Consider the following 55500-nt stretch of genomic DNA (forward strand, 5'->3'; position numbering starts at 1 on the left):
GGAGCTGCTGCCGCAGCCGTGGCTGCACCTCGGCGCGGACACCATGGTCGACGCGCTGCCGCCCTCGCTGCGCGACGGCGGCGCGGGTATCGGCGGCCTGACCGACGGGGACGGCACGGTCGAGGTCGGACCGGTCTTCGCCGAGCTGGACGCCGCCTGGACGGTCGGCGTCGCGGCGATGGCCCGGGCCGGCGCCCGGATCGTGGTGGACGAGGTGTTCCTCGGCACCACCGCCTCGCAGGCCCGCTGGAGGGCCGCGCTGGCGGGCCTGGACGTGCTCTGGGTCGGCGTGCGCTGCGATCCGGCGGTGGCCGCGGCCCGGGAGGCCGCGCGCGGCGACCGGGTGGCCGGGATGGCCGCCGCGCAGGCGGAGGCGGTGCACGAGGGGGTCGTCTACGACCTGGTCGTGGACAGCGCCCGGGCCACGGCGGCCGAGTGCGCCCGGACCATCGCCGCACGGGCGGCGGCGCCCGGCGGATAGCGGACCGACGGAGGCGGTCGCCGGAGGCGCCCGGTCCCGCGCATGCCCCGCACCCCCCGCTCCCCGCGCACCTGTCAGTGGCCGCTGGGAGGATCCGCACCATGAGCGGACTGTGGGGCGGCCCGTCAGACTCCACTCCCGAAGGTCCCGCCACCGTCGACGGCACCTCCGCCGGTACCTCCGCCCTCGGAGGTGCCGCCGACGCTGCCGCGCGGGGGGTCGGCACGGTGGCAGGAAACGCAGCGGAGCCGGGTGTAGATCGTCACCGGGCCCATGCAGACGTCCTCCCGTCCGTCGGCCGGGGAGCCGGAGGCGGCGGGGGCGCCGCAGTCCAGGCAGGGGCGGTGCGGGCGGGCGGCGGTGGAGCAGGCCCGGCAGATCAGGTGGGTCGGGTCCTCGGCGTGGACCACGACGGGCTGGGGGCCGCCGTACAGCAGGTGGTCGCACCAGGTGCAGGACTCGTCCTCCTGCGCCGCCAGCATCCGGGCCCGGGTCTCCTGCTGCCAGCGGGCGGCCTGCCGCAGCGGGACGGTCACCGGCGGGCCCCAGCCGGCGGCGGCGAGCCACCGGGCGCCCTCCGCACCGGCCGCCCGCAGCTGGTCGTGGACGGCGATGTCCCGGGGCGTCCTGTCCTTCATCGGGCCTCTCCTCCGGTGCGGTTCGACGGGGTCCGCTGATGCGGCTCCGCCGGGGTCAACGCGGGCGGGCGGCCGCTGGACACGCCCGCCGCGGCACCGACCCCCGCCGCCGACCCCCGCCCGCCCGTCGGCCGCCGCCCGCCCGCCGCCGGAGGCGCGCGCTCAGCCGAGGAGCGCTTCGGTGTCGCCGTGCGCGATGAGCAGCTTGCGCAGCAGGCCGTCGAGCCGGGCGCGCTCGTCCTCGTCGAGCGCCGCGAGGATGCGCTCCTCGTTGCGGACGTGGCCCTCCAGGGCGCCGTCGATCAGTTCCTTGCCCGCCGGGGTGAGGCGGACCAGGACGGCGCGGCGGTCGTTCGGGCAGGGGTTGCGCTCGACCAGGCCCTTGGCCGAGAGCCGGTCGACCCGGTTGGTGATGGCGCCGGAGGTGACCATGGCGGACTTGAGCAGGGCGCGGGCGTTGAGCTCGTAGGGTTCGCCGGAGCGGCGCAGGGTGGCCAGCACGTCGAACTCGGAGGAGTCGAGGCCGCAGGCGGTGAAGTACTCGCGCAGGGCGTTGTCGACCCGGACGTTGAGCCGCCGCAGCCGGCCGATCAGGGCCATGGGCTCCGGGTTCAGGTCGGGGCGGGCCCTGGTCCACTGCTCGACGATGTCGTCGACGGTGTCGCGCTGCTGCATGGTCTGCCGCCTTCCTGAGTTCCGCCTGCCGGGACCCTCGCCAGATATCTTAACCTTCAGATACTTGACGTTCACCTACCTCGGCGCGTAGAACTTATCTCAACGTTCAGATAGTCAACGTTGAGGGGATGACCGTCATGGACCGCAAGCGCGCCGCAACAGCCGTCACCGCCGCACTCGCCCCGGCCGCCTGGGGCACGACCTACCTGGTCACCACCCAGCTGCTGCCCGAGGGCCGCCCGCTGCTGCTCGGCGCACTGCGGGCGCTGCCGGCCGGCCTGCTCCTGCTGCTGATCGGCCGCAAGCTGCCCAGAGGCCGCTGGTGGGGGCGCGCGGCGGTGCTCGGGATGCTCAACATCGGGCTGTTCTTCCCCCTGATGTTCGTCGGCGCGTACCGCCTGCCCGGCGGCGTCGCGGCCACCATCGGGGCGATCCAGCCGCTGCTCGTCGCCGGGCTCTCCATCGGCGTGCTCGGCGTCCGGCCCGGACGGCGCGCGCTGCTCGCCGGACTGGTCGGGGTCGGCGGCGTGGCACTCCTGGTGCTCAAGAGCGGCGCCCGGCTGGACGGCGTCGGGATCGCCGCGATGGTCGCCGGGATCTCCCTGATGGCCACGGGCACCGTCCTCACCCGCCGCTGGGGCCGCCCCGAGGGCGCCACCCTGCTCGACCTCACCGCCTGGCAACTGCTCGCCGGCTCGGTCTTCCTGGTCCCGCTCGCGGCGGTGGTCGAGGGCGCCCCGCCGGCCCTCACCGCCACCAACCTGGCCGGCTTCGCCTACCTCGGCCTGTTCGGCACCGCCCTCGGCTACGTCCTCTGGTTCCGGGGCATCGCCCACCTCGGCGCCGGCCCGGCCTCCTTCCTGGGCCTGATCAACCCGGTCGTCGCCACCATCGGCGGCCTCGTCGTCCTCGGCCAGACCCTCACCCCCTGGCAGGTCCTCGGCCTCCTCCTCGCCCTCGGCGCCCTGGTCACCGGCCAATCCCCCACCCGCCCCACCCCGGCCCCCTCGACCCCGGCCCCCACCCCGGCACCAACCCCGGTCCCGGCCCCGGCCACCACCCGGTGACTATCCCCAGTCGAGCGCCTGCGGATCTCGAACCCGCAGGCGCTCGGCTGCCTCCTGTCGAATTCCGGGTACGGATCCCCCGAGGGGCAGACGACCGTCAGCCCGACTCAACCGGCACGGGAAGAATGGGATGGCCCCGATGGTCGACTCCGACGCACTGCACTCCGCCGTCACCGCACAGATCGAAGGATTCGCCTCGGCGGCGGACGGGGGCGTGCGCAGCGTGCTGGTCAAAACGCTGGACGCCCCCCGGCTGACCGCCGCCCACCAGGCGGACCTCGTGCTGCCCGCCGCGAGCCTGGCGAAGATGATCCTCGGAGTCGCCCTCTTCGAATCGGCCGAGCGCGGCGAGATCGATCCCGGGGCCCGCGTCCGGATCGACTCCCTTCCGGGCACGATGTATCCGAGCGTGCTCCAGGCCTTCGACCCCGATTCGACCGTCACCGTCCGCGAGTTGTGCGGCTTCGCCCTGGTGACCAGCGACAACCCCGCAGCCGAGCACCTCCGCGCGATCCTGGGCCAGGGGCGGATCGACACCACCATCAAGGCCCTCGGGCTGCACTCCACGGCCTTCCCCGCCGGGTTCTCCGAGCGCGAGCTCGGGCCCCTCGGGCGCGCCAACACCACCACCGCCGAGGACATGCTGCGGCTGATCGAGTACGTCGACCGGGCTCCGCACCTGGAGCCGGTCCGCCGCTACCTGGTCAACTACCTTCGCAACGACCGGATTCCGTCCCGCCTGGACGATGACGTTCCGGTCCGGCACAAGACCGGCAGCCTGCGCGGCATCGTGAACGACGCCGGCATCGTCCTTCACCCCGCCGCCCGCATCGCCATGGTCTTCCTGACGGAGGGTCAGTCCGATAACGTCCGTACGGCACAGGAGATCGGGGAGGTCTCCGAGCGGATCGTTCGGATCATCGCGGAAGGGGCGGCGCTCTGACGCTGCCGGCAGGGGGCTGACACGTGGCCGTGTCCCAGGAGCGACAACTGCGCAAGGTGCTGGCGCTGGTCAACTCCCTCGCGCTGACTGTGGGCCTGGTGTGCGTCGTGACGGCGGCGCTCCTGACGCACCAGCAGGTCCTCGCCACCGTCCTCAGCCTCGTCGGTGGCGCCTTCGTGTCGGCTGCGGCAGTCACCCTGGCCATCGGCTCCCTCACCGTGCGGGAGACCACGCAGCAGGTGGACAGCGCCGTGCTCCGCGGCATGCAGGACGTCCTCAGCCCGGTGCGCGATCCGCTGTTCGCGGGAGCGCTGTCCGCCTACCGCTACGACTGCCTGATCTCACCCGCACGGCCGGGTGACGCCCACCCCGACTACCTGTACCAGAGCTTCCGGATCTCGTACCGGATCGACGCTCTGCCCGGGACGGTGGCGATCGTCTGCCTCGCCTCCAATGACGACGCCAGTCTGGACGGCTTCACCGGACCCGAGTGCCTGCTCCGCTGGATGATCGACGACAACCTGGACCCGGACGACCCCACGGTCTTCGCCGTCGGCGCGGTCCGGGTGGACAATCGCGACCTGGAGCGGCGACCCGCCACACACGAAACCGTCGTCGGCGGACGAGCCAGGATCGAACACTTCTCGGTCCCGCACGACGCCCAGGTGACCATGGGCCACCTGGTCGAGCTGAGCGTCACAGCGCGCAAGTTCGTGGGCAACGACCGGCGGATCAGGGTTCAGGCCCAGGTGTTCCGCCACGTCACCGACGCCGAGTACCGACTCACCGTCGACCCGGCCCTCAAACCGACCCGCCTGAGCGTCAACGCCTCGGAGATCAGCGCGCTCGGGGCCGCCCACGGTGCCAGCGTCCGGACCACCTTCCCCGCGCCGTTCAACACCACGGCCGGACTCATCCAGCTCCCGTTCCCCCTCCAGCCCGGGAGCGTCATGGCGTTCACCATCGACCGGGACGTGACCTGACGTACCGCCGGGTGTCAGCCGGTGGCGCGGATGTAGATGTCGGCGGCGCCGGAGAGGCCGCCGGGGATGGCGGCGACGTAGATGCGGCGGGCGGTGGGGGCGTGGGTGACCGTCGGGGTGGGGGTCGGGGTGGGGGTGGTGGCGGAGGGCTCGGGGGTGGCGGTCGGGTCGGGGGTGGGGACGGCGTCCGGTTCGGCCTCGGTGTCCGGGTCTGGCTCGGCGTCGGGGTCGGCCTCGGGCGCGGGGGAGACCGCGAGGGCCGGGGTGCAGGCGGGGGACGGGGACTGGGACGCGGAGGGGGAAGCGGAGGCCGAGGGGGAGGTGGTCGGCGTGGGGGAGGCGGTCGGGCCGTCGGAGAGTTCCGGGGCCTCGGCCGGTTCGTCGCCGCCGAGGGCCGCGACGAGGTCGGGCGGGAGGGGGGCGGCCCGGCCTGGGGTGGGGAGGTCGTAGGCGCTGAGGAAGTCACCGACGCCCGGGGCCTTGCCGCCGCCGAGGCGGTAGTGCAGGTAGGCGACGGGGGCGCCGTCGGAGGTGTGGGTGTAGACGGCGCCGACCGGGACGTAGTACCGGCCGACGCCGGGGTGCTGGTCGGGGTGGAGGCCGGCCAGGCGTTCGGCCCGGTCGCGGTCGGTCTCGTGGCCGGTGCGGCCGACGGTGAGCGCGTTGACGCCGCGCACCACGAGGGCGGCCGCGACGGACACGCACAGCACCAGCCCCACGGCGACGGTGCGCCGCAGGACCGGGCGGCCGTGCAGGGCGGGCCAGGAGTCGGTCACCATGCGCTCGGGCGGGCTGCCGTCCACGGTTGCTCGCTCCCCCTCGATCAGGACGTTCGATCCGGACCTTCGATCAGGACGTCACACTGTGCTCGACGTCGGACCGTATCCGAGAGTTCCTCAGCCCGGGTAGGCGGGGGCCACGGCGGCCTTGGCGACCGCCCGGGGACTGCCCGAGCCGTCCGCCGGAACGGTCCACAGGTCGGCGCCGTAGTCGCCGGGCAGGGCGTAGACCAGGGCGTCGTCGCCGGACCAGAGCGCCTGGTCGTCGATGTTGCGCTGCTCGGCGGTGGCCGTCTCGGTCATGGTGGCGAGGTCGAGCACGTACAGCCGCCACGGCGCGTCGGCGGGCAGGCCGGGGACGCGCTTCTTGTAGGCGATCCGGGTGCCGTCCGGGGAGAGCGAGGGGCACTCGACGTCGTCGTGCAGGGCGGTGAGGGTGCGGGCGGTGAGGTCGCCGCGGACGAGGTGGGTCTGTCCGGCACTGGCGACGGTGGCGTAGAAGGTGTTGTCGTCGGCGAAGGTGACGCCCCAGATGTTGAGGTCGTGGGCCTGGTACGGGCGGCCGTCCAGGATGACCGCGAAGTCCTCCAGGTTCTCCCGGAGGTTCCAGTCCCGGACGTCCACGATCGAGGTGCGGGTGGAGAAGTCGCTGCCCGCGTACGAGTCGCCGCTGACGAACACCGTCCAGGCGGCGAGGTGCCCGGACGGCGAGACCCGGGAGCGGGTGGGGATGCCGGCGGCGGGGAAGGAGCGCCGTTCGCGCAGGTGGTCGTCGAGGATGACGGCGCGGTAGGTGTCCTCCAGCGCGCCGTGCTGGGCCTGCAGGCAGATGCCGGTGCCGGCGGCGGCGTGGAAGCGCAGGCACTGGACGCCGGAGGCGGTGCGGGGGCCGTCCGGGCGGTCGGCGGGGACGGCGGTGATCTCGTCCCGGTGCGGGCCCCAGGCCATGTTGCGGAACAGCAGCTGTCGGCCGCCGCCCGCCGCCCGGAGGGAGACGGTGCCGGATTCGACGGACGGCCCGCCGGGCTGGGCCTGGTCCCGGCGGGCGGTGCGGTCGGCGGCGTACAGGACGGCTCCGGTGCCGACCGTGCCGAGCAGCACGACGGCGACCAGCAGGATGATCACCCTGGTCCGGTTCTGCAGGTTCACGACTTCTCCTCGACGGCCACGGGTGCGGCGCCGCGTTCGGGGTCCGGCACGACAAGGGGATCGGCAGGGGATTCGGCAGGGGAATCGGCGAGGGGCACCGACGGGCGCAGCACCGCCGCGGCGCCGAGCACGCACAGCGCCAACGCCCCCGCCGACCAGCCCAGCGCCGACGAGCCGCCGACCGCACCCCACAGCGCGCCGAACAGCAGCGAGCAGGCGAACCGGGCCAGCGCCTGCCCGGTGCCGACCAGGGCGAGCCCGGCGCCGCGCTGCCCGGCCGGTACGGCGTCGGCGGCCGCGGCGGCGAGCACGCCGTCGGTGGCCGCGTAGAACGCGCCGTGCAGCACCAGTACGCAGATCACCACCGGCAGCCCGCGCAGCGGCGAGAGCAGCACCCCGTACGCGAGCAGCAGCAGGCCGTGCCCGGCGAGGAAGAGCCGGTGGCGGCCGATCCGGTCGGCGAGCGCGCCGAGCGGGACGGCGAGCAGCAGGAAGGCGGCGGCCGTGCCGAGCGGCAGCAGCGGGAAGAGGCCGACGGACAGGCCCAGTCGGCGCTGGACGAGCAGGTAGAGGAAGGAGTCGCTGACCGTGGTCAGCCCGAGCAGGACGGCGCACAGGGTGAGCCGCCGGAGCCCCGGCAGGCGCAGCAGGGTGAGGCTGTCCCGCAGTGAGGGAGCGGGCGTTGACGGATCGTCGGCCCGCTGCCGGTTCGGCACGAACAGCAGCAGGATCAGCACGCCCAGGGCGGCGACGCACGCGCTGACCGTGAACACCGCGTCGTAGGCGTGGCGTTCGCCGCCGTCGGCGAGCAGCGGGCCGCCGGCCAGCCGCAGCACCAGGAACGCGGTCAGCGGGCCGAGCAGGGCGCCGGCCGTGTCCATCGCCCGGTGCACGCCGAACGCCCTTCCGCGGTGGGCGGGTTCGGTGGCGAGCGAGATCATCGCGTCCCGGGGGGCGGTGCGCAGGCCCTTGCCGGTGCGGTCGACGGCGATCACCGCGCCGATCAGCGGCACGGTGTGGACGAGCAGCAGCAGCGGCCGGCAGAGCGCGGAGAGCCCGTACCCGACGGCCGCGACCGCCTTGTGCCGGGCGGCGCCGTCGCGGCCGCGGCGGTCGGCGAGGTGGCCGCCGGCCAGGCGCACGAGCGCGCTGAAGCCGTTCTGGATGCCGTCGAGCAGGCCGAAGCCGAGCGGGGAGAGGCCGAGCCCGGTGAGCAGGTAGAGGGGGAGGACGGCGGTGACCATCTCGGAGGAGATGTCGGTGACCAGGCTGACGGTGCCGAGGGCGAGCACCGTCCCGGGGACGGCGCCCCGCCGCACCGGGCCGGTGGCCGGTGCGGCGGGCGCGTTCGAGCTGCGGGAGTCCGCGACGTACACGGGCGTCAGTTCCAGATGCCGGTGATGTCGGTGGCGCCGGCCGAGTTGCCCGCGTGGGCGGTGAGGCCGACCAGGTCCTCCAGGGTGTGCAGCACGTCGTAGTGGTTGTAGCGGGTGGCGGTGCTGCTGCCCGGGGCGACGTGGGCGCCGTAGACCACGGTCGGGATCCGGTTGCCGGACAGCTTGTTGTCCTCGTCGAAGGTGACGACGAGGAGGCTGTTGTTGCTCTTCGCCCACTGCGCGTAGCCGTCGAGGTTGCTCTGCAGCCAGGAGTCGCCGGTGCCGACGGAGCAGTCGTGCATGTCGTTGCAGAGGTCCGGGGTGACGAAGGAGACCTTGGGCAGGGTGCTGTAGTCGGTCGGGAACGCGTCCATGCCGTAGGCGCTGTCGGTGGGCACGTTGCCGAAGCCGAACCACGGGTTGTGCTTCTGCGCGTAGCTGTCGACGCGGCAGTCGGTGGCGCCCTGGGCGGGCAGGCCCTCGTTGTAGCTGGCCCAGGTCTGGCCCGCGGCGAGCAGTTCGGAGGCCAGGTTGGGCTCCTGCAGCGCGCCGACGCTCACGCAGCTGTCGTCGACGATGCCCTGCGAGCTGCCGGAGAACAGCATGTAGTAGTTGGGCTGGCTGGGGTGGGTGAGGGCGTACGACTGGGTCAGCTGCGCGCCGCCGGCCACCAGGGTGCCGTTGATGTACGGGGCGCTGGAGTTGCCGATGACCTGCGAGTAGGCGTGGTTCTCCAGCACGACGACGACCACGTGGTCCGGGGCGGGCAGGCCGCCGGCGGTGTCGGCGGCCGCGCTGCCGCCCGCGGCCCAGAGGCCGAGCGAGCCGGCGACCAGGCCGAGCCCGGTGGCGAGGGCGGTCAGCGGGCGGATCCTGCGGCGGCGGGCGGGACGCGGAGCGGCCGCCGGGGCGGGAGCGGCGGCGGGTGCGGGGAGGGGGGCGGCGGTGCCGGGGGTGCGCGGTCGCATGAAGGCCATGGGGTCCTCCGGAGGTCGGGGCTGCCGGGGCGGGAGCGCCGAGAACAGTAGGAGTGCGGCGGTGTCGTGTACGGCACAAGACAAGTGAAGAACAGACGAACAGCTGCCGCGAGCGGGCCATCCGGTTCGTGGACGTGCGGCGTTCCGGTCCCCGGACGCTCCGGCTCCCGCGCACCCCGCGTCGGACGTCACACACACCCCGATTGACCCCCTCCGGCCGCCCGTGGTGGGATCGCGGAGGCCCGCTGCCGGAGGGCCGGGAACGGCAAGGAGTGCGGTACGTGATCGGACTGGTCGCCATCGACGGGCCCGGCCGTCCGCTCGCCGACGAGTTGCACGCGCGCTGGCCGGAGAGCAGCCGGGTCCACCGGGCCTCGCGCGGCAACTGCTCGCAACCGCCCGACGTCCTGCACTTCGCCCTCCACCGGTACCGGTCCGTGATCGCCGTCGCCCCGCTCCCGACCGTCGTCTCGCTGCTGACCGGTGGACTCGTCGAACTGCCGCGCGGCACGGCCCTGCTCTGCCTGGACCCGCAGCGGCGCTGGGTGATCCCGATGGCCGGCGGGGACGCCGCGGAGGAGCTGTCCGTCGAGGTGGCGGCCGCCCTCGGCGTCACCCCGGTGCCCACCGGTCACGCGCCGGGCACCGAACGCGCGCCGCTCCCCGGACCACCGCCGAACGCGGAGCGCGGCGCGCCCGACGACGTCCCGGCGGACACCCCGGCGGACACCCCGGCGGACGCCCCGGAGGACGCCCCGGTGCTGCGGATCACCGACCGGGAGGATCCGGGCGACGGCGATCTGCTGGTGCTCCCGCGCACCCTCGTCGTCGGGATCGGCGCCTCCGCCGGCGCCGGGCAGGCCGAGGCGGTGCGGCTGCTGACCGCCGCCCTCCGGGAGTCCGGACTGGACCGCTCCGCGGTGGCCCGACTGGCCACGGTGTCCGGCAAGGCGGACCACCCGGCGGTGCGCTGGGCCGCGTTCTGCCTCGGCGGGGTACCGGTGGACGAGCACCCCGCCGAGGCCCTGGCGGGCGTGCCGGTGCCGAACCCCTCCGCGCTGGTCGGGGCCGCGGTCGGCACCGCGAGCGTCGCCGAGGCGGCGGCGCTGGCGAGCGCGCCGGGCGGCCGGCTGGTGGTCACCAAGCGGAAGTCGGCGGCGGCGACGGTGGCGGTCGCGCGGGCGGCACCGCGCGGCCGGATCACGCTGGTCGGCCTCTCCGAACTCGCCGAACTGCTCGGACCAGCCGAACTGCCCGCACTGCCCGCACTGCGGGACGCCTCCGCCGTGGTGGGAACGCCCGAGGCGGTCGCGGCGGTGGCCGGACTGCTCCGGCCGACCACCCGGCGGATCGCGGTCGACGTCGCCGCCGGAACGGCCGCGGACGGCTCCGGGACGCCGGTCGACCCCACCGGAGCCGCCGCACACCTGGCCGCCCACGGGCACGCCGTCGTGCTGGTCGCCCTCGGTGACGGCGCCGGGCTCGCCGTACCGCCCGGCCCGTACGAAGTCCACCGCACGCCCGCACCGCCCGTACCGCCTGCATCGCTTGTACCGCCCGTACCGCCCGTACTGCCTGCATCGCCTGTACCGCCCGTCACCCCCGCTCACCCCCAGGGAGACCCCGCGTGACCGCCCCCGAACCCGACCTGCGCCACCACGGCGACGCCGAGGTCCGCGCCGACGGGCTCGGCCTGGTCGACCTCGCCGTCAACGTCCGCACCGGCACGCCACCGACCTGGCTGCGCGAGCGCCTCGCGGCCACCCTGAGCGACCTCGCCGCCTACCCCGACCAGACCGCCGCCCGCGCCGCGGTGGCCGCCCGGCACGCCCGCCCGGTCGAGGAGGTGCTGCTCACCTCGGGTGCGGCGGAGGCCTTCGTCCTGCTGGCCCGCACCCTGACGTCCCGTCACATCGTCGTCGTGCACCCGCAGTTCACCGAACCGGAGGCGGCCCTGCGGGACGCCGGACACCGGGTGCACCGGGTGCTGCTCTCCCCCGAGGACGGGTTCCGGCTGGGCGCCGTCCCCGAGGAGGCGGACCTGGTCGTCCTCGGCAACCCGACCAACCCCACCTCCGTGCTGCACCCCGCCGAGGCCGTGGCCGCGCTCGCCCGGCCGGGGCGCACCCTGGTGGTGGACGAGGCGTTCATGGACACCGTGCCGGGCGAGCGGGAGTCCCTCGCCTCCGTCCGGGACCTGCCCGGCCGGGTCGTCGTCCTGCGCAGCCTCACCAAGACCTGGGGACTGGCCGGGCTGCGCATCGGCTACGTGCTCGGACCCGCGCCGCTGATCGCCGAACTCTCCGCCGCCCAGCCGCTCTGGCCGGTCTCCACCCCGGCGCTGGCCGCCGCCGAGGCCTGCAGCGGGCCGGCGGCACTCGCCGAGGCCGACCGGGCGGCCGTCGAACTCGCCGGCCGGCGCGCGCACCTGGTGCGGGGCCTGGCCGCCTTCCGGTCGGTGCGGCTGTACGGCGAACCGGCCGCCTCCTTCGTCCTGGTCCGGCTGCCCGACGCGGCGGCCGTCCGGGAACGGCTGCGCGAGCACGGCTTCGCCGTCCGGCGCGGGGACACCTTCCCGGGGCTGGGCGTGGAATGGCTGCGGATCGCCGTCCGGGACGAGGAGACCACCGACCGCTTCCTCAAGGCCCTGGAGGCCGTGCTCACGTCACCCTGAGCCCGTCACCCGAGGCCCGTCACTCGGGGCCCGTCACTGTGAGTCCGTCACCCTGAGCTCGTCTCCCGTCCGGACTCTCCCGGCCACCAGCACCTGCGCGTACACCCCCGCGCAGGGCAGCGCCGGCATGCCCTCCAGCGGGACCACCCGGTTCCGCTCGGCCGGGACGCGCAGGGCCTCCGGACGGCGGGGCAGCGGCCCGTGCCGCAGGGTGGGGACGGCGCAGCGCGGGGTGGGCGCCAGGACCCGCAGGCGCAGCGTCGGGCCGATGGCCAACTCGCGGCCCACCCAGGCGTTCTCGACGAAGCCCTCGCCCTCGGTACGGATCACCAGGTTCGGCCGGTAGCGTTCGGCCTCGGCCTCGGCCTCGGCGCCGGTGGCGCGCAGCGTCGCGGTGGTGATCAGGTGCAGCGGGGCGAAGTCGAAGAAGCCGCCGTCGGGCGCGGCCCGGCCCAACTCGTTGACGGTGAAGCCGACTTCGGCCGCGATGCCGTGCGCCAGCACCTCCTCCGGCACGGCCCGCTCGACCGCCGCACCGGGCGGGCGCACGGCGACCAGCGCGACCGCGCGGCCGAGCGCCTCGGACAGCTCCGCCTCGCCCGCGCCGCGCCCGTCCGGGCCGGTGATCCGCACACCGCCGTCCGCCGTGGCCGCCGCCGCATACCCGAGCAGGCCCGCCCAGAGCCGGGGGTGCTTGGCGCTGGCGATCCGCCCGGTCGCCAGGTCGAGCAGTGCCCGCTCCCGGTCCCCGGCCAGGCCCCGGCCGGTGACGACGGCGTCGGCCGGCTCCTCCCCCAGCAGGGACTTCACCGGGTAGCGCCGCAGCCGCTCGACCGTACCGACCCCGCCGCCACCACCGATCCCGGATCCAGCCCCGGTGCGGCTCACCGCTCCTCCTCGGCCCATTCCCGGAGCGCCTCGAAGTGCAGCTCCCGCAGGCCGAACCGGGGATCGACCCAGAGCGCCACGGCCGGGCCCGGGTGGTTCGCCTCGATCCACTCGACGTCCTGCGGGCCGAGCTCGTCGTCCACCCAGACGAACGGGCGCCCGGCCGCCCAGGCGACCAGGTCCCGGGTCTTCCAGTGCAGCCCTTCAGGGTCCTCGCCGAACACCTCCGTCCAGCGGATGTAGGGGAGTTCGGGCAACCCGAGGTTCGGGCCGATCATGGTGTTCGCCTCGTCCATCCAGGTCGTCGCCCACACCAGTTCGTACGGCAGCGCCAGCAGCTCCGGCCCGTGCGCCGGGTTCAGCCACACCCGCAGCGGCTCCACCGACGCGCGCGGCTGCGGCGCCTGGCGGGCCACCCACGACTCGGGGAGCAGCCGGTGCGTCCGGAAGCCCTCCGGGCACAGGGCTCCGGGCGCGGCGTAGGGGTTGAGCGGTCCGTCGACGTCCAGGAGGAGCAGGGGCTTCTGGGTCATGCCATGAATTCTCTTTCCGGCAAGGGCCGTTGACCACCGAATTGCGGGTCACGATCCGACTCGCGGCGACCTGCCCCCGCCCTGCCCCGTCACGCCCCCCGCACCAGGTCCACGTGCGGCCGACACGCGAGGAGGAGGCCCGGAGCGGCCGTGGGCCGACTCTCCGGGCCTCCCCACAGCGATCAACCGGCGTACCAGCCGCCCCAGTTCCCGTTCTGGTCACAGGTCCGGGACCACAGCCTGCCGTCGCTGCCGCGCGCCGTGATGGTGAAGGCGCCGCCCTGGGTCTGGCGGGTGATCTCGACCTTGCTCGACATGGAGCCGCCCATGCGGGTCCAGGAGCTCAGCTTGCCGGAGTCGCCGATCGTCCAGCGCGTCCACACGGCGTGGTCGGTGCCGATCACGAAGATCTCGCTGGTGCCGTTCCGGAAGAAGTAGGTCCCGCCGTCACCGTAGTCACCACCGCACAGGAAGATGCCGCCGAACTGCTTGTTGCTGCAGTGCGGCGTCGTGTCGATGTCACCCGCCGACGCGGGGGCCGCGGCCAGCCCGACGCCGACGATGGCGGCGGCGGCCGCGACGGCGGCCTTGATCTTGTTCATACCTGCTCCTGATGGCACGGATCGGGTGCGTCGACCGCGCGGGGCACCGGGGCGGCGCCCCACCCGGCAGACCCTCACCCGTAGCAACGGCCCCCTCGGCCACCCGAGTTCACCGATCCGTCGATCCTCCGGTCCACCGGTCCACCGGTCCAGCGCCCGAACGCCGCCCGGACACCCGAAAGCCCGCAGGCCCCTTCCCGGTGCGGGAAGGGGCCTGCGGGCGTTGCACACACCTCGGAGGGAGCGGCGGATCAGACCTGGCCGGCCTTCTCCAGGGCCTCGCAGCAGGTGTTGATCAGCAGGCGGGTGACGACGTAGGGGTCGACGTTGGCGTTCGGGCGACGGTCCTCGATGTAGCCCTTCTGCTCCACCTCGACCTGCCACGGGATGCGCACGGAGGCACCGCGGTTGGAGACGCCGTAGCTGTAGACGTTCCACGGGGCGGTCTCGTGCTTGCCGGTCAGGCGGGACTGGATGTCGTCACCGTACTGGCTGACGTGCTCCAGCACCTTCTCCTGCGAGGCACCGAGCGACTCGCAGGCGGTGATGATGGCCTCGTAGCCCTCGCGCATCGCCTTGGTGGAGAAGTTGGTGTGGGCACCCGCGCCGTTCCAGTCGCCCCGGGCCGGCTTGGCGTCCAGGGTGGCGTCGATGCCGAACTCCTCGGCGGTGCGGTAGAGCAGGTAGCGGGCGATCCACAGGTCGTCCGAGACGGTCAGCGCGTCGACCGGGCCGATCTGGAACTCCCACTGGCCGGGCATGACCTCGGCGTTGATGCCACAGATCGCCAGGCCGGCGTCGATGCAGCGGTCCAGGTGCAGCTCGACGATCTCGCGGCCGAAGACCTCCTCGGCGCCGACACCGCAGTAGTAGCCGCCCTGCGGGGCCGGGAAGCCACCCTCCGGGAAGCCGAGCGGGCGGGAGCCCTTGAAGAAGGTGTACTCCTGCTCGATGCCGAAGATCGACTCCTGAGCGGCGTACTGCTCGGCGACCTCGCGCAGCAGGGCGCGGGTGTTCGACTCGTGCGGGGTGCCGTTCGTCTCCAGGACCTCGCAGAGGACCAGGATGTTGTCGCCACCACGGATCGGGTCCGGCACGACCTTCACCGGCTCCAGCACGCGGTCCGAGGCGTGGCCCTCGGCCTGGTTGGTCGAGGAACCGTCGAAGCCCCAGGTGGGGATCTTGTCGGCGTTCGGCAGGACGCGAGTCTTGGAACGGAGCTTCGCGGTCGGCTTGGTGCCGTCGATCCAGATGTACTCGGCCTTGATTGCCACGGCTTGTCCCTCGCATTGCTGGGTGGTGAGTGCCCGCGTAGCGTCGCAAGCCGCCGTTTCCCGGTTGTTCCTCTCATGTAACGCGCATGTGAACCAACCGTCCGCACTGGCACGGTCACGGTGCGGGAGTGCCGGGGGTGGCACTCCCGCGACCCGTGGTGCCTGCGGGGCGCCGGCCCCTCGGCGCCGACAGGGGGCACGGCCCCTCGGGACCGGCAGGGGGCGCACCCCCCTCAGCGCCGACGGGCGGGCGCGGCGCCTCAGTGCCGGCGGGCGTGCGCGGCCCGGCGGCGCCGGGTGGCCCAGAGCGCGGCCGCCCCGCTCGCGACGAGCGCGGCGGCGCCGGCGGCCAGCGGTCCGGTGGCGCTGCTGCCGCCGGTGGTGGCCAGCTTCTCCGGCTGCGCGGTCCGCTCCGTCCCGGCCTGCGGGGCCGCGGCGCGCGAGGTGGTGGTGTCGGCCACCGGCTGGGCGGCGGGCGCGCTGCCCGGAGCGTCCGTCGCCGTCGGGGCCGCCGGGGTGGTCGGAGCGCTCGGGGCGGAGGACGGCCCGCTGGGCTTCTCGCAGCCCACCGAGGCGACGGTGACCTTCCCGGTGACCTTGGCGACGTTCAGGTTCAGCGGGTTCACCTCCACCTGCACCTCCAGCGCGGAGGCGGCGGCGGTGGTCGTGGTGACGGTCTTCTTGGAGAACTCCACCGACACGCTGCCGACCAGCGGCACGTCCACCTTCGTCGGCCCGTACAGACCGACGGTGACGGGCTTGCCGAGCACGGTCAGCTTCGCGGGCGCGACCACGTCCGCGGTGGGCTGCCCGTCCACCGGACAGGTCGCCTCGGCGCTCATCGCCTCCAGGCCGAGCAACGCGGTGGCGGGCAGGCCGGGGGCGTGCACGTCGGCGTTGACCAGCTTGACGGAGGCACTGGCGCCCTTGGCGTCGACGCGGGTGACGGACGTGCCGACGTCCGCCTTGACCAGGGTGACCGGCCCCTGCTGGTCGACGCCGTCGACCTTGGCGGTGAGCACGGAACCTCCCCTGGCCTCCGGCTGGGCGGACCCCCACCGCTGCCCGGACGACTCCACCCGGTTCAGCGCGATGTTCACCGGGATGTCCACCGCGTTGTTCAACAGCTTGACGTCCAGGGCGAGTTCGGCGGCGACGGCGCGCGCCTTGCCCGGGTTGGGCGAGCCCGTCGGAGCGCCCGGAGCACCCGGAGCGGCCTGAACGGGCCCGGCGGTGAGCGCGGTGCTCACCAGTGCGACGGCGGTCGCGGAAACGATTCGGCGAGAGGAACGACGAGTGAATCGACGAGAGGACAAGGCGATACCCCCACTCAGATGAAACGATGAGCCGCCAGTCTTCTCGAACAATCCGTCACATGAGCAACACGGAACGTCATTTCACCCGTTGGAGTGAGATTGACGTTCCGCGCTGACCTGAACCTGCTAAGGCCGTCGGAGCCCTACGGGAGCCGCCAGTCCACCGGCTGCGCCCCCTGCCGCACCAGCAGCTCGTTCGCCCGGCTGAACGGCCGGGAGCCGAAGAAGCCCCCGCTCGCCGAGTACGGGCTCGGGTGCGCCGACTCGATCGCCGGGACGTCCCCGAGCAACGGCCGCAGGTTACGGGCGTCGCGGCCCCAGAGGACCGCCACCAGCGGCCCGCCGCGCGCCACCAGCGCCCGGATCGCCTGCTCGGTGACCTCCTCCCAGCCCTTGCCCCGGTGCGCGGCGGGCTTGCGCGGCGCGGTGGTGAGCGCGCGGTTGAGCAGCAGCACGCCCTGCCGCGTCCACGGGGTGAGGTCCCCGTTGGACGGCTGCGGCAGGCCGAGGTCGGTGCCGTACTCCTGGAAGATGTTGATCAGGCTCGCCGGGATCGGCCGCACCTCCGGCGCCACCGAGAAGCTGAGCCCGACGGCGTGGCCGGGGGTCGGGTACGGGTCCTGCCCGACGATCAGCACCCGCACGTCCGCGAAGGGCTGTTGGAAGGCCCGCAGCACGTTCGGCCCGGAGGGCAGGTAGGTACGGCCTGCGGCCAGTTCGGTGCGCAGGAAGTCGCCCATCGCGGCGACCCGTCCGGCGACGGGTTCCAGGGCGGTGGCCCAGCCGGGCTCGACGATCTCATTCAGTGGACGCGGTGCCATGGTCGCCACCCTATCGGCCTACACCGACAGGGCGTTCAGCGGATGATCATGCGCCCGAGGACCTGCCGCCGACCCTCCCGGCCACCCACCGGAGCGACCGCCGCCGGCTCTCCCGACAGCCCTCCCGACCCCCACCGGAGCGACCGCCCGGCCGCCCGATCAGCCGACCGGCCGCCCCCGCAGCACCACCAGCCGCGGGTCCGCGAGCACCCGCACGTCCGCCCGCGGGTCCTCCGCGTAGACCACGAAGTCCGCCGACGCGCCCTCCTCCAGGCCCGGCCGCCCCAGCCACCGCCGCGCGCCCCAGCTCGCCGCCGACAGCGCCTCGGCCGGGCTCAGCCCGGCCCGCACCAGCTCCGCCACCTCCTCCGCGACCAGCCCGTGCGCGAGCGAGCCGCCCGCGTCCGTGCCGACGAACACCGGGATGCCCGCGTCGTGCGCGGCGCCCACGGTGTCGTACCGGCGCTCGTGCAGCCGCCGCATGTGCGCCGCCCAGGCCGGGAACTTGGCCTCGCCGCCGGCCGCGAGGCCCGGGAAGGTCGCGATGTTGACCAGGGTCGGCACGATGGCCACCCCGCGCTCGGCGAAGACCGGGATCAGCTCCTCGGTCAGCCCGGTGGCGTGCTCGACGCAGTCGATCCCGGCCGCCAGCAGGTCCGGCAGCGACTCGGCCGCGAAGCAGTGCGCGGTGACCCGCGCGCCCTCCTCGTGCGCCGCCGCGATCGCCTCGGCCAGCGCGTCGCCCGGCCAGCAGGCGGCGAGGTCGCCGCTGTCGCGGTCGATCCAGTCGCCGACCAGCTTCACCCAGCCGTCCCCGCGCCGGGCCTCGGCCCGCACGTACGCGGCCAGGTCGCCCGGCTCGATCTCGTGCGCGTAGTTGCGGATGTAGCGGCGGGTGCGGGCGATGTGCCGGCCGGCCCGGATGATCCGGGGCAGGTCCTCGCGCTCGTCGATCCACCGGGTGTCGGCGGCCGAACCGGCGTCGCGGATCAGCAGCGTGCCGGCGTCGCGGTCGGTGAGCGCCTGCTTCTCGCTGGTCTCCGCGTCCACCGCGCCGTGCGCGTCCAGGCCGACGTGGCAGTGCGCGTCCACCAGGCCGGGCAGCACCCAGCCGGTCACGGTGCGGACGTCCCCGGCCGACGGCGGGCGGGTGAAGCTCACCCGGCCGTCCACCACCCAGAGTTCGTCCCGGACGTCCTCCGGGCCGACCAGTACCCGACCCCGCACGTGCAGCACCGCGCCATCGCTCATGGCCGCACTCTACCGACGGGCGGGTTCCGGGTGGGCGGCGCCGATGCGGCAGACTCGTTCCGGCACCGACCACCCCAGCGTCCCCGCAGCGAGAGGCCATCCCGACGTGAGTCCCTTCCTCGACCTCCCCCCGCTCAGCGCCGCCGAGTTCGCGGCGATCGAGGACCGGGTGGCCGCACTGCTGCACACCGGGGCCGACGTGATCGTCACCCAGGGCGAGGCCCTGCTCCCGTTGGAGGCCGCGATCCGCGGCGCCGCCCACCCCGGCTCGACCGCGCTCAACATCGTCACCGGCCCGTACGGGCAGACCTTCGGCAACTGGCTGCGCTCCTGCGGCGCGACCGTCGTCGACCTCGCCGTTCCCTTCGACGGCGCGGTGAGCGCGCGGCAGGTAGCCGACGCCCTCGACGCCGACCCCGCGATCGACTTCGTCTCGCTCGTCCACGCCGAAGCCGCCACCGGCAACACCAACCCGGTCGCCGAGATCGCCGCCGTGGTCCGCGAGCACGGCGCCCTGCTGATGCTCGACGCGGTCGCCTCCGTCGCCGCCGAACCGCTGCTGACCGACGAGTGGGGCATCGACCTGTGCGTCATCGGCGGCCAGAAGGCGATGGGCGGCCCGGCCGGGGTCTCCGCCGTCTCGGTCTCCGAGCGCGCCTGGGAGCGGATCGCCGCCAACCCGGCCGCCCCGCGCCGCTCCTACCTGTCGCTGCTCGACTGGAAGGAGCGCTGGACCGACGCCGGCCGCAGCGTACTTCCGCACGCCCCGGCCCAGTTGGAGATGCTCGCGCTCGGTGCCTGCCTGGACCGGATCGCCGCCGACGGCCTGCCCGCCGTCATCGCCCGCCACCGCGCCGCCGCGGCCGCCACCAGGGCCGGCGTCCGTGCGCTCGGCACCCTGACCCCCTTCGTCGCCGAGGACGCCCACGCGGCCCCGGTCGCCACCACCCTGCGCACCCCGGACGGCGTCGACGCCGCCGCCCTCGCCGCCCGCCTCGACCCGGCCCTGCCCGTCCAGCCGGGCGGCGGCGCGCTGGCCGCCACCATGCTCCGGGTCAACCACTACGGCCCGGCGGCCGCGCTGGGCACCGTCCGCGCCTGCCTCGCCGGCCTCGCGACGGCCACCGGCGTCGACGCCGGGCCGGCCCTGGCCGCCGCCGAGGCCGCCTGGCACGCGAGCGTGTAGAGCGTGTAGAGCGTGCGGGACGCACGGAGCGGCCCCCGGGAACCCTTCCCGGGGGCCGCTGCCGTCCGTGCCCGTCCGTGTTCGTCCGTGCCCGTCCGTGTTCGTCCGTGCCCTCAGTGCCCGCCCGTGTCCACCACCTCGACGCCGCGGATGTTCCGCTCGATCTCCTCCGCCGGCAGCGCGACCGCCAGCGCCCAGTAGTAGATGACCACCGAGAACACCGACACGACGGCGATGTCCCACCACAGCGGCAGGTTGCCCTTCGCGCCCGCGCCGAAGGTGCCCTGCCAGGAGGTGAGCCCCATCCCGACCAGGTAGACCGGCAGCCACTGCCCCGCCTTGAAGTCCATCCGCGGGGCGTTCGGGACGCCCTTCGAGACGGCGTACGCGGAGTAGCCGCCGAGCAGCACGTACCCGATCACGATCGCCAGGCCCAGGCGCCAGAGGGTGTCCCAGCCGGACCAGTAGATGACCAGGCTCGCCACCACGAAGGCCAGCGGGGAGATGATCGTGCCGGCGGGCAGGTGGTAGGAGCGCTCCATTCCCGGCAGCCGCTTGCGCAGCACACCGAAGGCCAACGGGGCGCCGGCGTACATCAGCACCACGGCCGACGTGATGAAGCCGACCAGCCGCTGCCAGCTCGGGAAGGGCAGGAAGCAGATCACCCCGGCGACCCACGCGATGATCAGGCCGAGCCAGGGCACCGAGCGCTTGTCGGTGAACTGCAGGGCCTGCGGCGCGTAGCCGTTGCGGCTCAGGCCGTACGTCACCCGCGAGCTGGAGGTCATGTAGACCAGGCCGGTGCCGGCCGGCGAGATGATCGCGTCGATGAAGAGGATGGTGGCCAGCCAGCCCAGGCCGATCAGGGTGGCGAGGCCCGCGAACGGCCCGCTGATGCCGGGGTAGGTGAGCGTGCCCCAGCCACCGGCGAAGGTCTCCGGCGGGAGGGCGCCGATGAACACCACCTGGAGCAGGACGTAGATGACCGTGCCGATCACCACCGACCCCAGGACGGCCCGGGGGATGTCCCGGCGGGGGTTGCGGCTCTCGCCGGCCCACTGGATGGCCTGCTCGAAGCCGAGCAGCGCGAAGATCACCCCGCTGGTGCTGATCGCGGCGAGCACGCCCTTGGCGCCGTCCGGCGCGAAGCCGTGGACGCTGAAGTTGGAGCTGTGGAACTCGGTGAGCCCGAGCGCGAAGATGGTCAGGATCGGCACGGCGACCTTCCACACGGTCGCCACGCTGTTGGTGTGCGCGAGGAGCCTGACGCCGAGGAAGTTGATCGCGACGAAGACACCCATCAGCGCGGCCGCGACCACGAACCCGGCGCCGGTGAGCGTCAGGTTCTTGTTCAGCAGGCCGTCGGCCCAGGACCAGTGCTGGGCGTAGTTGATCATCGCCTGCACCTCGATCGGCGCGATGGTCGCCGCCTGCAGCCAGGTGAACCAGCCGAAGGACATCCCCGCGAACCCGCCGAAGGCGTAGTGCGGATACCGCGCCGTCCCGCCCGCCACCGGGAACAGCCCGCCCAGCTCGGCGTGCACCAGCGCCAGCAGGATGATCGCCACCGCGCCGACCCCCCACGACACCAACGCCGCGGGCCCCGCCGCCACCGCCGCCTTCTGCGCGCCGAACAGCCAGCCGGAGCCGATGATGGCGCCGACGGAGGCCCACAGCAGCCCGGCGACCCCGACCTCCCGCTTGAGCCCGGTATGCCCCGAGGCAACCGGACCCGTGTTCGTATCGGAATGAGCCATGCCCGGCCGCCTCTCACATCAGGGAAAATCCACCCCGACAGTGCCGCAGCCCCAGCGCCTCCCCCACCCCGAAACGCGCTGCACCCCGCCCCCGTCAGCCAGACGGACGAAGCCCCCCGCCGCTGCCGCCCCCTCCCCTCCCGCACCGACGCCGGACCGCGGTCCGGCCCCGAGCGGCTCGACGCGGGACCGTCGGCCGTTCGGAGGAAACGGCCGCCGATGCCGGCCGCTCCCCTTGCGCAGCAACGCCACCGGAGTGTCGTCCTGCGGCTCGATCAGCCCGCCGTCCCGCCGCATGATCAGCGGGTACGCCTCCGAGTAGTCGGCCGCGATTCCGACCGGCTGCCAGACCATCCCGTCCCACTCCACCACCAGCCGGGGAAGGCCGTGGACGGATGCCGCCCATGCCGCTCCTCGGGCACGAGCACGAGCACGATCGCGTCCCGCGTCCCCTCCGGCCGGTCCCGACCAGCCCGAGCCGCGTACCACTCCGCGAGCGACTCGTCGTCGGGAAAGCCCATGCTTCGCCCCCCTGCTCGGCTTCGCCCCGAACGGTGGCCCGCTGCCCCATCGCGGTTGTTCCCGCAGCGTTCACCTGCCGGGCACCCGGAACTCACCGCCGACAGGCAGGCTCCAACAACGGGCAAAGTTGGCTATACAACTTCGCCCCGAAACGCCGCCGAGGAGGAGACCACCCATGACCGAGCTGCCGCCGTACTGGCTGCGCGACAACTGCCCGTGCGCCGAGTGCCGGGATCCGCGGAACGGGCAGAAGCTGTTCCAGGTCGACGACCTGCCGGAGGACCTGACGATCGCGGCGAGCGCCGAGGTCGGCGGGCTGCTGGAGGTGCTCTGGTCGGACGGGCACCGGTCGCGGTACGAGCCGGAGTGGCTGGACGCGGCGGACGAGGGCGACGGGCGCACCGAGGCCGGCAAGCGGCTCTGGGTGGCGGCGGACTTCGCCCGCGGGATCCCCGAGGCCGCGTGGGAGGCGTACCTCGCCGACCCCGCCGAGCAGGCCGCGGTGCTCGCCGCCGTCCGCCGCAGCGGGTTCGCGGTGCTGCGCGGGGTGCCGGCGGTGGAGGGGCAGGTGCTGCGGGTGGCGGAGAGCTTCGGCTACGTGCGGGTCACCAACTACGGGGAGCTGTTCGACGTCCGGGTCGAGCCCGATCCCAACAACCTCGCCTTCACCAGCGTCGCGATCGCCCCGCACACCGACAACCCGTACCGCGACCCGGTGCCGACCCTGCAGCTGCTGCACTGCCTGGAGAACTCGGCGACCGGCGGCGACTCCGGGCTGGTGGACGGGTTCAAGGCGGCGGCCCTGCTGCGCGAGGAGGCGCCGGCCGACTTCGCGACGCTGACCCGCACGCCCGTGCCCTTCGCGTTCCGCGACCGCCGCACCGAGCTGCGGGCCGACCGTCCGCTGATCGACGTGGACCCGCTGGGGAGGATCCGCGAGGTGCGGTTCAACAACCGCTCGATCGGGACCCTGCGCGGCGGCCGAGACGACCTGGAAACCTTCTACGCCGCCTACCGCCGGTTCGCCGCGATCACCCTGCGCCCCGAGCTGCGGCTCGCCTTCCGGCTCGGCCCCGGCGACTGCCTGGTCTTCGACAACACCCGCCTGCTGCACGCCCGGACGGCCTTCCGGCAGGACGGCCACCGGCACCTCCAGGGCTGCTACGCCGACCTCGACTCGCTGGCGAGCACCCTCGCCGTGCTGCACCGCCGCACCGCCGCCCTGGACGCGATCGCCGGGCTGTTCGCGGGCGAGGGCGCCGGGGAGTACCTGGGCGAGGAGGTGACCATGGCCGAGCACATGCTGCAGGCCGCGGCCGCCGCCGAAGCCGCCGGGGCGCCGGACCACCTGGTCGCCGCCGCCCTGCTGCACGACGTCGGCCACTTCCAAGGGTCCCTGTACGGACGAGATCTGATGCAAGGTCAGGACAACCGGCACAGCGACACCGGCGCGGACTGGCTGGCCCGCTGGTTCGGTCCGGAGGTCACCGAGCCGGTCCGGCTGCACGTCGCCGCCAAGCGCTACCTGTGCGCGGCCGAGCCCGGGTACCGCGAGCGGCTCTCCGCCGCCTCCGCGTACACGCTGACCGTGCAGGGCGGCCCGATGGGCGAGATCGAGGCCGCCGCCTTCGCCGAACTCCCGGGCGCGACGGACGCGGTGGCGGTGCGGCGCTGGGACGAGCAGGCGAAGGTGGCCGGCGCGCCGACCCCCGGCTTCGACCACTACCGCCCGCTGCTCGTCTCGCTCATGCGCTGACGCACGGACGCACCGGCACGCGCGGGAGGGACTCAGTCCAGCTCCCGCGCGTGCCGCGAAAGCGCCGAGGTGGCCAGCGAGTTGTGCACGCTGAAGGCCACCGTCCCCGGCAGGTAGCGGTCCTGGGACCACTCCACCGGGGTGCCGGTCGGGTCGGTGGTGCGCCGCCGCTCGCGCAGCAGCGGGCCGCCCCGGCGGCAGCCGAGCAGCCGGGCGTCCTCCGCGTTGGCGGCGACGATGTCGATGGTGTGGTCGGCATCGGTGAACAGGATGCCGTGCTCGCGCAGCACCTCGGTGTGCGAGACCACGTCCGTCGGCAGTTCGGCGACGATCTCGCCGACCCGCGGCGGGTAGACGGTGCGCTCGACCATCACCGGCGTGCCGGACAGCGTCCGCAGCCGGACCGTCACGTACACCTCGGCGCCCGGCTCCAGGCGCAGCTGCTCGCGCTCGGCGGCGTCGGCCGGGCGGCGCACCAGCGAGTCCAGGATGCCGCCGGGCTCCTCGCCCATCGAGTACGCCCAGTGCGTGAAGCTGAGCAGTTCGGAGAAGCTCTGCACCCGGGCGCCGCCGAGCACGACCCGGCGGGTGCCGCGACGGGAGGTGACCAGGCCGTCGGAGCGCAGCACCGCGAGCGCCTGGCGGACGGTGCCGCGGGAGACGCCGTACTGCTCGGCCAGCGCGCCCTCGGCGGGCAGCCGGCCCGCCTCGCCGTACGCGCCGGTGGTGATGGCCTCGCGGAGGTCGGCGGCCACCTTCCGGTACAGCGCGCCGGGGGCGCGCTCCTCGGTGGCGGCGGGGCGCTGGGGCTCGGTTGCCACGTCAGTCAATGTCCCTCCTGGGGCGGTGTCCTGCGCCGCGGTACCGGTGCGGACTGCCCGACCTTATCCCGCTGCGCCTTCGAAGCATCGCACCGACCGGATCACGCTCCGATGGCCGGATTCCACCGTTCCCGCAGCCGACCCCGGTTCTGAGCCGTCCGTTCACCTTCCCGTCACCGGACTCCGGCGTACTTACCTCCGTCAGCGAAGTTGGCTAGTCAACTCGGACGGTTCCGAACAGCACCGAAGCGTGGACGACTCCGGACCGCCACTCGCCAGATCCCCCGATCGAGACGCCTCACTCGCAGTTCCCCCTTCTCAGGAGACTGACCCGTGTCCGTGCACCGCGCCCGTACCGCCGCCTTCGCGGCCGTCCTGACCGCCGCCGCGCTCTCCCTCACCGCCTGCGGTTCCGCCGGCTCCTCCGCGAAGTCCGGCGACGCCGCGGGCGGCAAGAACGCCAAGACCGCCACCTCGGTCGCCGACTTCGGCGGCATGGACGGCCTGGTCGCCGCCGCCAAGAAGGAGGGCAAGCTGCACGTCATCACGCTGCCGCGCGACTGGGCGAACTACGGCAAGCTGATGGACGACTTCAAGGCCAAGTACGGCATCGAGATCGAGGACGAGAACCCGGACGGCTCCAGCCAGGACGAGATCAACGCGGTCACCTCCCGCAAGGGCCAGGACCGCGCCCCCGACGTCGTCGACCTCGGCTCCGCCTTCGCGCTGAGCGCCGCCAAGCAGGGCCTGCTGGCCCCGTACAAGGTGGCCGACTTCGACAAGATCCCGGCCACCATGAAGGACGCCGACGGTCTGCGCTACAACGACTACGGCGGCTACATGTCGATCGGCTGCGACGCCAAGAAGGTGTCCGTCTGCCCGAAGACCTTCGCCGACCTGCTGAAGCCCGACTACAAGGGCATGGTCGCCCTCAACGGCAACCCGACCAAGGCCGGTGCCGCCTTCGGCGCCGTGTACGCGGCCGCGCTCGCCAACGGCGGCTCGCTGGACAACATCCAGCCCGGCATCGACTTCTTCGGCAAGGTCAAGCAGGCCGGCAACTTCAACCCGGTCGAGGTCACCCCGGCGACCATCGAGAAGGGCGAGACCCCGATCAGCATCGACTGGTCGTACCTGAACGCCGGCTACGCCGACAAGTTCAAGGACAAGGGCATCGACTGGCAGGTCGCCATCCCCTCGGACGGCTCCTACGCCCAGTACTACAACCAGGCCATCAACAAGGACGCCCCGCACCCGGCGGCCGCCCGCCTGTGGGAGGAGTACCTCTACAGCGCCCAGGGCCAGAACGGCTTCCTCGGCGGCTACGCCACCCCGGCGCTGTTCGACGCCATGAAGACCGCCGGCACGCTGGACGCGGCCGCCGCCGCCAAGCTCCCGCCGGTCGAGAAGCCCTTCACCACCTTCCCGACCCAGGACCAGACGGACGCGGCCAAGAAGACCGTGACCGAGAACTGGGCCAAGGCGATCGCGGGCTGACCTGAGATGACCACGGCTCCCACCCCGGTGCCGGCCTCCGCCTCCGCCGCCCAGAGCGGCGGGGGCGACCCCGGCCCCGTCTCCCCCACCACGGCCCCGGCCCGCACGGCCGAGGCCCCCCGTCCCGGCAAGCGCCGGGCCGGCGGCCGAGCCTGGCTCGCCGCCCTCCCCCTGCTGCTGTTCTTCGTGATCGGCTTCGGCCTGCCCGCCGTCGCGATCGCCATCGGCGCGTTCACCACCTCGACGGACGCGCCCGACGGCGGCGGCACCTTCACCACCGACAACCTCACCGGCTCCCTCCAGGGCGCCTACTGGACCGCCCTGTGGGGCAGCGTGAAGCTCTCGCTGCTGACCGCGCTGATCGCCACCGTGGTCGGCCTGCCGCTGGCCCAGGCCGTGGCGACCTCCCGGTTCCGGGTCTTCCGCGAGGCCGTGATGTCGGCCTCCGGCGTGCTCGCCAACTTCGGCGGCGTGCCGCTCGCGTTCATGTTCGTCGCGACCCTCGGCAACTCCGGCGAGGTCACCAAGAAGCTCGGTCTGACCCGGCACGGCTGGAGCCTCTACACCTTCTCCGGCCTCTCGGTGGTCTACCTCTACTTCCTGGTCCCGCTGATGGTCATCACCATCACCCCGGCCCTGGAGGGCCTGCGCGTCCAGTGGCGCGAGGCCGCCTCCAACAACGGCGCCACCTCGCTGCAGTACTGGCGGCACGTCGCGCTGCCGGTCCTGCTGCCCTCGCTGCTCGGCGGCTTCGTGCTGCTGTTCGGCGCCTCCTTCGCCGCGTACGCCACGGCCGAGGCCATGGTGGGCAGTTCGGTGCCGCTGATCTCGATGCAGATCGGCGACGCGCTGTCCGGCAACGTCCTGGTCGGCCAGGGCAACCTCGCCCTCGCCCTCGGCCTCGACATGATCGTGGTCGCTTGCCTGGTGATGGCCGTGTACCTGCCCCTTCAGCGCCGGAGTGCCAAGTGGCTCGCCTGATCGATCGCATCCGTTTCGGCCGCGGCCTGGTCCTGCTGCTCTGCGGCGTCTACTTCGCCGTGCCGATGGCCGCCTCGCTGTGGTTCAGCATCGACGACAACAAGGGCGGCACCACCTTCCGCGCCTACACCGAGCTGCTGAACGCCCCCGGCTTCGTCGACAGCCTGGTGCTCAGCCTCGAACTGGCCGGCGTCACCGTCGCGGTGCTGCTGCTCCTGCTCGTCCCGGCGATGCTCGCCGCCCGGCTCGGCGCGCCCCGGCTGCGCCCGGTGATCGAGGTGATGTGCTCGATGCCACTGGTCGTCCCGGTGGTCGCGCTCACCACCGGCATCATCGGCGTGCTGCGCTGGGGCCCGGACTACCTGCGGGACACCCCGCTGTTCCAGACCATCGTGGCGATCCAGAACCCGGACTTCCCGATCGTCCTGATCATCGCCTACGTGCTGATGGCACTGCCCTTCGCCTACCGGGCGCTCGACGCCGGGCTGCGCGGCGTGGACGTCGTCACCCTGGTCGAGGCCGCCCGCAACTGCGGCGCGGGCTGGCTGCGCGCGGTGTTCACCGTCGTCCTGCCGAATCTGCGCAGCGCGCTGCTGAACGCGGCCGTGCTCACCGTCGCCCTGGTGCTCGGCGAGTTCACCACCGCCTCCATCCTCGGCTTCGCCCCCTTCTCGGTGTGGATCAACTCCAACGGCAAGAGCGACGGCCAGATGTCCGTCGCGGTCTCGATGCTCAGCCTGCTGATCGTCTGGCTCGTCCTGCTGCTGATGTCCGCCGTCGGCCGCGGCCGCAAGGCCGCGCGCTCCTGAGCGCACCGCCCGTACGGTCCTGAACCACCCCACGCTTTCCAGGAGTTACCAGCCATGACCACGGCCCCCGCCCCCGTCGCCGGCGTCGCGCTCGCCCCCGGCAGCGCCACCGTCGAGTTCCGCTCGCTGCGCCGCTCGTTCGGCGCCACCACCGCCCTCGACGGCCTGGACCTCACCGTCCACCCGGGCGAACTGCTCGCCCTGCTCGGCCCGTCCGGCTGCGGCAAGACCACCGCGCTGCGCATCCTGGCCGGCTTCGAGCAGCACGACTCCGGCGAGGTCCTGGTCGACGGCCGGGACATCACCGCGATCCCCGCGCACAAGCGCGACGCGGGCATGGTGTTCCAGTCGTACAGCCTCTTCCCGCACCTGACCGCGCTGGACAACGTCGCCTTCGGCCTGCGGATGCGCGGCACCGGCAAGGCCGACCGCCGCAAGCGCGCCCAGGAGCTGCTGGAGCTGGTCGGCCTGCCGCACCGCGCCGAGCACTACCCGCACCAGATGTCCGGCGGCCAGCAGCAGCGCATCGCGCTCGCCCGCGCGCTCGCCCTGCAGCCGCGCGTGCTGCTGCTCGACGAGCCGCTGTCGGCGCTGGACGCCAAGGTCCGGCTGCAGCTGCGCGAGGAGATCCGGCGCCTGCAGCAGGAGTTGGGCATCACCACCCTGTTCGTCACCCACGACCAGGAGGAGGCGCTGTCGATGGCCGACCGGGTCGCCGTGCTGCGCGCGGGCCGGCTGGAGCAGTGCGCCACCCCGTCCGAGCTGTACGGCCGGCCGACCACCGCCTTCGTCGCCGAGTTCGTCGGCACCATGAGCCGCATCCCGTGCACCCGGGCCTCGGACGGCGTCGAGGTGCTCGGCCGCCGCCACGCGGTCGACGGCGAAGTCCCGGCCGACGGCGAGCTGCACGTGCTGGTCCGCCCGGAGAACGTCATCCTGACGCCCGCCGAGAACGGCCCCGCGCTGGTGGTCTCCGCGTCCTTCCTGGGCGCCGTCACCCGGCTCACCGTCCGCCTCGACGACGGCACCGAGGTCAAGGCCGACCTGCCCACCGAGGCCACCGCCGCGCTGCCGGTCGGCTCGCGCGCCGGGCTCACCCTGCCGGAGCGCCCCGTGCTGGTCGACCGCCGCCCGGTCTGAGAGCCTTGCACGTCCTCTGCTCCGATTCTGAGAACCGCCGAAGGTACCGCCATGCCTGAATCCGCACAGCCCGCATCCGCACAGCCCGCATCCGGGGTGACCGACGGGGCCGCCCTGCCCGCCGCCGTCCTCTTCGACATGGACGGCACCCTGGTCGACACCGAGCAGCTGTGGTGGCAGAGCGCCGCCGAGATCGCCGAGGAGCTCAGCCACCCGCTCACCGACCAGGACGCCCCCGAGGTGCTCGGCCAGGCCGTCGAGCACACCGCCGCCCACCTCCACCGGGTCAGCGGCACCAGCCTCAGCGAGGCCGAACTCGCCGCCCGGCTGGGCGAGTCCTTCGCCGGCAAGGTCGCCGCCGACACGGTGCCGCGCCCCGGCGCGCTGGCCCTGCTGGCCGCGCTGCGGGACGCCCGGGTGCCCACCGCGCTGGTCTCCGCCTCCCCGCGCCGGGTGGTCGACCTGGTGCTGTCCGTCATCGGCCGGGACTGGTTCGCCGTCACCATGGCCGCCGAGGACACCGAGCGCACCAAGCCCGCCCCCGACCCGTACCTCGCCGCCGCCGAGCGGCTCGGCCTCGACCCGGCCGCCTGCGTCGCCGTCGAGGACACCCCGACCGGGGTCGCCTCCGCCACCGCGGCCGGCTGCGCCGTGCTCGCCGTGCCGTCCACCGCGACGCCGATGCCGGACGGGGAGCGGATCACGCTGCTCGCCAGCCTGGAGCAGGCCGACCTCGCACTGCTCGGGAAGCTCACCGCCGCTCCGGCGGTTTGATCCCGACATGCCTTACGTCCTGCTCACCCTCGCCATCCTGAGCGAGGTCTGCGCCACCAGCTGCCTGAAACTCACCGAGGGGTTCACCCGCCTCTGGCCCAGCCTCGGGGTCGGCATCGGCTACGCGCTCTCCTTCTACCTGCTCGGCCGCGCGCTCAAGCACATCCCGGTCTCGGTCGCCTACGCGGTCTGGTCGGGGGCCGGCACGGCGGCGGTCGCCGGGATCGGCGTGGTCGCCTTCGGCGAGTCGCTCGGTCGGCTGCAGTGGCTGGGGCTCGCGCTGGTGATCGTCGGCGTGGTCGTGCTCAACCTCAAGGGCAGCCACTGACCGTCACACCCTGATGGTTCGTCAATTCGCGAAACAGCTGCTCGACTCACCCACCGGAGCGGGACGTCGGACTGGCCGACTTCCCGCTCCCGGCCGTTCGCTACGGTGTCCCCATGACGGACCCCCGGCCCCACCACTACCGCTTCGCCCACCGCGAACTCGCCCGCCAGGTACTGGAGTTCGGCCCGCGCGTAGCCACCCCGACCCCGGACGGCGGCAGCCTGCTGCCCGTCGTCACCCAGATCTGGGACGACCTCGGCCGGGCCCTCCCGCCCGAGGACCGCCTGCCCGCCCACGGCCTCGACTGCCGCCACCTGTCGGTCGACGGCCACCACATGCTGCTGGTCACCCTGCCCACCCCGGCCGGCGCGACCGAGGCCCACTTCGTCGCCGCCGTCCACCCCCAGGGCGGCCGGACCGTCCGCTACCTCACCCTGGAACACGCGCTCGACCCCTTCGACGGCACCCCCGGCACCGTCCTCGGCGAGTGGACCCCCGACAACCACCTCAACCACGGCCCGGGCCCCTCCCCCACCGCCGAACTCTTCGTCGCCGCCGTCGTCCGCCTCGTCGCCCCCAAGAAGCGCGGCCCCTGGCGCCGCTGACGCAGCCTGTGGGCGACCGGCCGACCGGGAGTGCCGCGTACGGCACTCCCGCCCGGACGGCTACGGCCGCGCCACGCGGGCCCGCAGGTAGTTGCGGCGTCCGAAGTTGGGCTCGTCGACCGCCGTCAGGTCCTCCACCTGGAAGCGGTACAGCGCGGCCGCGCCGCCGCCGGTGAGGAACTGGCGCCGGACCTCCTCGTCCTGGGCGAAGGACGGGTAGCGCCCCTGGTACGCGGCCAGGGCCGCCTCCGCCTGCCGTCCCCAGGCCTCGCTCGCGCTGCCGGTCAGCTGCAGACCGCGCAGCTGCTCGCCGAAGACGGGCGGCGGCAGGAAGACGGTGGCGGCGGCGCGGGCCTCCTCGGCGAGGTGGTGGCTGTGCCGGGTGGAGCGCTCGCTGACGAAGTAGAGGACGAGGTCGTCGTCGTAGGCGAAGAAGGCCAGGTTGGCGTGCGGCCCGTGCTCGTGGCCGGCGGTGGCGAGGGTGAGCACCATGGCCTCCGCGAGCAGGTCCTCGACGCCCTTGTGCAGCAGGTCGCCCGGCCAGTCCCCCTGCGTGATGTCGAGTCTGTACGGCATACGGCACTCCCTCCGCTGGCACGCCCGGCGCCCTCGCGCCCCGAGCACGACTGAGCCGGGCGGGCGCCCCCTGCGGAGGCCCCACGCCCGGCTCACATGCTCTACCCGCCACCCCGGCCGAACAAGGGCTGCGGAACGTGCGGAAGGTACGGAGCCGACGCCCTCAGTGCCGCTGCGCCTCGTGCTCCGCGTACCCGCGGCTCACCAGCGGCGGCTCCCCGGGCCCGAGCAGCGGCCGCAGCGCGCCGGACCGCATCCGGTCGACCAGCGGCCCGCAGCGACCGGCGACCGGCGCCAGCACCACCGCGGCCAGCAGGCCGACGAGCGCGCCGACCGCCACGTCGTGCGGGTAGTGCACACCGACCCAGACCCGGGACGCGGCCATCAGCACCGCGAACAGCCCGGCCACCCAGCCGAGCCGGCGGTCGACGAACCAGAGCGCGGCCGCAGCGGCGAAGGCGATCACCGCGTGGTTGCTCGGGAACGACCAGTCCCCGCTGACCGGGCAGGTCTCCAGTGAGACGCTGCCGGGGATCTGCGCACAGGGCCGGACCTCTTCGACGACGCCCTTGAACACCGAGTTGACGCCGAACGCGACGACCACGATCAGCGGCGAGGCCAGCACTTTGGCCATCACCGCCGAGTCCGCGCCGCGCGCCCGCCACCACGCCCAGAGCATGAAGAGCGCGAACAGCCCGAGGCCGAGCGCCGACCAGACCTTGATCAGTTCGTCCAGCCAGTGCGGGGCCGACTGCGCCCACCCGTTGATCCGGGTGTAGAGGCTGCCGTCGATGCCGCTGCCGTCGTAGACGGCCAGGGCCCGGGAGGACATCACGCGTCACCTCCGTGACGTGGCGCCTTACGGGCGCGGAACAGTTCGAGAACGATGGGGAGCACGGAGACAACTACTACCAGACCGATGACAGGCAGCAGATACCGGTCGATCCCGGGTACCGACGACCCGAGCGCGTACCCGGCGAGCACCACGCCGACCGTCCAGACCGCACCGCCGACGACCTGCCAGAGGGCGAACGACCGGACCGGCACCTCCAGCACGCCGCACAGCGGATTCAGCACCGTTCGGACCACCGGGATGAACCGGGCCAGCACGATCGCCTTGCCGTGGCCGTACTTCGCCAGCAGTTCCTCGGCCCGGGCGGCGCCCTTCAGCAGGCTCTTCCGCCCGGTGCGGCGCAGCAGCGCCCGGCCCCCGCGCCGGCCGATCAGATAACCGACCTGGGCCCCGACCAGCGCCCCGACCAGGGCGGCGGGGATCACCTGCCACAGTTCCAGCTGCGGCCCCCGGGTGACGCCGGGCACGCAGAGCAGTCCGGCGGTGAACAGCAGCGAGTCGCCGGGCAGGAAGAAGCCCACCAGCAGGCCGGTCTCGGCGAACAGCACCGCGGCGATGCCGAGCGCGCCGAACGCGGCGAGCAGGGAGGACGCGTCCAGCGGGTTCACCGCGAGGTGAACGGCCGGATCGACGGGGAACTGGAGCAAGGCTGGCGGACCTCCCGTACGTTGGAGGGCGGTTCACGACGGAACCCGCCCGGACCGCTCTGTTCACAGCGGTCCGCCGGGACCGGCTGTTCACAGCGGGACCGCCCAGACTGTCTACAGTGACGTAGACGGTCTACATGACTGTAGACGAAACTTGGAGGAACCGCCGCCATGTCCGACGTACCGTCCGCCCGCCGGCCCGCCGGGGAGCTGGAGGCCGAGGTGTTGGCCGCCCTCTGGTCGGCCCGGCAGCCGATGACGCCGCAGGACGTCCAGACGGCGCTCGGCGGGGACCTCGCCCGCACCACGATCGCGACGATCCTGGCCCGGCTGCACGACAAGGGGACGGTCGAGCGCACCCGGGTCGGCCGCGCGTACGCCTACACCCCGACCGTCCAGGACACCGCCGGACTGGCCGCCCGCCGGATGCACACCGAGCTGGGCCGCGAGGCCGACCGCTCCACCGTGCTGGCCCGCTTCGTCTCCGACCTCTCCGCCGAGGACGAGCAGCTGTTGCGCGACCTGCTCGGCGACGGCAGCGGAGCCACCGACGCCAGAGCCACCGAGACCGGGGCCACCGGCATCAGAACCGCCGACACCAGAGCCGTCGACACTGGCCACCCGCAGCCGGGCGTCCGGGGAGCAGCCGGCCGATGATGCTCGCCGTCTGGGCCCCGCTGCTGCTGCCCTTCCTGGCCGCGCCGCTGGCCCGCCGCCTCGCCGAGGCGCTGCCGCCGCGGGCCGCCGCCTGGATGCTGGCCGGCAGCGCCACCGTCCTGGCCGGCGGCACCCTCTGCTCGCTCGGCCTGCTCGCCGCCGCCGGACTGCTCCAGCTGCCGCCGGTCGCCGCCCTCGGCCACCTCTCACTGCGGTGGCTCACCGCGGCCGCGCCGGACGCCCCGCTCGCCGCCGTCGCGGCCGCCCTGGCCCTCGTCGCGCTCACCGCGCTGGCGGTGCGCACGGCCCGCCGTCGCCGGCTGGAACTGCGGACGGTCCGGGCCGCCCTCCCGCCCGGCGGCCAGGATGACCAGCATCCGGACATGCGCCCCCCGCGCGTCACCGTGCGCCGGGCGCGCACCCCGGAGCGCTTCACCACCGCGCCCCGGCCCGCCGGTACCGCACGCCCCGCCCGTCGCCGACCCGCCGGCACCGTGTTCACCGCCCTCCGGCGGCTCGCCGACTCGGCCGTCCCGGCCCTGCTGCACCCCGCCGAGCCCCCGCTCGCCGTCCTGGACGACGAGCGCGCCGACGCCTTCGCCCTGCCCGGCCGCCTGCCCCGCCCCGGCCGCCCGGGCGAACCCGGGCGGATCGTGGTCACCTCCGGCATGCTGCGCGCCCTCAGCGGCCCGGAGCGCTCCGCGCTGCTCGCCCACGAGCGGGCCCACCTGGTCGCCCGCCACCACGTCTTCCTCGCCCTCGCCGAACACGCCGCCCACGTCCACCCGGCGCTCCGCACACTGCGCGCGCCCCTCGGGTACCACCTGGAGCGCTGGGCCGACGAGGTGGCGGCGGCCCGGATCGGCGACCGCACCGTGACCGCGCGCGCGGTCGGCCGGGCCGCCCTCGCCGCGAGCCGCTCCCCCTGGCCGGACCGGCCCCGGCTGGCCCCCGCCGCCCACGCCGGGCCGGTCCCGCGCCGGGTCGCCGCGCTGCTCCAGCCCCGGCCGGCCCCCACCCGCGGCGCCCGGCTGCGGGCCGTCGCACTGGCCCTGGCCGCCTGCCTGGCGCTGAGCACCGGCGCCACCCTGGAGGCCACCGCCGACCTGCACCACACCGTCGAGGCCGCCCAGCAGGGCCCCGGCGCGCGGCACTGAGGGCCCTGCGCGCCCGGGGCCGCCCGTCCCGTACCGTCCGGTATGCCGAGTTGGCAGACCCCATCCCCACGGGCCCGGCTCACCCGTACGCTTTCGTCAGCGCGTCGGCCCCGGCGCGACCTCGAACGGCGGCGAGGAGCGGAACGAGTGCGGCAGACCGGACGGCAGTCCCGACGACCCGAGCGCCGCACCCCGCCGACCGCGACGGAGCTGACCAAGGTCCACGAGCGCACCCTCACCGACGCCGCCAACCGGGAGCTGGCCGGGCCCGCCTTCCCCGAGGAGGGCAGCACCCCCGGTCTGCTCGAACCCCGCCCCGAGATCGGCGACTCCTGGGCCCGGCTGCGCCGGCTCGGCCTCGACCCGGACACCGGCGCCGCCGCCGTCCTGCTCGGCCCGGCCGAAGTCGAACAGCGCCGCCGCACCAGCGGACTCGACTCGGTCCTGCCGGTGCTGCGCCAGACCCTGCTGGAGCCGACCGACGCGCTCCCGCTGATCCTCGCCATCGCCGACGCCGAGGGCCACGTGCTCTGGCAGGAGGGCGAACGCGGCCTGCGCCGCAGCGCCGACCGGATCGGCTTCATGACCGGCGCCCGCTGGACCGAGGAGAGCGTCGGCACCAACGGCATCGCCGTCGCCCTGCGCGCCCAGCGCCCGATGCACGTCCACTCCGCCGAGCACTACCTGCGCAGCCACCACTCCTGGACCTGCGTGGCCGCCCCCGTGCACGACCCCGGCACCGGGCAGCTGGTCGGCGCCATCAACCTGAGCGGCCCCGCCCACAGCATCCGCCCGTACCTGCTCCAGCTCACCGCCACCGCCGCCCGGCTCGCCGAGACCGAACTGCGCGCCCACCGGCTGGAGGCCCTGCACCAGCTGCGCGCCCTGGCCGCCCCGCTGCTCGCCCGGGTCGGCGGCCCGGCCCTGGTGGTGGACGCGGCCGGCTGGACCGCCGCCGCGGCCGGGCTGCCGCCGCCCAACCGGCTGCGGGTGCCCAGCGAGGGCTGGGCACCGGCCGCCGTGCAGTGGGTGCCCGGCCTCGGCGAGTGCGCGCTGGAGCCGCTCGCCGACGGCTGGCTGGTGCGCCCGGTCCGTCGGCCCGAGGAGAACGGCACCGGCACGGTGGACGCCGAGCAGGCCGAGGGAGCCCGGCTCCGGCTCGACCTGCGCCGGCCGGACCGCCCCGAGCTGTCCGTCCGGGGCGCGGTCGGCAGCTGGTCGCACCCGCTCAGTCCGCGCCACGCCGAACTGCTGCTCCTGCTCGCCACCGGACGCGAGGGCAGCTCCGCCGCCCAGCTCGCCGAGGCGCTGTTCGGCGACCGGGGCCGGACGGTGACGGTCCGTGCCGAGCTGTCCCGGCTGCGCCGCTACCTGGGCGGGCTGCTGGCCCACCGGCCGTACCGGATCGCCGAGTCGGTGCTGGTCACCGTGGACGGGCCGGACGACCCGTACGACTTGCTGCCCGCCTCCTCGGCCCCGGCCGTCCGGCGGCTGCGGGCCGCGCTGGCGGCGGGGAGGGTGCGGCTGCCCGGAGCGGCGCCCGTCCCACCGCCGCGTGCCCCCGGGGACGCCCCGCTCGGCTGCTGAGGCCCTTCACCCAACGGCACCGACCGGCACCGCTCGCCGTCGGCCGACCACCGGCCACCGACCGACGTCGGCCGTCAGCCGCCCGCGAGCAGCGCGGCCAGGTCGGCGTCGGTGGGGCCGCAGTCGCGCTCCTGCGCCTCGGAGACCAGCGCGTAGGTCCGGTCCAGCCAGGCCTGCACCCGGGGCTTGGAGACCTCCAACAGGGCGCTGCCGTGCGGCGATTCGAGCGCCAGGTGCAACGTCGAGCCGTGGCACGGGCAGTACGCCGGCCACAGCTTGACGTCGCCCTGGCCGCTCAACGTGCACAGGCCGTCGCGCAGCAGCTCGCGCGAGAACACCCAGTCGGCCTCGTCCGGCCTCCCCAGGTGGAACGTCAGCAGCACCTCGTACGGGTGGGCGGCGTCGAACCGGAACCGGGTGCGCACCTCGCCGACCACCTCCTCGCCCAGCGAGATCCGCAGGGTCAGCACCTCCTCCACCGCCGCCGGAGCGGCGGTGGAGCCATCCCCATCGCCGCCCGTGGGGGTGGCGGCGAGGGGTGCACTGGAGGCTGCGGACAGCGGGTCGGGCGGCATGACGGTCTCTCCGGGACGGCGTGGGATGTCCTCAGCCTGCGCCACCCCGCGCCGGGCGGGCAAGGGTTGCAAGGGGGTTGCAATAATCCCCGTCCGGGGCAACCGCCCCTTACCTCTCTTGTCGGACGGAGTGTCAACTTCCGTACATCGAACGGATGTCCACGAAATGGATGGAATCCGTCCACGGTACGACCGCCCGCTGGTACGCTCTCCCCCTTCCCCGGCGCGGGCCCGCGGCGGAGACCGGCCCCCGGCGGCCGGAGCCGGGTCCGGCGGCAGCGCGTGGGAGAATACGGCGACGCGACGGCGACTTCGGGGAGGGAGGGGTCCGGTGGCTGTGCGCGAGGACACCGCGCGGGACGTGCGGCACGAGCCCGAGCGGCACGGCCGGCACGGTCGGCCGCGCCCGTTCGGCGGTCGCTTCCGGCTTCCCACCCTGCGCTTCTCCGGCGCCGCGATGGCGATGTCCACCGTCGTCGGCATCAGCATCGCCACCACCCTCCTGCTCAACGAGCAGCAGGGGATCGGGCGTCGGGCCGGCGTGGCCCGGGTCGGATCCACCCCGCCGCCCACCCCGGGCGCCACCGACCAGGCCGAGGCCGTCGCCGCGCAGACCCCGACCGCCACCCCGGCCCCCGGCGGGCCGTCCGCCGCCCGGCCGCCGGCGCACCCGTCGACCCGCCCCTCGGGGGCCGCGCCGGTCGCGGCCACCCCGCCCGCCGGCCGCCCGGCACTTCCGGGCACACCGCTCGCGGCCCCGGACGGTGGTCAGATCGGCGGTCAGAGCGCCGCCGGAGCGGGCTCGCAGCCCTCCGGCACCCAGCTCACCGGCACCGAGCCGGGCGCCACCCCGGGCGGGCCGGCTCCGGTCGGGCCCTCGCCCGCCGCGCCGACCCCGCCCGGCGGACAGCCCACCGGACAGCCCGCCGGCGGCCACTCGCCGAACCTGCCCGGCCTCAAGCCCACCACCCCCACCCGTCCCGTCCCGCCGCCGGCCGACCCGGGCACCGGCGGGTCCCCGGACGGCACGGCCCCGACGGACCCGGGCGGCGACACCGGCACCCCCGGCCCCGGTACACCCGACCCCGGCACGCCCGACTCCGGTGTGCCCACGGGCAGGCCCGCGCCCGGCCCCGGCACCCCGGACCCGAGCGCCGATCACGCCCTGTCCGGCGTCGCCCTGGTCGCCCCACTCGGCCGCGACGGCCTGCGGCACGAGCTCGGCCTCACCGTGACCGAGCCGGTCACCGCCCTGCAGGCCGAGTTCCGGCTCGTCCCGGGCGATGCGGCCGCCGGTGCCGGCACCGCCTGGACCGACCTGCCCGGAGCCGTGGTCACCGTCCAGCAGGAGCGCGGCACCCTGGTGTACCGCTTCACCACGCCGCCCGGCACCGATGTCCGGCCCGGCCACTACGGCTTCGGCGTGCGCGGTGCCCGTCCGGCCGCCGCCGACCCGTCCGAGACCCGCAAGTCGGCCCCGGCGGAGAGCTGGAGCGCCTCCGCCTTCGCCCTCGGCCGGCCGCGCGCGGTGGCCGCGCTCGGCGGCTTCGGCCCCACCACGCCGCCGCCCGCCCCGCTGCCGCCCTTCGCGCCCCAGGCCCCCGGTGTCCCGGCCGCCCCCGGTGTTCCGGCCGCCCCCGGTGTTCCGGCCGCCCCGACGGCCCCGGCGCCCCGCTGACGCTCCCGGCCGTCCGGCGGCGCACCGCTGCCCCTCCTGCGCTGCACTGTGACGATATTCCGATTGTCCGACGATCCGACACCTGACCTGCCCGGACGGGCGCATCCCCGCACCCTCGTTCGTTACTGTGGGCAGCACCCGGCCGGGCGACCCCAACGGCCCCTGACCGGGGCCGCCGTTCCGCACCCGAGGAGGAGTCCGTGCCCACCGTCCTGACCCAAGGCGGCAACGCACCGCTGACCGCCGCGCGAGTGACCGTCGAGGTCACCGCACCCAAGGCGCTGGACGTCTCCGGCCTGCTGCTGACCGACGCCGGGAAGGTGCGCTCGGACGACGACTTCGTCTTCTTCAACGCCCCGAACGGCCCCGGCGTCAGCCACCGCCCGGCCACCGCCGGCACTCCCGACGCGATCACCGTCGACACCCGGGCCGTCCCGGCGGGCATCACCAAGATCGTGGTCACGGCCAGCCCCGCCGACCAGGTCTCCACCTTCGCCGGGACGGAACCCACCGCCACCGTCCGGGACGCCGACAGCGGCGAGGTCCTGGTCACCTTCACCCCGCCCCGGCTGGGCCTGGAGACCGCGCTGATCGTGGTCGAGGTCTACCAGCGCAACGGCGCCTGGAAGGTGCGCGCGGTCGGCCAGGGCTACGCCAACGGCCTCGCGGGCATCGCCACCGACTTCGGCGTCACCGTCGACGACGGCTCGGCCCCGGCCGCCGCCCGGAACGCCCCGCAGGCCCCGCAGGCCCCGGCCGCCCCGACCCTGCACCTCCCCTCCCCTGCGACCGCGCCTCCGGCGCCCCCCGCGGCCCCGTCCGCCGGCACCCCGGTCGACCCGCGGATCGCCCTCGCCACCGGCTCGCGCCCGCTGCCCCCGGCTCCGGCCCAGGCCGCCCCTGCTCCCGCACCCGCACCCGCACCCGCGAAGATCACCCTGGACAAGGGCCGGGTCAGCCTGGTCAAGGGCAGCTCCGTCTCCCTGGTCAAGAACGGCCGCCCCTTCCTCTCCTCCGTCCGGATGGCCCTCGGCTGGGAGCCCGCCGCCCGCGGCCGCAGCGTCGACCTGGACGCCTCCTGCCTCGCCTTCGACGCCCGCCACCAGCGGCTGGAGACGGCCTGGTTCATGAAGCTGAACATCTTCAACGGCGCCATCGCCCACTCCGGCGACAACCTCACCGGCGGCGGCGACGGAGACGACGAGCTGATCACCGTTCACCTGGAGGGCCTGCCGGCCGAGGTCCACGGGCTGGTCTTCGTCGTCAACTCCTTCTCCGGCCAGAAGTTCACCGACGTGAAGAACGCCTACTGCCGCCTGCTGGACGCCGGCACCAACGAGGAACTGGTCCGCTTCGACCTGACCCACTCCGAGCCGCGCACCGGCGTGGTGATGTGCAAGCTGGTCCGCCGCCCGGGCGGCGAGTGGGAGATGACCGCGCTCGGCGAGTACGTCGACGGCAAGACCGCCCGGGCGATGATCGAGCCCTCCGCCGCGCTGCTCTGACCCCGCCCCGGCACGCCCGCCCGCCCGCCACGCCCGCGGATTCACCCTCCTGAGGCATCAAGTCGCCCACCCGGCGGCTCGATTGACGCTCAGGGGGGTGAAAAACCGGTGGCCCACCCGGCCCTCCGCCGACCATCCTGATCGGATGCTCATCCGCGAAGCCACCCCCGAGGACTGGCCGGCCATCTGGCCGTTCTTCCAGACCGTCGTCGCCGCCGGCGAGACCTTCCCCTACCCCCTCGACATGTCCTCCGAGCTGGGCCGGGAGTGGTGGATGCACGCCGCCCCCGACCGGACGGTGGTCGCCGTGGGCGAGGACGGCACGGTCGTCGGCACCGCCACCATGAACCGCAACCGCCCCGGCAACGGCGGGCACGTGGCCAGCGCCAGCTACCTGGTCGACCCGGCGCACCAGGGCGAGGGCATCGGACGGGCCCTGGTCGAGCACACCCTCGACTGGGCCCGCCGGGCGGGCTACCGCGCCATGCAGTTCAACGCCGTGGTCGCCACCAACCACCACGCCGTGAAGCTCTACGAATCGCTCGGCTTCGAGATCGTCGGCACCGTCCCCGAGGCCTTCCACCACCCGGTCGACGGCTACGTCGGCCTGCACGTCATGTACCGGGCGCTGTAAGTCGGCCACCGGGCACGGGCGTTACTCCTCGATCGCCCCGCCGACCCGCCGCAGGTGCTGCCGGAAGCCGTACGACGGGTCGGCGGCGCGGCGCTCCAGGTACGCGGCGAAGCCGGTCTGCTGGCGCAGCGTGTCACCGGCGGCGATCCGCTCGGCCTGCGCGCGCTCGGTCCGGGCGATCGCGCCCGCCGCCTCCAGCACCTCCTCGACCCGGTCGGCCGGCACGAACAGCACCCCGTCCGGGTCGGCGAACACCACGTCCTCGGCGGTCACCGCGTGCGGTCCGACCCGCGCCGACAGCAGCGCCTCCGGCTCCCGCCCGTCCAGGCGCATCGGCCCGAGCGGCAGCGCGCCGTAGCTGAACACCGGCAGCCCGATCTCCAGCAGCTCGGGGGTGTCCCGGTGCAGCCCCCACACCACGATCCCGGCCACCCCGGCGGCCCGCGCCTCCAGCACCGCGAGGTCCCCGATGCAGGCCTCGTCCGTCCGCCCGCCGTTGTCGATCACCAGCACGTCACCGTCCCGCGCGGCCCCGTACGCCTCCAGGAACACGTCCACGCTCCCGTAGTGCCGCACCGGCAGCGCCCGCCCGGCCACCCGCGCCCCGGCCGTCACCCCGGCGACCCCCACCGGCGCCGCCCGCACCCCCACCCCGAGCCGCACGCAGGCGTCCGCCACCAGCGGCGTGGACAGCCCATCGAACCCCTTCAGCATCCCAACTCCTTCCGATGAAAGCCCAGTTCACCAGCACCGGAATCCTATGCCCGGCCCCGGACCCACACCATCGGGTGACAGTCCGCCGCGCACTGCAGCACCCGGCCCGACGGTGAATAGCGTGACGTCCATCTGAAGGAGGGGCATCATGAGTGCTGTGGCGCATGAGCAACCGATCACGGACTCCCCGTCGCAGGCCGACATCCTGCTGGAGAGCTTCCTGAGCCTGCACTCCCCCGAAGGCTTCCGGGCCGAGCTCATCGAGGGAGAGATCATCGTGGCACCACAGCCGGACGGCGATCACGAGGACTACATCGACCTGCTGATCGACCAGGTGAAAGCGAAGTCCGAGGTCCACATGCAGGTGTCCGGCGGCAAGGGCCTACGTCTGATCAGCGGCGGCCTGTGCCCGAAGAACCACGTCATCCCGGACGCGACGTTCGCACCGCGGGAGCTCCGCCTCTTCCGCGGCGCCCCGCCCTGGATGGAGCCGGACGACGTGGCCATGGTCGCGGAGATCACGTCGAGCAAACCGGACCAGGACCGCATCGCCAAACGGCACTGCTACGCCCGAGCCGGGATCCCGCTCCTCCTCCTCGTCGACCGCGAGAAGTCGCAGGTGAGCCTCTTCGAGAAACCGCACCGCGAGGAGTACACCGAGGTGCACTTGGCTGCCTTCGGCGAACCCCTCGTCCTCCCCCCGCCCTTCGAGTTCGAGCTGGACACCAAGGACTTCCTGTAGCAACACGAAACGGCTCGTACCCCCTCCCACACAGGGGGTACGAGCCGTTTCGAGCTTGCTGCCGGGTCAGCCCCGGGTGGCCATGGCGCGCAGGAAGAAGGTCAGGTTGGCCGGGCGCTCGGCGAGGCGGCGCATGAAGTAGCCGTACCACTCCTGGCCGTACGGGAGGTACACGCGCATGGTGTTGCCCTCGCCGGCGAGGCGCAGCTGCTCCTCGGGGCGGATGCCGAACAGCATCTGGTACTCGAAGGAGTCCCGCTTGCGGCCGTTCCACTGGGCCAGCTGGCCGGCGATCTTGATCATGTTGGGGTCGTGCGAGGCGATCATCGGGTAGCCCTCGCCGGCCATCAGGATCTTCAGCGCGCGAACGTACGCGAGGTCGACCTCGTGCTTGCCCTGGAAGGCGACCGACTCGGGCTCCTTGTAGGCGCCCTTGCACAGCCGCACGCGCGAGCCGGGGCCGGAGAACTCACGGCAGTCGGCCTCGGTGCGGCGCAGGTAGGCCTGGAGCACGACGCCCAGCCAGGGGAAGTCCGCCCGCAGCTCGCGCGCGATGGCGAGGGTGGAGTCGGTGGTGGTGTGGTCCTCCATGTCGAGGGTCACCGTGGTGCCGGCGTCGGCGGCGGCCTCGCAGATGCGGCGGGCGTTCTCCAGCGCGATCTTCTCGCCGTCCACCGGGAGGAACTGGCCGACGGCCGACAGCTTGACCGACACCTCGGCGCCGGCCGCCAGGCCGGTCTCCTTGAGGGCCTTGAGCAGGTGCTCGTAGGCCTCGGCGGTGCCGGCGGCCTGGGAGGCGTCCTGGGTGTCCTCGCCGAGGTGGTCCAGGGTGACCTTGCGGCCGGTGGCGACCAGGTCGTCGCAGGCGGTGACGGCGTCGTCGAGGGCCTCGCCCGCGACGAAGCGCTCGACTATCGCGTGGGTCGGGGGGAACTTCTCGACCACGGTGCGGACCTGCGGGGACCGGGAGGCCGCGAGAAGGGCGGAACGGAGCATCGTGACTCCTGGAGCTGGTGTTTCCAAGGGTGGCAGAAGGGCCGGGGCGGCGGAATCGGGGGAGCCGCGCGCGGCGCCGTCCCGGGCAGGGCGGCGGCGGGCGACGGGTGGAAGGGTCCGCCGCCCCGGCGGGCGACGCCCGGCTGCGGGGCCGGGCGTCGCGGGTGACCGATGGCCAGGGGTGTGGATCGGTCGGAGGGGCTGGTCAGCCCATGTGCGGGTAGCGGTAGTCCGTCGGCGGGACGAAGGTCTCCTTGACCGAGCGGGTCGAGGTCCAGCGCGCCAGGTTCTGCTTGGCACCGGCCTTGTCGTTGGTGCCGGAGGCCCGGCCGCCGCCGAAGGGCTGCTGGCCGACGACGGCGCCGGTCGGCTTGTCGTTGATGTAGAAGTTGCCGGCCGCGAAGCGCAGCTTGTGCATCGCGTCCTGGGCCGCCGCGCGGTCCTGGGAGATGATCGAGCCGGTCAGGCCGTACGGGGAGACCGACTCCATCTGGGCCAGCATCTCCTCGTACTTCTCGTCCTCGTAGACGTACACGGCCAGGATCGGGCCGAAGTACTCGTCCTTGAAGTACTCGCTCGCCGGGTCCTGGCAGACCAGGACGGTCGGGCGGACGAAGTAGCCGACGGAGTCGTCGTAGGTGCCGCCGGCGAGGACCTCCACGGCGGGGTCGGCCTGGGCGCGGTCGATGGCGGCCTTGTTCTTGGCGAAGGCGCGCTCGTCGATGACGGCCGACATGAAGTTGGACAGGTCGGTGACGTCGCCCATGGTGAGGCCCTCGACCTCGGCCGCGAACTCGTCCTTCAGCCCGGCCCACAGCGAGGCGGGGACGTAGGCGCGGGAGAGCGCCGAGCACTTCTGGCCCTGGAACTCGAAGGCGCCGCGGGTCATGGCGGTCTTCAGGACCTTCGGGTCCGCCGACGGGTGGGCGACCAGGAAGTCCTTGCCACCGGTCTCGCCGACGATCCGCGGGTAGGTGCGGTAGCCGGCGATGTTGGCGCCGACCTCGCGCCACAGGTGCTGGAAGGTGGCGGTGGAGCCGGTGAAGTGGATGCCGGCCAGCGCCGGGTGCTTCAGCGCGACCTCGGAGACGGCCAGGCCGTCGCCGGTCACCATGTTGATGACGCCCTTGGGCAGACCGGCCTCCTCCAGCAGCTGCATCAGCAGGTGCGCGGAGAACTGCTGGGTCGGGGACGGCTTCCAGAGCACCACGTTGCCCATCAGCGCGGGCGCGGTCGGCAGGTTGCCGGCGATCGCGGTGAAGTTGAACGGGGTGATCGCGTAGACGAAGCCCTCCAGCGGGCGGTGGTCGCTGCGGTTCCACACGCCGTCCGAGGAGATCGGCTGCTCGGCCATGATCTGGCGGGCGAAGTGCACGTTGAAGCGCAGGAAGTCGACCAGCTCGCAGGGGGTGTCGATCTCGGCCTGCTGCGCGGTCTTGGACTGGCCGAGCATGGTGGCGGCGGCCAGGGTCTCGCGCCAGGGGCCGGCCAGCAGGTCGGCGGCCTTGAGGAAGATCGCGGCGCGGGAGTCGAAGGAGAGCGCCTGCCAGGCCGGGGCAGCGGCCAGGGCAGTGTCGATGGCGTCCTGCGCGTCGGCCTGGGTGGCGTTGCGCAGGGTGCCGAGCCGAGCCGCGTGGTTGTGCGGCTGGACGACGTGGATCTCGGTGCCGCCGCCCATCCGGCGCTCACCGTTGATCGTCATGGTCAGCTGGACCGGCTCCTGGCCGCCCAGCTCCTTCAGCTTGGCCTCCAGACGGGCCCGTTCCGGGCTCCCGGGGGCGTAGCTGTGGACCGGCTCGTTCACCGGCGCGGGGACCTGGGTCACAGCGTCCATAGAGCGCACGCTCTCCTTCGTTCAATGCGGGGGATTGCCGGCGCGGGTCGCACGCCGGCCACAGCACGAACGCTATTCCTGGCCACGGGGCCACTTGATTGGCCTGACGGCTAAATTCCCCCGTACGGCGTTGTCCGGCCCGACGAAGGGGGTCACGTCACGGTCACGACCGCCCCTCCCGACCGCCCCTCCTGCCCCTCCCGTCCGACGCTTCCGACCGTCCGGTCCGACACGCCCCGCCCCGCCCCGTCCCTCCCGGCCGCCCCGCGCCGGGGGAGCGACGCACGGGAGACGCGGCCCCGGCTCTGTCCGCCCGGCTAAAATCGACCACGTGCCGTTGTCCGAACGGATGACGGCGAGGACGAGGACGGATGGAGGGGGTCAGGAGTGACCACACCCGGCCTGCCGCTCCGTCAACTGCTGATGTCCCTCGGCGAACCGCTGGTCGAGCTGCAGGCCGCCCCGCTGGGCCTGGACGTCGCGGTCCGTGACGTGGCGATCCTCGACCCGGAGGACCCGCCGACCGCCGCCCCCGGCGAACTCGTCCTCGCGATCGGCGCCCGCGGCCGCGCAGCCCTCCCCGCCCTGCGCGCGGCCGGCCGGGCCGGCGCCGCCGCCGTCGCGGTCAAGCTGGACGCCCCCGGCCAGGCCGACGCGCTGCGCGAGGCGGCCACCGACGCGGGCGTCGCCCTGCTCTCGGTGCGCCGGGAGACCCGCTGGGAGCACCTCGACTCGCTGGCCCGGGCGATCATCGCCGGCCCGGACGCCCCGGACGCGCCCGGTGCCCCCGAGCCGAACGCCGGCGACCTCTTCTCCCTCGCCCAGACCGTCGCCGTGCTCACCAACGGCATCGTCTCGATCGAGGACACCTCCAGCCGGGTGCTGGCCTACTCCCGCTCCTCCGATTCGGACGAGGTCGACGACCTGCGCCGGCTGTCCATCCTCGGCTGGCAGGGCCCGGAGCCCTACCTGTCCAAGCTGCGCGAGTGGGGCATCTTCCAGCACCTGCGCAGCTCGGACGCCCCGATCGCGGTCGAGCCGCACCCCGAGCTCGGCCTGCGCCGCCGCCTGGCCGTCGGCATCCGGGCCGGGGCGCAGCCGCTCGGCACCATCTGGGTGCAGGAGGGCGCGCAGCCGCTGGCGCCGCTGGCCGAGCAGGCGCTGGTCGGCGCCGCCCGGGTCGCGGCCGCCCAGCTGGTGCGCCGCCGCCGGGAGCTGTCCGCCGACGTCCGGCTCACCCGGACCCTGCTCACCGGACTGCTGGAGGGCTCCACCGGCCCCCAGTCGCTCGCCACCCACCTCGGCCTGGACCTGCGCCGCCCGGCCACCGTGTTGGCGTACGGCGCGCACACCACCGAGGCGCTGCACCGCTCCGACGTCACCGGCCTGATCTCGGTGCACACCGCCGCCCGGCACCGCACCGCGCTGCTCGCCCCGATCGAGTCCCGGGTGTACGTGCTGCTGCCCGAGCTGCCGCCGGGCCTGCCGATGACCACCGTGCGCGACTGGGCCTCCGAGGTGGTGACGGCCGCCCGGGACCACCTCGGCGTCCCGCTGCGCGCCGCGATCGGCTCGACCGTCGACGGCCTGGCCCAGGTGCCCGACTCCCGCGCGCAGGCGGACCGCATCCTGGACGCGATGGGCCGCGGCGGCGTGGACCTCGACGTCGCGGCGCTGATCGACGTCCAGGCGGAGGTGCTGGTCAGTGAGATGGTGGCGCTGCTGCAGGAGCGCACCGGCCTGCGCGACCCGCGGCTCACCGCGCTCACCGCGTACGACCGTCGGCACGGCACCCGGCTGGCCGAGTCGGTGCTGGCCTGGCTGGACGCGCTCGGCGAGGTCCGGGTGGCCGCGGACGCCCTGCACATCCACCCCAACACCCTGCGCTACCGGGTGCGCCGGGCCGAGCAGTTGACCGGCATCGACCTCGCCCAGCCGCAGCAGCGGCTGCTGGCGATGCTGCAACTGCGGCTGCCCGCGGACGAGTAGTCCGCGGGCAGCCGGTCGACCGCGAGGGTCAGGCCTGACGGTTCGTCACGCGCCGTAGCCCTGGCCGCGCTTGTGCTCGTTCAGCCGGTGCCACGGGCCGCTGATGGCCAGCTGGATGCCCGGGGTCTGGATGTTGGCGAACAGGGTCTTGCCGTCGTCCGAGAAGGTCACCCCGGTGAACTCGCTGAACTCGGGCTTCTCGGCGGTGCCGATGTTCAGCTCGTTGCGGGCGATCGGGTAGACCAGCCCGTCCTCGGTGGCGCCGAACAGGTGCGAGACGCCCTCGCCGTCCTCGCAGATCACGATGCCGCCGTACGGCGAGACGGTGATGTTGTCCGGGCCGTCGTAGTTGTCGTGGTGGCCCCAGACGTCGGTGTTGACGCCCAGCAGGACCTTCAGGGTGATGGTGCGGCGGACCGGGTTGTAGAACCACACCTGGCCGTCGTGCTGCAGCGGGCTCTCCGAGCGGGCGTAGCTGGAGACGAAGTAGAAGCCGCCGTCACCCCACCACATGCCCTCCAGCTTGCGGGCGCGGGTGACCTCGCCGTCCTTGAACTGCTTGCGGATGGAGACGGTCCTGGCGTCGCGGTCCTGGACCTTGACCCAGTCCACGCCGTAGGTGGTGCCGACCTTGGTGGCGCGGGAGAGGTCGTCGACGAACTTGCCCTGCGCGTCGAAGACCTTGAAGGCCTCCAGCACGCCGGCGTCGGCGGCCAGCTTGCGCAGCTGGTGCCGGCCGTGCTTGAAACCGGCCGGCGGGGTCCAGCGGAACAGCAGGCCGTTCGGGTTCGAGGCGTCCTCGGTCAGGTAGACCTGGCCGCGCTTCGGGTCGACGACCACGGCCTCGTGCGCGTAGCGGCCGAAGGCCTTGACCGGCTGCGGGTCCCGGTTGTAGTCGTCGTCGAAGGGGTCGACCTCGAAGATGTAGCCGTGGTCCTTGGTGAAGCCGTTCTTGCCGGCCTTGTCCTCGGTCTCCTCGCCGGACAGCCAGGTGCCCCACGGGGTCACGCCGCCGGCGCAGTTGGTGGCGGTGCCGGCGATGCCGACCCACTGCTCGACCGAGCCGTCCCGCTTGGCGTGCACGATGGTGCAGCCGCCGGCCGCGGCCGGGTCGTAGACGTGGCCCTCGGTCAGCGGCACCGGGTGCGGCCAGTTGGCGCGGGCGCCGGAGAGCTCGTGGTTGACGACCATGTAGTTGCCGCCGTGCTCGTCCTCGAAGGCGGAGGTGCCGTCGTGGTTGCTCGGGGTGAACTCGCCGGTGCGCAGCTTGGTGACGCCGGCCCGGTTCAGGACCTTGTACGAGAAGCCCTTCGGCAGGGACAGCAGCCCGGCCTGGTCCTGGACCAGCGCGCCGTAGCCGACGGCGGTGCCGCCGGCCGCGTTGGTCCCGGCGGCCGCGGCGACCGGCGCCTCGCCACCGGCCGGGGCGGCGATCGCACCGGGCGCGCTGGCCAGCGCCTCGGCGCCGCCGGCGATCAGCACGCCGGCCCCGACGATGGTGGAACGGTTGACGAAGTCCCGGCGGGACAGCGACATGGCAGCAACTCCTGAGGGGATGAGCGGGCGTCGGGGCGGGATGCCGACGCCCAGCAGGCTCTGCCGGGCGGGTGAACCCGGCATGAAGCACACCTCACATCGGAGCGGCCATTTGCCGACACATGACTGACACATGACCTCTGCTTTGCCAAATCGAGGTCACTCCTGCCGGAATCCACTGCCGGAATCCACGACACCTCCGGCCCCCGCCGACCCCCGCCGACAGCTCCGGCCCAGCCGACCCCGACCGCCCCGGCCGCCCCGGCCTGCCCGGCCTCCCCGGCCGACGAACCGTCAGCGCCGCGCCGCCCGCCACTGCTCCCAGGCCGCCAGCCACAACTGCTCGGCCAGCCAGTGTTCCTCCCGGGCCCCGGCCCCGCCCCCGGACCGCTCCCGCCACAGCTGCTCCCAGGCCCGCTGCGCCGGCAGGCTCGCCACCTCGCTCGCGAACACCGTGTACCGGACGACCTCCTCGACGGCCGCCGCCCCCTCCGCCGTGCCGACCAGCCACTGCGTCTGCTGGGAGAGCCGGTTGAGGTGGTTGACCATCGAGGTCACCGCCGCCGCGGCCTCCTCCCTGGTCTCGGTGGCCAGCCGCATCTGCTGGCGCACCGTCGCCTCCCAGCGCACCGCGCAGGCGTCCCCGCGCAGCCCGCGCGGCAGCCTCGGGGTGCGCCCGGCCCGGACCTGTGCCTCGATCGCGGCGGTCTCCGCGATGCTCTGCGCGACCAGCGACCGGTGCGCCTCCAGCCCGAAGACGGACGGCAGTTCGCGCTCCTCCACCGGAACGTACCGGGCCTGCCGGGAGGCGAGCTCGCGCAGCAGGTCGGCGCGCCCGCGCAGGTACCGCTCGAAGTCGCCGATCCCGCCGAGCTCCACCGCGTCGGGAGTGACCCCGCGCCCGCAGACCGTCACGGTGAGCCCGCCGATCCGCAGCCGTCCGGCCCACACCGGCTCGGGCCCGGTGGCCGCCCCGGCCTCGGGCCGCAGCATCGGCCGGTCCTCGTGCACCTCCACCGCGCGCGGCTCGCCGTCCACCGTGATCCACTCGCGCAACGCCCGCACCCGGCCCGGCCCGTCGCCCTCGTCGACGCCCAACTGCTCGTAGACACGGTCCCGTTCGTCCTCGACCACGTCCTCCAGCTCGGGCAGCGGCTCGCAACTCTCGGCGCCCGGACGGTAGGTGCGCACGGTCACGTACGGGCCGGCCGCCGAGCGCCAGTCGCCGCACTGCACCTCGACCCAGCGCAGCCGACCGCCGGAGGTCTCGAAGGCGGCCAGCGCCTCACCCGTGCGGGCCGGCCCGGCGGCCACGCCGTACACCGGGAAGTCGACCGCGGCGAGGGTCCGGCGGGAGAAGTCCTCCTGGTCGGCGGGAGGATCCCCCTGACCCGGCCGTTCCGGGACCGGGGTACGGCCCGAGGGGCCGGTGTTCCACTCCTGGTGCCTGCCGCCGTTCTCCCGCACCATCCTGTGCCGCACCCCCGACTCCTCGCGCCCGCACCGCTGACGCCACCTTACGTGCCCGCAGCTGCCGGGTCATCAGCCCGACCACCAGGCAGGGTCGGTGGCCGGGCCGCAGCCGTGGCGCAGCCACAGCCGCAGCCGTGTCAGGACGCCCCGTTGTCAGCCGCCCTCCCTAACCTGGCGGCATGACAGCACAGAGCAGCAGCGCCCCAGGCGGCACCACGGGCGACACCACGCACGACACCGCAGGCGACACCGGGTCACCGAACGGCGTCCCCGCCAGAATCAGCATCGTCACCCTCGGCGTCTCCGACCTCGACCGCAGCGCCCGCTTCTACGAGGCCCTCGGCTGGCGGCGCTCCACCGCCTCCAGCCCGGAGATCGTCTGGTTCCGCACCGCCGACTCCGTGCTCGGCCTCTTCCCCGGCGACGAACTGGCCGCCGACGCGGGCGTGCCCGCCACCGGCGAGCCGTCCTTCCGCGGCGTCACCCTCGCGGTGAACCTGGAGTCCCCCGCGTTGGTGGACGCCGCGATGGAGACGGCCGTCGAGGCCGGCGCCGTCCTGGTCAAGCCGCCGGTCCCGACGAGCTGGGGCGGCTACTCCGGCTACTTCGAGGACCCGGACGGCCACCTCTGGGAGCTGGCCCACAACCCGTTCTTCCCCTTCACCGAGGACGGCTCGCTGGACCTGCCCTGACCGGGGGGACCGCCTACTTCTTGGAGCGCGCCTTGAAGGCCGCCTTGCGGGCCTCCTTGGCCACCGCCCGGTCCAGGTGCAGCTCCCCGATCGCCTCCAGGACGTCCGCCGTGTACGGGTGGTCGACCCGCCACAGCTCGCCGAACCAGGCCGCCGGATCGCCCTTCACCGGCAGGTCGGTGATCAGTTCGCGCAGCAGTTCGGCGTCACCGCCGCTGTCCAGCAGCTGGGCGGCGAAGGTGTCGACCACCGTCCACAGCGTCATCGCCCGGGCCGGCGCCGGCACGTCCGTCGCGCCCTGCGCGGTCAGCCAGGCCCGCGCCGCGCCGCCCAGTTCCGGGTCGTCCAGCACCTCCCGGACGGCCGGCTCGGCACCCGGCCCCAGCAGGTTGAGCGCCGAGACGCACAGCATCCGCCGCAGCGGCCCGTACGGGTCGCTGCCGCGCGCCGCCGCGAGCAGCTCGCGCGCCGCCGCCACCGGCTCCCGGTCGGCGGTCCACACCCGCAGCTCCTCGTCCGGCAGCACGTTGACCGACTCGCACACCGCGCGCAGCAGCTCGGCCGCGTCGCCCTGGGCCAGCTCGCCGACCAGCGGCGCGTCGTAGCCGTCCTCCAGCAGCCACTGCCGGATGCCGTACTGGCCGAGCGGGGTGAGCCGGACCAGCCCGAAGCGGGCCGACTCCTCCTCGTCCAGCGGCTCCTCGCCGACGACGGCGGGCCCCTCGCCCTCCTCCTCGTCGAACAGCTCCGGGTCGATCGGGCGGTACTCCAGCAGGCCCAGCTCGGCCAGGTCGCCCAGCATCGGGTCCAGCGCGACCATCACGTCGGTGATGTCGCCCAGCAGCTCCTCGCTCGGCTCCTCGCCCTCCGGCACCACCAGCAGCGCGGCCAGCACGCCCAGCGGCACGGTCTCGTTGCCCGGCTCGGCGAAGGCGGTGGTCTCGTAGAGCACCTGCAGCGCCTCGTCCAGCAGCTCGGCGGCCTCGTCCCGGGCCTCCTCGACCTCGGAGAGCCCGTCCTCGTCCTCCTCGTCCTCCGCGCCGGGCTCCGCAGCGCCTGCCGCCGCCCCGGCGCCCTCCGCCGCCTCCTCCGGCAGCGAGTCCGCCTCCACGGCCAGCTCCCGGACGATCCCGGCGGCGGTCAGCCACAGCTCCAGGACGGTCTCCGGATCGCCCTGCTCGGCGGGCTCCAGGTCCGGCCCCGGGACGGCGACGTGCTCGCCCTCCGCGGTCGTGCCGAGCTCCACCAGGTCCAGGTCGCAGGCCAGCGACCAGGCCCGCAGCGCCTCGATCTCGGCCTCCTCCGGCACCTCGCCCTCGGCCGGGGCCAGGCCCAGCAGCCGCGCCGCGGGCGCCCGGTCGGCCTCGACCAGGTCACCGAACTCGTCCACCCCCCGGTGCGGGGCGGCCCAGCGGGCCAGCGCCAGCGCGTACCCGAACATCGGGACGGCCTTCGCCTGCTCGGCCAGCTCCTTCTCGGGCGGCAGCTTCACCGGCGGCACCAGCACCGCCGCGTCGTCCAGGTCCTCGTCGTCCAGCCCGTGCGCGGCGAACGCCCCGTAGAGGTCCTGGAGCTCCAGGTCCGCGGGCAGCACCGCCTCGGCCGTGCCCTCGCCCGCGGAAGCCCCGGTGTTCTTGCGACGTCGTCCGGCCATCGTTGTGCGCTCTCCCTCAGCCAGCGGTCAGCCCAACAGCGCCGCGTACCGTTCCACCACCTCAGCGTATAGGCCGGGCACCACCGATGCGTGGCCGCAAGGGGCGCACACAGGGGCGCGCGCCGCCCACGCGCGCCCACCCCTTATCCTTCGCTCTGGTGCCGCGCACAACCCCGCGCGGGCCGTGGGGCAACGAAGCCCCCTTCCTCAGCTCATCCGCTCCACCAGGGAGCCCCGCACCGCGGCCACCACCACAGCGCCTCAGGACGGGCGCGCCGGCATACCCCGCCGACCCCGGTGGTGCCCTGCCACAGGAGACCCCTCACATGGCGGACCTCTCCCCCGCCGGCTCCGGCCTGCGCACCGCGCAGCTCGACGGACGCCGACTGTCGGAGGCCCTGCTCCCCCTGGAGCTCGCGCCGCGCGCCCAGCTCCAGCTCTCCGCGATCAGCCGCTGGAACGCGATGCGCGGCATCCGCGTCGGCCTGGTGGCCGCCGCCCTGCTGTTCATGCTGATCGGTGCCAACCTGGCGACGCCGATCTACCCGCTGCTCCAGCAGCGCCTCGGGCTCGGCCCGCTCGACACCACGATCCTGTTCACGATCTACGTGTTCGCGCTGGTCCCGGTGCTGGCCATCGTCGGCCACTGGTCCGATCACCTCGGCCGACGCGCCCTGATCCTGCCCGCGGTCGCGCTGGCCGCCGCCGGCGACGTCGTGTTCGCCACCTCCGGCAGCTTCTGGCAGCTCGCCGCCGGCCGGGCGATCCAGGGCATCGCCGTCGGCCTGTCCACCGGCGCCGCCGGGGCCGCCCTCGGCGACCTGCTGCCGGACCACCCGACGCTCGCCGCCAAGCTCACCCTGGCCTGTTCCGCGGGTGGCGTCGCGCTCGGCCCGATCGTCGGCGCCCTGCTGGCGAACGGCTCGGACCCGCTGCTGACGCCCTTCCTGCTGCACGCCATCGCCCTGCTCGCGCTCTGCGTACCGCTGGCCTTGGTCCACCCCCGGATGCCCGGCCGCAACCGCCCGCCGGCCTCCCCGCCCCGGATCACCACCCCGGCCCACCTGCGCCCGCGCCGACTCGCCCTGCCCCGCACCGGCCGCCGCGAGTTCCTGCTCGCCGCCGGCGCCGGGTTCGTCTCGTACGGGGTCTTCGGCGTCTACCTGGCCCTCGCCCCGGCCTTCTCCGCCAAGCTGCTGCACACCTCCTCGCACCTGACCGGCGCGATCGTGGCCGCCCTGCTGCTCGGCTCCTCGGCCGCCGCCCAGCTGATCGTCCCGCCGACCGCCGACCGCCTGGTCATCGCCCTCGGCATGACCGGCCTGGCCGCCGGCCTCGGCCTGGTCGTCGCCGCCGGGTACACCGGCACCCCGGCGCTTCTCTTCATCGGCAGCGTCCTCGGCGGCATCTGCCAGGGCGTGGCCTTCCGCTCCCTGTTCACCACCGCCGTCGCCGCGATGAACCCGGAACGCCGGGGCTCCGAACTGAGCGCCCTCTGGATCATCGTCTACCTCGGCAGCTCCGCCCCCATCATCGCCGTCGGCGCCCTCGTCCAGCGCTACGGCCTCCTCCCCGCCGTCAGCGGCTTCGCCGCCCTCGCGGCCCTGCTCTGCGCCGCTCTGGCGGTGGCCGTCGCCCGCAGGCCCCGCCGCACGGCCTGACCGCACACCGAACCGCCGCCCGGGACCACGTCGGACGTGGTCCCGGGCGGCGGCGTTCCACCACCACGCCGCGTGCGCGTTCGTCGGCGCCCGGCGCTATCCCGACTCGGCGACCAGGCGCCACAGCCGGGCCGGGGCGGGGAGGCCGAGCTCGGTGCGCAGCCGGTGTTCGTAGCGTTCGACGTCCTGCAGGGCCTCGCAGGGGTTGCCCTCGGCGAGGTGGGCGCGGATCAGACAGGTCTGGCTGCTCTCCCGCAGGGGGTCGGCACGGACGGCGGCACCGGCCGCGGCGACCGCCTCCGGGTAGCGCCGGGCGCCGACGAACGCGCGGGCCAGGGCCTCCAGGGCGGGCACCCGCAGGCCCCGCCAGGTGTCCGCCTCCAGCACCGCCCAGTCGTCGTACCAGCCCGGCAGCAGGTCCGCGGAGAGGTTCTCGACGGCCGTCAGCCCGAGGCCGGTCCGGAAGGGTGCCGCGCCGGGCGCCAGGATCCGGCGGGCCAGCCCCATGGCGTCCCGGACGTCCACGCCGACGCCGTCGGCGAGCCGCAGCTCGGCGGGGCCGACCTCCAGTGCCTCCCGGCCCGTCGAGGGGAGCCGGGACAGCGCCGCCCGCAGGCTCGCGTACGCGCAGTGCTCGGCGGCGTCCGGCCAGAGCGTCCCGGCGACCAGCGCGCGCGGCACGGCGCCGTGGCAGCGCAGCGCGACGAAGGCCAGTAATCGCTCCGCCCCCGCCGACACGGTCACCGACGCGTCGCCGACCGACAGGGCGAAGCCGCCCAGCAGGGCGAGCCGGACCCCCGGCCCGGGGCCGGCCGGGCCGAGGGCCGGGGAACGCCGATCGCCGCAGGCCATCGAACCACCGTCTCTTCGTACACGGATGATCCCCCCCGGGGCTAACCCCTCATCCATGCTGCGCCGCCCACCCGGCGCTGTCGACCGCGGCGGCCGACGGTTTCCCGGCGGTTCAGAAGTTGAAGCAGTACCCGACCGGGATCGAGGCGGTGACCCGCCCGGAGGTCAGGTCGATCGCCTTGGCCGTGGCGTTCTTGCTCGCGCAGCCGAACGGGTGACCGGTGAACAGGCCGAAGCTGCCGCCCGCGAACCCGGCGTTCCGGACGGCCGTCACGGTCTGCGACCACTGCACGGTGCCGGTGGAGTTGAGGACGATCTGGACCAGCACCCGCCCGCCGACGTTGAAGTGGTCACCGCCGAACTCCAGCTGGCCGTTGGTGTCGGCGGCCCAGATCCGCACCGCCAGCCGCCGGTCGTCGGCCTGGCCGTTGTCGGCCCTCGTCTGCGTCCTGGTCTGCGGGGTCACGCAGACGGTGTCGCCGACCCAGGCCTCGCGCCAGACGAAGCCCTGGACGCAGAAGCCGTTCGCCAGGGTCCGGACCGGCACCTGGCTGTTGTCGAACGCCGCCTGGTCACGGGTCTGCGGGGTGACGCAGACGTGGTCACCCGGTCTGGCGTCGCGCCAGACGAAGCCCTGGCGGCAGGTGTCCGGGCCGTAGTCCTGGGCATGGGCGGACGGCACCAGCCCGGCCGTGCCGAAGGCCAGGACCGCCGCCATCGCGGTGGTCACACCCGTACGCAGGATCCCTCGCGTGGTCATGTCGTACCTCCTCGGAATGGCTTCGCCCAGCCTGCGACGACCGCCGTGACCGAGGCGTGACACCTGCGGACCGGGAGCGACCGGGCACCGACGGGGGACGGAGAACGCCGCTGCCCGGGACTTCC

The 55500-nt window shown here is 74.2% G+C and carries 53 protein-coding genes and 1 pseudogene (1 of these 54 only partly in view); 25 read left to right on the plus strand and 29 right to left on the minus strand.

Features of this window, described 5'->3' with window-relative positions; genetic code table 11:
- A protein-coding gene (gene cpt / locus AB0Q99_RS16330; RefSeq protein WP_363572199.1) for a chloramphenicol phosphotransferase CPT crosses the window boundary here: on the plus strand, positions 1 to 481 show its 3' portion. It extends 65 nt beyond the left edge of the window; 481 of the gene's 546 nt are visible here — the last part of the coding sequence; its start codon lies off the left edge, out of view; the stop codon is at positions 479 to 481.
- Positions 482 to 606: 125 nt separating this feature from the next.
- On the opposite strand, the gene AB0Q99_RS16335 is transcribed toward cpt, so the two are convergent.
- On the minus strand, positions 607 to 1119 hold the full coding sequence (locus AB0Q99_RS16335) for a hypothetical protein (protein ID WP_363572201.1): 513 nt from the start codon (positions 1117 to 1119) through the stop codon (positions 607 to 609).
- A 162-nt stretch (positions 1120 to 1281) separates the two neighbouring features.
- Positions 1282 to 1794: a MarR family transcriptional regulator gene (locus tag AB0Q99_RS16340; RefSeq protein WP_363572203.1), complete on the minus strand. Its 513-nt coding sequence runs from the start codon at positions 1792 to 1794 to the stop codon at positions 1282 to 1284.
- 128 nt (positions 1795 to 1922) lie between these two features.
- On the opposite strand from AB0Q99_RS16340, the gene AB0Q99_RS16345 reads away from it, so the two are divergent.
- From AB0Q99_RS16345 to AB0Q99_RS16355, 3 genes are all read left to right on the plus strand, one after another.
- Positions 1923 to 2861: an EamA family transporter gene (locus AB0Q99_RS16345; RefSeq protein ID WP_363572205.1), complete on the plus strand. Its 939-nt coding sequence runs from the start codon at positions 1923 to 1925 to the stop codon at positions 2859 to 2861.
- Positions 2862 to 3000: 139 nt separating this feature from the next.
- On the plus strand, positions 3001 to 3804 hold the full coding sequence (locus AB0Q99_RS16350; protein ID WP_363572207.1) for a serine hydrolase: 804 nt from the start codon (positions 3001 to 3003) through the stop codon (positions 3802 to 3804).
- A 23-nt stretch (positions 3805 to 3827) separates the two neighbouring features.
- Positions 3828 to 4787, plus strand: coding sequence for a hypothetical protein (locus AB0Q99_RS16355; RefSeq protein ID WP_363572209.1), 960 nt, complete (start codon positions 3828 to 3830; stop codon positions 4785 to 4787).
- Between the two features lie 14 nt (positions 4788 to 4801).
- On the opposite strand, the gene AB0Q99_RS16360 is transcribed toward AB0Q99_RS16355, so the two are convergent.
- From AB0Q99_RS16360 to AB0Q99_RS16375, 4 genes are all read right to left on the minus strand, one after another.
- Positions 4802 to 5590, minus strand: coding sequence for a hypothetical protein (locus AB0Q99_RS16360; protein ID WP_363572211.1), 789 nt, complete (start codon positions 5588 to 5590; stop codon positions 4802 to 4804).
- Positions 5591 to 5683: 93 nt separating this feature from the next.
- Positions 5684 to 6709, minus strand: coding sequence for a TolB-like translocation protein (locus tag AB0Q99_RS16365; protein WP_363572483.1), 1026 nt, complete (start codon positions 6707 to 6709; stop codon positions 5684 to 5686).
- A gap of 2 nt (positions 6710 to 6711) precedes the next feature.
- Entirely contained in the window at positions 6712 to 8091 is a 1380-nt protein-coding gene (locus AB0Q99_RS16370; RefSeq protein WP_363572213.1) for an MFS transporter, read from the minus strand.
- Between the two features lie 5 nt (positions 8092 to 8096).
- Positions 8097 to 9068 (minus strand): alkaline phosphatase family protein, encoded by a 972-nt coding sequence (locus AB0Q99_RS16375; protein WP_363572215.1) that lies wholly within the window; start codon positions 9066 to 9068, stop codon positions 8097 to 8099.
- Positions 9069 to 9349: 281 nt separating this feature from the next.
- Between AB0Q99_RS16375 and AB0Q99_RS16380 the strand changes: the two genes are divergently transcribed.
- Together AB0Q99_RS16380 and cobC are read left to right on the plus strand one after the other, a co-directional pair.
- The gene (locus tag AB0Q99_RS16380) at positions 9350 to 10699 is read left to right on the plus strand and encodes a cobalamin biosynthesis protein (protein ID WP_363572217.1); all 1350 of its coding nucleotides are present in this window, start codon (positions 9350 to 9352) and stop codon (positions 10697 to 10699) included.
- On the plus strand, positions 10696 to 11742 hold the full coding sequence (gene cobC / locus AB0Q99_RS16385) for an Rv2231c family pyridoxal phosphate-dependent protein CobC (protein ID WP_363572219.1): 1047 nt from the start codon (positions 10696 to 10698) through the stop codon (positions 11740 to 11742). The genes AB0Q99_RS16380 and cobC overlap by 4 nt, the downstream gene beginning before the upstream one ends.
- A gap of 33 nt (positions 11743 to 11775) precedes the next feature.
- Here the strand turns inward: cobC and AB0Q99_RS16390 are convergent, their stop codons facing one another.
- From AB0Q99_RS16390 to AB0Q99_RS16420, 7 genes are all read right to left on the minus strand, one after another.
- Positions 11776 to 12630 carry an MOSC N-terminal beta barrel domain-containing protein gene (locus AB0Q99_RS16390; RefSeq protein WP_363572221.1) on the minus strand — a complete coding sequence of 285 codons (855 nt, stop codon included), beginning with the start codon at positions 12628 to 12630 and terminating at the stop codon, positions 11776 to 11778.
- Positions 12627 to 13163: a hypothetical protein gene (locus tag AB0Q99_RS16395; RefSeq protein ID WP_363572223.1), complete on the minus strand. Its 537-nt coding sequence runs from the start codon at positions 13161 to 13163 to the stop codon at positions 12627 to 12629. Before AB0Q99_RS16395 ends, AB0Q99_RS16390 begins: the two co-directional genes overlap by 4 nt.
- Before the next feature lie 182 nt (positions 13164 to 13345).
- Positions 13346 to 13765, minus strand: coding sequence for a hypothetical protein (locus AB0Q99_RS16400; protein ID WP_363572225.1), 420 nt, complete (start codon positions 13763 to 13765; stop codon positions 13346 to 13348).
- Between the two features lie 251 nt (positions 13766 to 14016).
- Positions 14017 to 15039 carry a glutamine synthetase gene (glnII, locus tag AB0Q99_RS16405; RefSeq protein WP_363572227.1) on the minus strand — a complete coding sequence of 341 codons (1023 nt, stop codon included), beginning with the start codon at positions 15037 to 15039 and terminating at the stop codon, positions 14017 to 14019.
- A gap of 260 nt (positions 15040 to 15299) precedes the next feature.
- Complete coding sequence (locus tag AB0Q99_RS16410; protein WP_363572229.1) at positions 15300 to 16406, minus strand: SCO1860 family LAETG-anchored protein; 1107 nt, start codon at positions 16404 to 16406, stop codon at positions 15300 to 15302.
- Positions 16407 to 16498: 92 nt separating this feature from the next.
- Positions 16499 to 17176 carry a uracil-DNA glycosylase gene (locus tag AB0Q99_RS16415; protein ID WP_363572231.1) on the minus strand — a complete coding sequence of 226 codons (678 nt, stop codon included), beginning with the start codon at positions 17174 to 17176 and terminating at the stop codon, positions 16499 to 16501.
- 159 nt (positions 17177 to 17335) lie between these two features.
- A complete protein-coding gene (locus AB0Q99_RS16420; protein ID WP_363572233.1) occupies positions 17336 to 18427 on the minus strand; it encodes an amidohydrolase family protein in 1092 nt (363 codons plus the stop codon).
- Positions 18428 to 18533: 106 nt separating this feature from the next.
- On the opposite strand from AB0Q99_RS16420, the gene AB0Q99_RS16425 reads away from it, so the two are divergent.
- Entirely contained in the window at positions 18534 to 19613 is a 1080-nt protein-coding gene (locus AB0Q99_RS16425; RefSeq protein WP_363572235.1) for an aminotransferase class V-fold PLP-dependent enzyme, read from the plus strand.
- 113 nt (positions 19614 to 19726) lie between these two features.
- Here the strand turns inward: AB0Q99_RS16425 and AB0Q99_RS16430 are convergent, their stop codons facing one another.
- The 3 genes from AB0Q99_RS16430 to AB0Q99_RS16440 are packed head-to-tail and all read right to left on the minus strand — an operon-like array spanning position 19727 to position 21891.
- A complete protein-coding gene (locus tag AB0Q99_RS16430) occupies positions 19727 to 21370 on the minus strand; it encodes an APC family permease (RefSeq protein WP_363572237.1) in 1644 nt (547 codons plus the stop codon).
- 18 nt (positions 21371 to 21388) lie between these two features.
- Positions 21389 to 21724, minus strand: a complete 336-nt coding sequence (locus AB0Q99_RS16435) for a DUF6087 family protein (protein WP_363572239.1) — start codon at positions 21722 to 21724, stop codon at positions 21389 to 21391.
- The gene (locus AB0Q99_RS16440; protein ID WP_363572241.1) at positions 21670 to 21891 is read right to left on the minus strand and encodes a DUF6087 family protein; all 222 of its coding nucleotides are present in this window, start codon (positions 21889 to 21891) and stop codon (positions 21670 to 21672) included. The genes AB0Q99_RS16435 and AB0Q99_RS16440 overlap by 55 nt, the downstream gene beginning before the upstream one ends.
- Before the next feature lie 176 nt (positions 21892 to 22067).
- On the opposite strand from AB0Q99_RS16440, the gene AB0Q99_RS16445 reads away from it, so the two are divergent.
- Positions 22068 to 23648, plus strand: coding sequence for a TauD/TfdA family dioxygenase (locus AB0Q99_RS16445; RefSeq protein ID WP_363572243.1), 1581 nt, complete (start codon positions 22068 to 22070; stop codon positions 23646 to 23648).
- Positions 23649 to 23680: 32 nt separating this feature from the next.
- On the opposite strand, the gene AB0Q99_RS16450 is transcribed toward AB0Q99_RS16445, so the two are convergent.
- A complete protein-coding gene (locus AB0Q99_RS16450; protein ID WP_363572245.1) occupies positions 23681 to 24469 on the minus strand; it encodes a GntR family transcriptional regulator in 789 nt (262 codons plus the stop codon).
- Positions 24470 to 24802: 333 nt separating this feature from the next.
- On the opposite strand from AB0Q99_RS16450, the gene AB0Q99_RS16455 reads away from it, so the two are divergent.
- The 7 genes from AB0Q99_RS16455 to AB0Q99_RS16485 all read left to right on the plus strand — a co-directional run bounded on the left by AB0Q99_RS16455 (position 24803) and on the right by AB0Q99_RS16485 (position 30603).
- On the plus strand, positions 24803 to 25966 hold the full coding sequence (locus tag AB0Q99_RS16455; protein ID WP_363572246.1) for an extracellular solute-binding protein: 1164 nt from the start codon (positions 24803 to 24805) through the stop codon (positions 25964 to 25966).
- 6 nt (positions 25967 to 25972) lie between these two features.
- A complete protein-coding gene (locus tag AB0Q99_RS16460; RefSeq protein WP_363572248.1) occupies positions 25973 to 26947 on the plus strand; it encodes an ABC transporter permease subunit in 975 nt (324 codons plus the stop codon).
- 65 nt (positions 26948 to 27012) lie between these two features.
- The gene (locus AB0Q99_RS16465; RefSeq protein WP_363572485.1) at positions 27013 to 27756 is read left to right on the plus strand and encodes an ABC transporter permease subunit; all 744 of its coding nucleotides are present in this window, start codon (positions 27013 to 27015) and stop codon (positions 27754 to 27756) included.
- A 54-nt stretch (positions 27757 to 27810) separates the two neighbouring features.
- Entirely contained in the window at positions 27811 to 28896 is a 1086-nt protein-coding gene (locus AB0Q99_RS16470) for an ABC transporter ATP-binding protein (protein WP_363572250.1), read from the plus strand.
- Positions 28897 to 28947: 51 nt separating this feature from the next.
- Positions 28948 to 29670 (plus strand): HAD family phosphatase, encoded by a 723-nt coding sequence (locus AB0Q99_RS16475; protein WP_363572252.1) that lies wholly within the window; start codon positions 28948 to 28950, stop codon positions 29668 to 29670.
- Between the two features lie 7 nt (positions 29671 to 29677).
- The gene (locus AB0Q99_RS16480; protein WP_363572254.1) at positions 29678 to 29998 is read left to right on the plus strand and encodes a multidrug efflux SMR transporter; all 321 of its coding nucleotides are present in this window, start codon (positions 29678 to 29680) and stop codon (positions 29996 to 29998) included.
- Positions 29999 to 30111: 113 nt separating this feature from the next.
- Positions 30112 to 30603, plus strand: a complete 492-nt coding sequence (locus AB0Q99_RS16485; RefSeq protein ID WP_363572256.1) for a hypothetical protein — start codon at positions 30112 to 30114, stop codon at positions 30601 to 30603.
- 60 nt (positions 30604 to 30663) lie between these two features.
- On the opposite strand, the gene AB0Q99_RS16490 is transcribed toward AB0Q99_RS16485, so the two are convergent.
- The 3 genes from AB0Q99_RS16490 to AB0Q99_RS16500 form a co-directional block, all read right to left on the minus strand.
- Positions 30664 to 31179 carry a pyridoxamine 5'-phosphate oxidase family protein gene (locus tag AB0Q99_RS16490; protein WP_363572258.1) on the minus strand — a complete coding sequence of 172 codons (516 nt, stop codon included), beginning with the start codon at positions 31177 to 31179 and terminating at the stop codon, positions 30664 to 30666.
- A 163-nt stretch (positions 31180 to 31342) separates the two neighbouring features.
- A complete protein-coding gene (locus AB0Q99_RS16495) occupies positions 31343 to 32011 on the minus strand; it encodes a phosphatase PAP2 family protein (protein WP_363572260.1) in 669 nt (222 codons plus the stop codon).
- A complete protein-coding gene (locus tag AB0Q99_RS16500) occupies positions 32011 to 32679 on the minus strand; it encodes a DedA family protein (RefSeq protein ID WP_363572262.1) in 669 nt (222 codons plus the stop codon). Before AB0Q99_RS16500 ends, AB0Q99_RS16495 begins: the two co-directional genes overlap by 1 nt.
- Before the next feature lie 171 nt (positions 32680 to 32850).
- On the opposite strand from AB0Q99_RS16500, the pseudogene AB0Q99_RS16505 reads away from it, so the two are divergent.
- The 3 genes and pseudogenes from AB0Q99_RS16505 to AB0Q99_RS16515 all read left to right on the plus strand — a co-directional run.
- Positions 32851 to 33207: pseudogene (locus AB0Q99_RS16505) on the plus strand (BlaI/MecI/CopY family transcriptional regulator); the annotation flags it as partial.
- A gap of 125 nt (positions 33208 to 33332) precedes the next feature.
- Complete coding sequence (locus AB0Q99_RS16510; RefSeq protein ID WP_363572264.1) at positions 33333 to 34493, plus strand: M56 family metallopeptidase; 1161 nt, start codon at positions 33333 to 33335, stop codon at positions 34491 to 34493.
- 147 nt (positions 34494 to 34640) lie between these two features.
- Positions 34641 to 36080, plus strand: coding sequence for a GAF domain-containing protein (locus tag AB0Q99_RS16515; protein ID WP_363572266.1), 1440 nt, complete (start codon positions 34641 to 34643; stop codon positions 36078 to 36080).
- A 74-nt stretch (positions 36081 to 36154) separates the two neighbouring features.
- Here the strand turns inward: AB0Q99_RS16515 and AB0Q99_RS16520 are convergent, their stop codons facing one another.
- Positions 36155 to 36655: an SsgA family sporulation/cell division regulator gene (locus AB0Q99_RS16520; RefSeq protein WP_363572268.1), complete on the minus strand. Its 501-nt coding sequence runs from the start codon at positions 36653 to 36655 to the stop codon at positions 36155 to 36157.
- A 331-nt stretch (positions 36656 to 36986) separates the two neighbouring features.
- On the opposite strand from AB0Q99_RS16520, the gene AB0Q99_RS16525 reads away from it, so the two are divergent.
- The 3 genes from AB0Q99_RS16525 to AB0Q99_RS16535 all read left to right on the plus strand — a co-directional run bounded on the left by AB0Q99_RS16525 (position 36987) and on the right by AB0Q99_RS16535 (position 40472).
- Positions 36987 to 38333: a hypothetical protein gene (locus tag AB0Q99_RS16525; RefSeq protein ID WP_363572270.1), complete on the plus strand. Its 1347-nt coding sequence runs from the start codon at positions 36987 to 36989 to the stop codon at positions 38331 to 38333.
- 212 nt (positions 38334 to 38545) lie between these two features.
- A complete protein-coding gene (locus AB0Q99_RS16530) occupies positions 38546 to 39838 on the plus strand; it encodes a TerD family protein (RefSeq protein WP_363572486.1) in 1293 nt (430 codons plus the stop codon).
- A gap of 145 nt (positions 39839 to 39983) precedes the next feature.
- A complete protein-coding gene (locus AB0Q99_RS16535) occupies positions 39984 to 40472 on the plus strand; it encodes a GNAT family N-acetyltransferase (protein WP_363572272.1) in 489 nt (162 codons plus the stop codon).
- Between the two features lie 21 nt (positions 40473 to 40493).
- On the opposite strand, the gene AB0Q99_RS16540 is transcribed toward AB0Q99_RS16535, so the two are convergent.
- Positions 40494 to 41186: an RraA family protein gene (locus AB0Q99_RS16540; protein ID WP_363572274.1), complete on the minus strand. Its 693-nt coding sequence runs from the start codon at positions 41184 to 41186 to the stop codon at positions 40494 to 40496.
- Between the two features lie 148 nt (positions 41187 to 41334).
- On the opposite strand from AB0Q99_RS16540, the gene AB0Q99_RS16545 reads away from it, so the two are divergent.
- Positions 41335 to 41928 (plus strand): Uma2 family endonuclease, encoded by a 594-nt coding sequence (locus tag AB0Q99_RS16545; RefSeq protein WP_363572276.1) that lies wholly within the window; start codon positions 41335 to 41337, stop codon positions 41926 to 41928.
- 66 nt (positions 41929 to 41994) lie between these two features.
- Here the strand turns inward: AB0Q99_RS16545 and AB0Q99_RS16550 are convergent, their stop codons facing one another.
- Together AB0Q99_RS16550 and pruA are read right to left on the minus strand one after the other, a co-directional pair.
- Entirely contained in the window at positions 41995 to 42924 is a 930-nt protein-coding gene (locus AB0Q99_RS16550) for a proline dehydrogenase family protein (protein ID WP_363572278.1), read from the minus strand.
- A 205-nt stretch (positions 42925 to 43129) separates the two neighbouring features.
- A complete protein-coding gene (gene pruA, locus AB0Q99_RS16555) occupies positions 43130 to 44758 on the minus strand; it encodes an L-glutamate gamma-semialdehyde dehydrogenase (protein WP_363572280.1) in 1629 nt (542 codons plus the stop codon).
- 387 nt (positions 44759 to 45145) lie between these two features.
- On the opposite strand from pruA, the gene AB0Q99_RS16560 reads away from it, so the two are divergent.
- Positions 45146 to 46747, plus strand: coding sequence for a helix-turn-helix domain-containing protein (locus AB0Q99_RS16560; RefSeq protein ID WP_363572282.1), 1602 nt, complete (start codon positions 45146 to 45148; stop codon positions 46745 to 46747).
- A gap of 45 nt (positions 46748 to 46792) precedes the next feature.
- On the opposite strand, the gene AB0Q99_RS16565 is transcribed toward AB0Q99_RS16560, so the two are convergent.
- The gene (locus AB0Q99_RS16565; RefSeq protein WP_363572488.1) at positions 46793 to 48283 is read right to left on the minus strand and encodes an alkaline phosphatase PhoX; all 1491 of its coding nucleotides are present in this window, start codon (positions 48281 to 48283) and stop codon (positions 46793 to 46795) included.
- Positions 48284 to 48577: 294 nt separating this feature from the next.
- Positions 48578 to 49765, minus strand: a complete 1188-nt coding sequence (locus AB0Q99_RS16570; RefSeq protein ID WP_363572284.1) for a hypothetical protein — start codon at positions 49763 to 49765, stop codon at positions 48578 to 48580.
- 170 nt (positions 49766 to 49935) lie between these two features.
- Here AB0Q99_RS16570 and AB0Q99_RS16575 point away from each other — a divergent pair, with 170 nt between their 5' ends.
- Positions 49936 to 50448 (plus strand): VOC family protein, encoded by a 513-nt coding sequence (locus AB0Q99_RS16575; protein ID WP_363572286.1) that lies wholly within the window; start codon positions 49936 to 49938, stop codon positions 50446 to 50448.
- Between the two features lie 13 nt (positions 50449 to 50461).
- Here AB0Q99_RS16575 and AB0Q99_RS16580 read toward each other — a convergent pair whose 3' ends face one another.
- Positions 50462 to 52102 carry a hypothetical protein gene (locus AB0Q99_RS16580; protein WP_363572288.1) on the minus strand — a complete coding sequence of 547 codons (1641 nt, stop codon included), beginning with the start codon at positions 52100 to 52102 and terminating at the stop codon, positions 50462 to 50464.
- Between the two features lie 326 nt (positions 52103 to 52428).
- Between AB0Q99_RS16580 and AB0Q99_RS16585 the strand changes: the two genes are divergently transcribed.
- On the plus strand, positions 52429 to 53763 hold the full coding sequence (locus AB0Q99_RS16585) for an MFS transporter (RefSeq protein ID WP_363572290.1): 1335 nt from the start codon (positions 52429 to 52431) through the stop codon (positions 53761 to 53763).
- Between the two features lie 96 nt (positions 53764 to 53859).
- On the opposite strand, the gene AB0Q99_RS16590 is transcribed toward AB0Q99_RS16585, so the two are convergent.
- Both AB0Q99_RS16590 and AB0Q99_RS16595 read right to left on the minus strand, forming a co-directional pair.
- Positions 53860 to 54615, minus strand: a complete 756-nt coding sequence (locus AB0Q99_RS16590) for a BTAD domain-containing putative transcriptional regulator (protein WP_363572292.1) — start codon at positions 54613 to 54615, stop codon at positions 53860 to 53862.
- Between the two features lie 112 nt (positions 54616 to 54727).
- Positions 54728 to 55375: a hypothetical protein gene (locus AB0Q99_RS16595; protein WP_363572294.1), complete on the minus strand. Its 648-nt coding sequence runs from the start codon at positions 55373 to 55375 to the stop codon at positions 54728 to 54730.
- Positions 55376 to 55500: the final 125 nt, after the last annotated feature.

The organism is Kitasatospora sp. NPDC086791 (assembly GCF_040685975.1).
Lineage (GTDB): Bacteria > Actinomycetota > Actinomycetes > Streptomycetales > Streptomycetaceae > Kitasatospora.

Excerpts from the sequence above, each read along its gene's own strand:
- AB0Q99_RS16345 (WP_363572205.1), top strand. The coding sequence starts at position 1,923 with ATGACCGTCATGGACCGCAAGCGCGCCGCAACAGCCGTCACCGCCGCA.
- AB0Q99_RS16540 (WP_363572274.1), bottom strand. The coding sequence starts at position 41,186 with ATGCTGAAGGGGTTCGATGGGCTGTCCACGCCGCTGGTGGCGGACGCC.
- AB0Q99_RS16575 (WP_363572286.1), top strand. The coding sequence starts at position 49,936 with ATGACAGCACAGAGCAGCAGCGCCCCAGGCGGCACCACGGGCGACACC.
- AB0Q99_RS16440 (WP_363572241.1), bottom strand. The coding sequence starts at position 21,891 with ATGGGCTTTCCCGACGACGAGTCGCTCGCGGAGTGGTACGCGGCTCGG.
- AB0Q99_RS16350 (WP_363572207.1), top strand. The coding sequence starts at position 3,001 with ATGGTCGACTCCGACGCACTGCACTCCGCCGTCACCGCACAGATCGAA.
- AB0Q99_RS16400 (WP_363572225.1), bottom strand. The coding sequence starts at position 13,765 with ATGAACAAGATCAAGGCCGCCGTCGCGGCCGCCGCCGCCATCGTCGGC.
- AB0Q99_RS16470 (WP_363572250.1), top strand. The coding sequence starts at position 27,811 with ATGACCACGGCCCCCGCCCCCGTCGCCGGCGTCGCGCTCGCCCCCGGC.
- AB0Q99_RS16590 (WP_363572292.1), bottom strand. The coding sequence starts at position 54,615 with ATGGCCTGCGGCGATCGGCGTTCCCCGGCCCTCGGCCCGGCCGGCCCC.
- AB0Q99_RS16340 (WP_363572203.1), bottom strand. The coding sequence starts at position 1,794 with ATGCAGCAGCGCGACACCGTCGACGACATCGTCGAGCAGTGGACCAGG.
- AB0Q99_RS16415 (WP_363572231.1), bottom strand. The coding sequence starts at position 17,176 with ATGGCACCGCGTCCACTGAATGAGATCGTCGAGCCCGGCTGGGCCACC.
- AB0Q99_RS16420 (WP_363572233.1), bottom strand. The coding sequence starts at position 18,427 with ATGAGCGATGGCGCGGTGCTGCACGTGCGGGGTCGGGTACTGGTCGGC.
- AB0Q99_RS16460 (WP_363572248.1), top strand. The coding sequence starts at position 25,973 with ATGACCACGGCTCCCACCCCGGTGCCGGCCTCCGCCTCCGCCGCCCAG.
- AB0Q99_RS16595 (WP_363572294.1), bottom strand. The coding sequence starts at position 55,375 with ATGACCACGCGAGGGATCCTGCGTACGGGTGTGACCACCGCGATGGCG.
- AB0Q99_RS16375 (WP_363572215.1), bottom strand. The coding sequence starts at position 9,068 with ATGGCCTTCATGCGACCGCGCACCCCCGGCACCGCCGCCCCCCTCCCC.
- AB0Q99_RS16480 (WP_363572254.1), top strand. The coding sequence starts at position 29,678 with ATGCCTTACGTCCTGCTCACCCTCGCCATCCTGAGCGAGGTCTGCGCC.
- AB0Q99_RS16465 (WP_363572485.1), top strand. The coding sequence starts at position 27,013 with ATGGCCGCCTCGCTGTGGTTCAGCATCGACGACAACAAGGGCGGCACC.
- AB0Q99_RS16585 (WP_363572290.1), top strand. The coding sequence starts at position 52,429 with ATGGCGGACCTCTCCCCCGCCGGCTCCGGCCTGCGCACCGCGCAGCTC.
- pruA (WP_363572280.1), bottom strand. The coding sequence starts at position 44,758 with ATGGACGCTGTGACCCAGGTCCCCGCGCCGGTGAACGAGCCGGTCCAC.
- AB0Q99_RS16445 (WP_363572243.1), top strand. The coding sequence starts at position 22,068 with ATGACCGAGCTGCCGCCGTACTGGCTGCGCGACAACTGCCCGTGCGCC.
- AB0Q99_RS16510 (WP_363572264.1), top strand. The coding sequence starts at position 33,333 with ATGATGCTCGCCGTCTGGGCCCCGCTGCTGCTGCCCTTCCTGGCCGCG.
- AB0Q99_RS16580 (WP_363572288.1), bottom strand. The coding sequence starts at position 52,102 with ATGGCCGGACGACGTCGCAAGAACACCGGGGCTTCCGCGGGCGAGGGC.
- AB0Q99_RS16485 (WP_363572256.1), top strand. The coding sequence starts at position 30,112 with ATGACGGACCCCCGGCCCCACCACTACCGCTTCGCCCACCGCGAACTC.
- AB0Q99_RS16490 (WP_363572258.1), bottom strand. The coding sequence starts at position 31,179 with ATGCCGTACAGACTCGACATCACGCAGGGGGACTGGCCGGGCGACCTG.
- AB0Q99_RS16545 (WP_363572276.1), top strand. The coding sequence starts at position 41,335 with ATGAGTGCTGTGGCGCATGAGCAACCGATCACGGACTCCCCGTCGCAG.
- AB0Q99_RS16495 (WP_363572260.1), bottom strand. The coding sequence starts at position 32,011 with ATGTCCTCCCGGGCCCTGGCCGTCTACGACGGCAGCGGCATCGACGGC.
- AB0Q99_RS16430 (WP_363572237.1), bottom strand. The coding sequence starts at position 21,370 with ATGGCTCATTCCGATACGAACACGGGTCCGGTTGCCTCGGGGCATACC.
- AB0Q99_RS16535 (WP_363572272.1), top strand. The coding sequence starts at position 39,984 with ATGCTCATCCGCGAAGCCACCCCCGAGGACTGGCCGGCCATCTGGCCG.
- AB0Q99_RS16335 (WP_363572201.1), bottom strand. The coding sequence starts at position 1,119 with ATGAAGGACAGGACGCCCCGGGACATCGCCGTCCACGACCAGCTGCGG.
- AB0Q99_RS16435 (WP_363572239.1), bottom strand. The coding sequence starts at position 21,724 with ATGGTCTGGCAGCCGGTCGGAATCGCGGCCGACTACTCGGAGGCGTAC.
- AB0Q99_RS16395 (WP_363572223.1), bottom strand. The coding sequence starts at position 13,163 with ATGACCCAGAAGCCCCTGCTCCTCCTGGACGTCGACGGACCGCTCAAC.
- AB0Q99_RS16550 (WP_363572278.1), bottom strand. The coding sequence starts at position 42,924 with ATGCTCCGTTCCGCCCTTCTCGCGGCCTCCCGGTCCCCGCAGGTCCGC.
- AB0Q99_RS16475 (WP_363572252.1), top strand. The coding sequence starts at position 28,948 with ATGCCTGAATCCGCACAGCCCGCATCCGCACAGCCCGCATCCGGGGTG.
- AB0Q99_RS16520 (WP_363572268.1), bottom strand. The coding sequence starts at position 36,655 with ATGCCGCCCGACCCGCTGTCCGCAGCCTCCAGTGCACCCCTCGCCGCC.
- AB0Q99_RS16565 (WP_363572488.1), bottom strand. The coding sequence starts at position 48,283 with ATGTCGCTGTCCCGCCGGGACTTCGTCAACCGTTCCACCATCGTCGGG.